This window comes from Pseudomaricurvus albidus, assembly GCF_018863235.1.
In the GTDB taxonomy this organism is placed as follows: Bacteria; Pseudomonadota; Gammaproteobacteria; order Pseudomonadales; family Cellvibrionaceae; genus Pseudomaricurvus; species Pseudomaricurvus albidus.
This window is the reverse complement of the sequence record NZ_JAHKRS010000008.1, coordinates 1-57,475: the sequence shown is the minus strand read 5'-3', so window position 1 is coordinate 57,475 and position 57,475 is coordinate 1. Positions and strand designations below refer to the sequence as shown.

The 57,475-nt window shown below is 52.8% G+C and carries 55 protein-coding genes (1 of these 55 cut by a window edge); 23 read left to right on the top strand and 32 right to left on the bottom strand.

Annotation, left to right across the window (positions count from 1 at the left end):
* Window positions 1–662, bottom strand: partial view of a DNA-3-methyladenine glycosylase I gene (locus tag KOI40_RS13365; protein ID WP_216098038.1) — the 5' portion only. The gene continues 19 nt to the left of window position 1, outside the view; 662 of the gene's 681 nt are visible here — the first part of the coding sequence; it begins with the start codon at window positions 660–662; its stop codon lies beyond the left edge, outside the window.
* Window positions 663–696: 34 nt separating this feature from the next.
* Window positions 697–1,122 carry a peptide-methionine (R)-S-oxide reductase MsrB gene (gene msrB / locus KOI40_RS13360; protein WP_216098037.1) on the bottom strand — a complete coding sequence of 142 codons (426 nt, stop codon included), beginning with the start codon at window positions 1,120–1,122 and terminating at the stop codon, window positions 697–699.
* A gap of 188 nt (window positions 1,123–1,310) precedes the next feature.
* Here msrB and KOI40_RS13355 point away from each other — a divergent pair, with 188 nt between their 5' ends.
* Together KOI40_RS13355 and KOI40_RS13350 are read left to right on the top strand one after the other, a co-directional pair.
* Window positions 1,311–2,525, top strand: a complete 1,215-nt coding sequence (locus tag KOI40_RS13355) for a pyridoxal phosphate-dependent aminotransferase (RefSeq protein ID WP_216098036.1) — start codon at window positions 1,311–1,313, stop codon at window positions 2,523–2,525.
* Window positions 2,526–2,572: 47 nt separating this feature from the next.
* Complete coding sequence (locus KOI40_RS13350; protein WP_216098035.1) at window positions 2,573–3,016, top strand: hypothetical protein; 444 nt, start codon at window positions 2,573–2,575, stop codon at window positions 3,014–3,016.
* 10 nt (window positions 3,017–3,026) lie between these two features.
* Here the strand turns inward: KOI40_RS13350 and KOI40_RS13345 are convergent, their stop codons facing one another.
* A complete protein-coding gene (locus KOI40_RS13345) occupies window positions 3,027–3,989 on the bottom strand; it encodes a class I SAM-dependent methyltransferase (protein WP_216098034.1) in 963 nt (320 codons plus the stop codon).
* Window positions 3,986–5,158 (bottom strand): ATP-NAD kinase family protein, encoded by a 1,173-nt coding sequence (locus tag KOI40_RS13340; protein ID WP_216098033.1) that lies wholly within the window; start codon window positions 5,156–5,158, stop codon window positions 3,986–3,988. Before KOI40_RS13340 ends, KOI40_RS13345 begins: the two co-directional genes overlap by 4 nt.
* A 509-nt stretch (window positions 5,159–5,667) precedes the next feature.
* Between KOI40_RS13340 and KOI40_RS18910 the strand changes: the two genes are divergently transcribed.
* Entirely contained in the window at window positions 5,668–5,850 is a 183-nt protein-coding gene (locus tag KOI40_RS18910) for a PA1571 family protein (RefSeq protein WP_369413187.1), read from the top strand.
* Window positions 5,851–5,879: 29 nt separating this feature from the next.
* Here KOI40_RS18910 and KOI40_RS13335 read toward each other — a convergent pair whose 3' ends face one another.
* From KOI40_RS13335 to KOI40_RS13320, 4 genes are read right to left on the bottom strand one after another with little or no spacing between them, the layout of a single operon-like run.
* Window positions 5,880–7,070, bottom strand: a complete 1,191-nt coding sequence (locus KOI40_RS13335) for a 4-phosphoerythronate dehydrogenase (RefSeq protein WP_216098032.1) — start codon at window positions 7,068–7,070, stop codon at window positions 5,880–5,882.
* The gene (locus KOI40_RS13330) at window positions 7,067–8,041 is read right to left on the bottom strand and encodes a 5'-3' exonuclease (protein ID WP_216098031.1); all 975 of its coding nucleotides are present in this window, start codon (window positions 8,039–8,041) and stop codon (window positions 7,067–7,069) included. The genes KOI40_RS13335 and KOI40_RS13330 overlap by 4 nt, the downstream gene beginning before the upstream one ends.
* Before the next feature lie 2 nt (window positions 8,042–8,043).
* Window positions 8,044–8,610, bottom strand: a complete 567-nt coding sequence (locus KOI40_RS13325; protein ID WP_216098030.1) for an elongation factor P hydroxylase — start codon at window positions 8,608–8,610, stop codon at window positions 8,044–8,046.
* Entirely contained in the window at window positions 8,607–9,176 is a 570-nt protein-coding gene (locus KOI40_RS13320; RefSeq protein ID WP_369413186.1) for a gamma-glutamylcyclotransferase family protein, read from the bottom strand. The genes KOI40_RS13325 and KOI40_RS13320 overlap by 4 nt, the downstream gene beginning before the upstream one ends.
* 151 nt (window positions 9,177–9,327) lie before the next feature.
* On the opposite strand from KOI40_RS13320, the gene KOI40_RS13315 reads away from it, so the two are divergent.
* Entirely contained in the window at window positions 9,328–10,026 is a 699-nt protein-coding gene (locus KOI40_RS13315) for a hypothetical protein (protein ID WP_216098028.1), read from the top strand.
* Window positions 10,027–10,230: 204 nt separating this feature from the next.
* Here the strand turns inward: KOI40_RS13315 and tusA are convergent, their stop codons facing one another.
* Window positions 10,231–10,473: a sulfurtransferase TusA gene (tusA, locus tag KOI40_RS13310; protein ID WP_216098027.1), complete on the bottom strand. Its 243-nt coding sequence runs from the start codon at window positions 10,471–10,473 to the stop codon at window positions 10,231–10,233.
* 146 nt (window positions 10,474–10,619) lie between these two features.
* On the opposite strand from tusA, the gene KOI40_RS13305 reads away from it, so the two are divergent.
* Window positions 10,620–11,048 carry a hypothetical protein gene (locus KOI40_RS13305; RefSeq protein WP_216098026.1) on the top strand — a complete coding sequence of 143 codons (429 nt, stop codon included), beginning with the start codon at window positions 10,620–10,622 and terminating at the stop codon, window positions 11,046–11,048.
* Window positions 11,049–11,076: 28 nt separating this feature from the next.
* Here the strand turns inward: KOI40_RS13305 and KOI40_RS13300 are convergent, their stop codons facing one another.
* Genes KOI40_RS13300 through KOI40_RS13290 form a run of 3 tightly spaced genes read right to left on the bottom strand, consistent with a single transcriptional unit; the run spans window position 11,077 to window position 12,899 of the window.
* Complete coding sequence (locus tag KOI40_RS13300) at window positions 11,077–11,715, bottom strand: alpha/beta family hydrolase (protein WP_216098025.1); 639 nt, start codon at window positions 11,713–11,715, stop codon at window positions 11,077–11,079.
* Window positions 11,708–12,028 (bottom strand): YheU family protein, encoded by a 321-nt coding sequence (locus tag KOI40_RS18760; protein ID WP_216098024.1) that lies wholly within the window; start codon window positions 12,026–12,028, stop codon window positions 11,708–11,710. The genes KOI40_RS13300 and KOI40_RS18760 overlap by 8 nt, the downstream gene beginning before the upstream one ends.
* A 40-nt stretch (window positions 12,029–12,068) precedes the next feature.
* Window positions 12,069–12,899: a class I SAM-dependent methyltransferase gene (locus tag KOI40_RS13290; protein ID WP_216098023.1), complete on the bottom strand. Its 831-nt coding sequence runs from the start codon at window positions 12,897–12,899 to the stop codon at window positions 12,069–12,071.
* A 155-nt stretch (window positions 12,900–13,054) separates the two neighbouring features.
* Between KOI40_RS13290 and KOI40_RS13285 the strand changes: the two genes are divergently transcribed.
* From KOI40_RS13285 to mnmC, 4 genes are all read left to right on the top strand, one after another.
* Window positions 13,055–13,600: a glycine cleavage system transcriptional repressor gene (locus KOI40_RS13285; protein WP_216098022.1), complete on the top strand. Its 546-nt coding sequence runs from the start codon at window positions 13,055–13,057 to the stop codon at window positions 13,598–13,600.
* Window positions 13,601–13,813: 213 nt separating this feature from the next.
* A complete protein-coding gene (gene trmL, locus KOI40_RS13280) occupies window positions 13,814–14,296 on the top strand; it encodes a tRNA (uridine(34)/cytosine(34)/5-carboxymethylaminomethyluridine(34)-2'-O)-methyltransferase TrmL (RefSeq protein ID WP_216098021.1) in 483 nt (160 codons plus the stop codon).
* A gap of 91 nt (window positions 14,297–14,387) precedes the next feature.
* Window positions 14,388–14,915 carry a flavodoxin FldB gene (gene fldB / locus KOI40_RS13275; RefSeq protein WP_216098020.1) on the top strand — a complete coding sequence of 176 codons (528 nt, stop codon included), beginning with the start codon at window positions 14,388–14,390 and terminating at the stop codon, window positions 14,913–14,915.
* A gap of 37 nt (window positions 14,916–14,952) precedes the next feature.
* The gene (mnmC, locus tag KOI40_RS13270; RefSeq protein ID WP_216098019.1) at window positions 14,953–17,055 is read left to right on the top strand and encodes a bifunctional tRNA (5-methylaminomethyl-2-thiouridine)(34)-methyltransferase MnmC2/FAD-dependent 5-carboxymethylaminomethyl-2-thiouridine(34) oxidoreductase MnmC1; all 2,103 of its coding nucleotides are present in this window, start codon (window positions 14,953–14,955) and stop codon (window positions 17,053–17,055) included.
* A gap of 12 nt (window positions 17,056–17,067) precedes the next feature.
* On the opposite strand, the gene KOI40_RS13265 is transcribed toward mnmC, so the two are convergent.
* Window positions 17,068–17,718 (bottom strand): DUF502 domain-containing protein, encoded by a 651-nt coding sequence (locus tag KOI40_RS13265; RefSeq protein ID WP_216098018.1) that lies wholly within the window; start codon window positions 17,716–17,718, stop codon window positions 17,068–17,070.
* On the opposite strand from KOI40_RS13265, the gene KOI40_RS13260 reads away from it, so the two are divergent.
* The gene (locus KOI40_RS13260) at window positions 17,717–18,601 is read left to right on the top strand and encodes a glutaminyl-peptide cyclotransferase (RefSeq protein WP_216098017.1); all 885 of its coding nucleotides are present in this window, start codon (window positions 17,717–17,719) and stop codon (window positions 18,599–18,601) included. The genes KOI40_RS13265 and KOI40_RS13260 overlap by 2 nt on opposite strands.
* Here KOI40_RS13260 and KOI40_RS18905 read toward each other — a convergent pair.
* The gene (locus KOI40_RS18905; RefSeq protein WP_216098016.1) at window positions 18,591–19,715 is read right to left on the bottom strand and encodes a DUF484 family protein; all 1,125 of its coding nucleotides are present in this window, start codon (window positions 19,713–19,715) and stop codon (window positions 18,591–18,593) included. The genes KOI40_RS13260 and KOI40_RS18905 overlap by 11 nt on opposite strands.
* A 156-nt stretch (window positions 19,716–19,871) precedes the next feature.
* On the opposite strand from KOI40_RS18905, the gene trhP reads away from it, so the two are divergent.
* The 3 genes from trhP to cobB all read left to right on the top strand — a co-directional run bounded on the left by trhP (window position 19,872) and on the right by cobB (window position 22,908).
* Window positions 19,872–21,218, top strand: a complete 1,347-nt coding sequence (trhP, locus tag KOI40_RS13250; protein ID WP_216098015.1) for a prephenate-dependent tRNA uridine(34) hydroxylase TrhP — start codon at window positions 19,872–19,874, stop codon at window positions 21,216–21,218.
* Between the two features lie 63 nt (window positions 21,219–21,281).
* Entirely contained in the window at window positions 21,282–22,148 is an 867-nt protein-coding gene (locus KOI40_RS13245; RefSeq protein WP_216098014.1) for a substrate-binding periplasmic protein, read from the top strand.
* Window positions 22,138–22,908 (top strand): Sir2 family NAD+-dependent deacetylase, encoded by a 771-nt coding sequence (gene cobB, locus KOI40_RS13240; protein ID WP_216098013.1) that lies wholly within the window; start codon window positions 22,138–22,140, stop codon window positions 22,906–22,908. Before KOI40_RS13245 ends, cobB begins: the two co-directional genes overlap by 11 nt.
* A 6-nt stretch (window positions 22,909–22,914) precedes the next feature.
* Here the strand turns inward: cobB and hppD are convergent, their stop codons facing one another.
* Complete coding sequence (gene hppD / locus KOI40_RS13235) at window positions 22,915–23,985, bottom strand: 4-hydroxyphenylpyruvate dioxygenase (RefSeq protein ID WP_216098012.1); 1,071 nt, start codon at window positions 23,983–23,985, stop codon at window positions 22,915–22,917.
* Between the two features lie 77 nt (window positions 23,986–24,062).
* Window positions 24,063–25,094 carry an AraC family transcriptional regulator gene (locus tag KOI40_RS13230; RefSeq protein ID WP_216098011.1) on the bottom strand — a complete coding sequence of 344 codons (1,032 nt, stop codon included), beginning with the start codon at window positions 25,092–25,094 and terminating at the stop codon, window positions 24,063–24,065.
* Between the two features lie 201 nt (window positions 25,095–25,295).
* Here KOI40_RS13230 and KOI40_RS13225 point away from each other — a divergent pair, with 201 nt between their 5' ends.
* Window positions 25,296–26,522 (top strand): NAD(P)/FAD-dependent oxidoreductase, encoded by a 1,227-nt coding sequence (locus tag KOI40_RS13225; protein ID WP_216098010.1) that lies wholly within the window; start codon window positions 25,296–25,298, stop codon window positions 26,520–26,522.
* 150 nt (window positions 26,523–26,672) lie between these two features.
* Here KOI40_RS13225 and KOI40_RS13220 read toward each other — a convergent pair whose 3' ends face one another.
* Entirely contained in the window at window positions 26,673–27,443 is a 771-nt protein-coding gene (locus tag KOI40_RS13220; RefSeq protein ID WP_216098009.1) for a 3-hydroxyacyl-CoA dehydrogenase, read from the bottom strand.
* Window positions 27,444–27,495: 52 nt separating this feature from the next.
* The gene (locus KOI40_RS13215; RefSeq protein ID WP_216098008.1) at window positions 27,496–28,656 is read right to left on the bottom strand and encodes an acyl-CoA dehydrogenase family protein; all 1,161 of its coding nucleotides are present in this window, start codon (window positions 28,654–28,656) and stop codon (window positions 27,496–27,498) included.
* 197 nt (window positions 28,657–28,853) lie between these two features.
* Between KOI40_RS13215 and KOI40_RS13210 the strand changes: the two genes are divergently transcribed.
* On the top strand, window positions 28,854–29,870 hold the full coding sequence (locus KOI40_RS13210) for an AraC family transcriptional regulator (protein WP_216098007.1): 1,017 nt from the start codon (window positions 28,854–28,856) through the stop codon (window positions 29,868–29,870).
* A 26-nt stretch (window positions 29,871–29,896) separates the two neighbouring features.
* On the opposite strand, the gene KOI40_RS13205 is transcribed toward KOI40_RS13210, so the two are convergent.
* The 6 genes from KOI40_RS13205 to KOI40_RS13180 all read right to left on the bottom strand — a co-directional run bounded on the left by KOI40_RS13205 (window position 29,897) and on the right by KOI40_RS13180 (window position 41,686).
* Complete coding sequence (locus KOI40_RS13205) at window positions 29,897–31,009, bottom strand: response regulator (RefSeq protein ID WP_216098006.1); 1,113 nt, start codon at window positions 31,007–31,009, stop codon at window positions 29,897–29,899.
* 28 nt (window positions 31,010–31,037) lie between these two features.
* A complete protein-coding gene (locus KOI40_RS13200; protein WP_216098005.1) occupies window positions 31,038–31,436 on the bottom strand; it encodes a response regulator in 399 nt (132 codons plus the stop codon).
* Between the two features lie 3 nt (window positions 31,437–31,439).
* Window positions 31,440–37,892, bottom strand: coding sequence for a response regulator (locus KOI40_RS13195; RefSeq protein WP_216098004.1), 6,453 nt, complete (start codon window positions 37,890–37,892; stop codon window positions 31,440–31,442).
* A complete protein-coding gene (locus KOI40_RS13190; RefSeq protein ID WP_216098003.1) occupies window positions 37,889–38,680 on the bottom strand; it encodes a substrate-binding periplasmic protein in 792 nt (263 codons plus the stop codon). The genes KOI40_RS13195 and KOI40_RS13190 overlap by 4 nt, the downstream gene beginning before the upstream one ends.
* Before the next feature lie 394 nt (window positions 38,681–39,074).
* The gene (locus tag KOI40_RS13185; protein WP_216098002.1) at window positions 39,075–40,952 is read right to left on the bottom strand and encodes an amidohydrolase; all 1,878 of its coding nucleotides are present in this window, start codon (window positions 40,950–40,952) and stop codon (window positions 39,075–39,077) included.
* Window positions 40,953–41,047: 95 nt separating this feature from the next.
* Window positions 41,048–41,686 carry an SOS response-associated peptidase gene (locus KOI40_RS13180; RefSeq protein ID WP_216098001.1) on the bottom strand — a complete coding sequence of 213 codons (639 nt, stop codon included), beginning with the start codon at window positions 41,684–41,686 and terminating at the stop codon, window positions 41,048–41,050.
* Between the two features lie 119 nt (window positions 41,687–41,805).
* On the opposite strand from KOI40_RS13180, the gene KOI40_RS13175 reads away from it, so the two are divergent.
* Together KOI40_RS13175 and KOI40_RS13170 are read left to right on the top strand one after the other, a co-directional pair.
* Window positions 41,806–42,198: a LexA family protein gene (locus KOI40_RS13175; RefSeq protein WP_216098000.1), complete on the top strand. Its 393-nt coding sequence runs from the start codon at window positions 41,806–41,808 to the stop codon at window positions 42,196–42,198.
* Window positions 42,192–43,442, top strand: coding sequence for a Y-family DNA polymerase (locus KOI40_RS13170; RefSeq protein ID WP_216097999.1), 1,251 nt, complete (start codon window positions 42,192–42,194; stop codon window positions 43,440–43,442). Before KOI40_RS13175 ends, KOI40_RS13170 begins: the two co-directional genes overlap by 7 nt.
* Before the next feature lie 111 nt (window positions 43,443–43,553).
* On the opposite strand, the gene KOI40_RS13165 is transcribed toward KOI40_RS13170, so the two are convergent.
* Window positions 43,554–43,886 carry a hypothetical protein gene (locus KOI40_RS13165; protein ID WP_216097998.1) on the bottom strand — a complete coding sequence of 111 codons (333 nt, stop codon included), beginning with the start codon at window positions 43,884–43,886 and terminating at the stop codon, window positions 43,554–43,556.
* 161 nt (window positions 43,887–44,047) lie between these two features.
* Between KOI40_RS13165 and KOI40_RS13160 the strand changes: the two genes are divergently transcribed.
* Window positions 44,048–44,662 (top strand): class I SAM-dependent methyltransferase, encoded by a 615-nt coding sequence (locus KOI40_RS13160; RefSeq protein WP_216097997.1) that lies wholly within the window; start codon window positions 44,048–44,050, stop codon window positions 44,660–44,662.
* A gap of 46 nt (window positions 44,663–44,708) precedes the next feature.
* Here the strand turns inward: KOI40_RS13160 and KOI40_RS13155 are convergent, their stop codons facing one another.
* The 3 genes from KOI40_RS13155 to KOI40_RS13145 form a co-directional block, all read right to left on the bottom strand.
* Entirely contained in the window at window positions 44,709–45,260 is a 552-nt protein-coding gene (locus tag KOI40_RS13155) for a DUF6624 domain-containing protein (protein ID WP_216097996.1), read from the bottom strand.
* Between the two features lie 6 nt (window positions 45,261–45,266).
* The gene (locus tag KOI40_RS13150; RefSeq protein WP_216097995.1) at window positions 45,267–45,542 is read right to left on the bottom strand and encodes a putative quinol monooxygenase; all 276 of its coding nucleotides are present in this window, start codon (window positions 45,540–45,542) and stop codon (window positions 45,267–45,269) included.
* A 62-nt stretch (window positions 45,543–45,604) separates the two neighbouring features.
* On the bottom strand, window positions 45,605–45,931 hold the full coding sequence (locus KOI40_RS13145; protein ID WP_216097994.1) for a hypothetical protein: 327 nt from the start codon (window positions 45,929–45,931) through the stop codon (window positions 45,605–45,607).
* A 341-nt stretch (window positions 45,932–46,272) separates the two neighbouring features.
* Here KOI40_RS13145 and KOI40_RS13140 point away from each other — a divergent pair, with 341 nt between their 5' ends.
* The 4 genes from KOI40_RS13140 to KOI40_RS13125 all read left to right on the top strand — a co-directional run bounded on the left by KOI40_RS13140 (window position 46,273) and on the right by KOI40_RS13125 (window position 51,069).
* The gene (locus KOI40_RS13140; RefSeq protein WP_216097993.1) at window positions 46,273–47,835 is read left to right on the top strand and encodes an EAL domain-containing protein; all 1,563 of its coding nucleotides are present in this window, start codon (window positions 46,273–46,275) and stop codon (window positions 47,833–47,835) included.
* Window positions 47,836–48,154: 319 nt separating this feature from the next.
* Window positions 48,155–48,637: a hypothetical protein gene (locus tag KOI40_RS13135; protein WP_216097992.1), complete on the top strand. Its 483-nt coding sequence runs from the start codon at window positions 48,155–48,157 to the stop codon at window positions 48,635–48,637.
* Between the two features lie 285 nt (window positions 48,638–48,922).
* A complete protein-coding gene (locus KOI40_RS13130; RefSeq protein WP_216097991.1) occupies window positions 48,923–49,819 on the top strand; it encodes an SDR family NAD(P)-dependent oxidoreductase in 897 nt (298 codons plus the stop codon).
* 74 nt (window positions 49,820–49,893) lie between these two features.
* Complete coding sequence (locus KOI40_RS13125) at window positions 49,894–51,069, top strand: saccharopine dehydrogenase family protein (protein WP_216097990.1); 1,176 nt, start codon at window positions 49,894–49,896, stop codon at window positions 51,067–51,069.
* 175 nt (window positions 51,070–51,244) lie between these two features.
* Here the strand turns inward: KOI40_RS13125 and KOI40_RS13120 are convergent, their stop codons facing one another.
* Together KOI40_RS13120 and KOI40_RS13115 are read right to left on the bottom strand one after the other, a co-directional pair.
* The gene (locus KOI40_RS13120; protein WP_216097989.1) at window positions 51,245–52,273 is read right to left on the bottom strand and encodes an alpha/beta hydrolase; all 1,029 of its coding nucleotides are present in this window, start codon (window positions 52,271–52,273) and stop codon (window positions 51,245–51,247) included.
* A 196-nt stretch (window positions 52,274–52,469) separates the two neighbouring features.
* Entirely contained in the window at window positions 52,470–53,435 is a 966-nt protein-coding gene (locus KOI40_RS13115) for a GlxA family transcriptional regulator (RefSeq protein ID WP_233710272.1), read from the bottom strand.
* A 229-nt stretch (window positions 53,436–53,664) separates the two neighbouring features.
* Between KOI40_RS13115 and KOI40_RS13110 the strand changes: the two genes are divergently transcribed.
* Window positions 53,665–54,231, top strand: coding sequence for an OsmC family protein (locus KOI40_RS13110; protein WP_216097987.1), 567 nt, complete (start codon window positions 53,665–53,667; stop codon window positions 54,229–54,231).
* A 1,166-nt stretch (window positions 54,232–55,397) separates the two neighbouring features.
* On the opposite strand, the gene KOI40_RS13105 is transcribed toward KOI40_RS13110, so the two are convergent.
* Together KOI40_RS13105 and KOI40_RS13100 are read right to left on the bottom strand one after the other, a co-directional pair.
* The gene (locus KOI40_RS13105; protein WP_216097986.1) at window positions 55,398–55,964 is read right to left on the bottom strand and encodes a hypothetical protein; all 567 of its coding nucleotides are present in this window, start codon (window positions 55,962–55,964) and stop codon (window positions 55,398–55,400) included.
* Window positions 55,965–55,966: 2 nt separating this feature from the next.
* A partial coding sequence (locus KOI40_RS13100) for a coiled-coil domain-containing protein (protein WP_216097985.1) occupies window positions 55,967–57,475 on the bottom strand: 1,509 nt, incomplete at its 5' end.

The window sequence follows — 57,475 nt, the reverse complement described above, 5'->3', positions numbered from 1 at the left end:
GTCGTAAACGAGATGATACGGCTGATTTCCGCCATCGGCCGGCCGCTTTCGGCATGCCACTGGTTGAATGCCTCCTGCACCTTCTGCAAATCCCGCTTGCTGGTTGGCAGTTTGTCGACAATACCCTCCGCTTTCAGCACATTCACCACATCATCGGTGAGCAGAAACCCGTCTTTTCCCACCATCCGCAAGAAACGGGATGCCGACTGACCTCCCAGCTGGGTGCCCTGCTTTTTCATCAGCACCCACAGATCGACAATATGCTCCACCGGCCAGTCAGCAACCATAGAACCAAAAGATGAATACTCCCTGGCAACATCCAGCACCCACACAGCATTTGCCCGCACGGCCTTAATTTTGCCAAAGTGGCGAATGATCCGGGGCTCGTGGGTCAAGGCCTCCAGCTCTTCATCAGACATCATGGCTACCCGGTAGGGATCAAAGCCGAAAAAGACTTCTTCAAAGGCGGGCCATTTACCATCCACCATGGAGTGCTTTAAGCCGGCACGAAAGATCCGACGGCTGATGTCCGACAAATAACGGTCATCGGTTAACTGCTTTAGCTGGTCCGGACTGCGCAATTTGGGCAGATTGGCTTCCACAGCCGCCTCGCCCCCCTTGTGCAGGACGGCCGTTTCATAAATCGAGTGAAATGTTCTCATGCTTTCAGCCTGGGGCTCTCCTTGACGGTCCTTCTCAGGACGCTCTTTCATCCGCAGGATCCAACTTCACGGAGGCCGAGTTAATACAATATCGCAACCCCGTTGGCGCCGGGCCATCGGGAAACACATGCCCCAGATGACAACCGCACTTGCTGCAGGTCACTTCGGTGCGAATCATCCCATGACTGGTATCTCGCTCTTCCGTGATCGCCTCTTCTGCCAACGGCTGGTAAAAACTGGGCCAGCCACAACCGGCGTCAAACTTGGTTTCAGACTCAAACAGCGGTTCACCACAACAGCGGCACAAATACTGCCCCGGCGTGGTGGTTTGCCAGTATTCACCGGTAAAAGCCCGCTCTGTGCCCTTCTCACGGCAGACGTGGTACTGCTCTGGAGTCAGTTTGTCCCGCCAGATTTCGTTTTGGCGGAGGTCATCGTTTTTTTCTGGGTGATCTGACATAATTCGGTCCGTTTATTCTTAATGACTTAAGGCGGCTTTCTCAGTAGCATCTCGCTCAGTTACATCTCGGCCCCGCAGATTCCGGGTTCAACCCTCTCTGACAGGATCTACCGCAATATACTGACAGCCAAAATTCGCAGGTAGCAGGCCTTAACCAATTTTTCGTTGACCGTACGATGGTAATGCAAATGCACAGCATTGAAAAATCTCACAAACTGGATGATGTCTGTTACGACATTCGTGGACCCGTTCTGGAACACGCCAATCGCCTGGAAGAAGAGGGCCACAAAGTTCTCAAACTGAACATTGGCAACCCGGCACCGTTCGGTTTTGAAGCCCCTGACGAAATCATTCTGGACGTCATCTACAACCTGCGCAACGCACAGGGCTACTGCGAATCCCACGGCCTGTTTTCAGCTCGCAAGGCGATCATGCAGGAATGCCAGCAAATGCGCGTACCTGGCGTCGAGATCAACGATATTTTTCTCGGTAACGGCGTCAGCGAACTGATTGTCATGTCCATGCAAGCGCTGCTGAACAACGGCGACGAGATGCTGATTCCGTCACCGGACTACCCATTGTGGACCGCAGCGGTGAATCTGGCCGGGGGCAACCCCGTGCACTACCAGTGTGACGAGCAGGCAGACTGGTTTCCGGACATCGACGACATCCGCTCCAAGATAACCGACAAGACCCGCGGCATTGTGGTCATCAACCCCAACAACCCCACCGGGGCGGTCTACAGTGAAGCGCTGCTGGAACAAATTGTTGAATTGGCCCGCGAGAAAAATCTGGTGATTTTTGCCGACGAGATCTACAGCAAGATTCTGTACGACGACACGGAATTTGTCCCCATGGGTCGACTGGCAAAAGACGTGCTGTGCATCAGCTTCAATGGCCTGTCTAAAACCTACCGCCTGGCAGGGTTCCGTTCCGGCTGGATGGTCATCAGTGGCGCCAAACAGCGAGCCAAAGGCTTTATTGAAGGTCTGGAAATGCTGTCATCCATGCGCCTGTGCGCCAACGTACCCGCCATGTATGCCATTCAGACAGCGTTGGGAGGATACCAGAGCATCAATGAGCTGATCCGTCCCGGTGGTCGCCTGAGGGAGCAGCGGGATATGGCCTGGAACAAGATCAACGACATTCCCGGTGTCAGCTGCGTCAAACCCAAAGGCGCCATGTACCTGTTCCCTAAAATTGATCTGAACATGCACAAGATTCATGATGATCAACTGCTGGTACAGGATTTCCTGATCCAGGAAAAAATTCTACTGGTCGAAGGTACGGCTTTCAACTGGAAAGACCCGGATCATTTCCGCATTGTATTCCTGCCCCGCGCAGATGAAATCGAAATGGCGATTAATCGCTTCGCGGAATTTATCGACCGCTACGCCCAATAATGCACTGAAAGCAAATGATGGCGCACAACCGCTGAAAGGAGCAGAACGTGGGCGATATTCATATCGATGATTTCTACAAGGACGCCGGAAAGATACTGGTGCAGCTGTACCGCTCCTTTCCGCGCAAGAACCTGCTATTGGTGGAAGACATCAGCGGACCGGACACCCCGGATGAATACGGCCTGCACAGCGAGCGCCATCAATCCTGTTTCGGTGCGGCTATCTGGCTGGCCGAATCCGGTTATCTGAGTTACGGCGAAACCATTCGCCAGGAGGGCATGGATCAGGTCATTCTGACCCACAAGGCGTTTACCCTGCTCTCTTCTACGGCAACAACACTGATTACCGATATTGATCCGCAGCTTCCCGCATCGGTGCTGGAAACCCAGCAGACCAATATCCATCAACTGCGCGAAGCCCTGCGTTCCGGCGATTCCCAACAGATCCGTCGCACGATGCACAACCTGTTTCTGCAATCTCAGGATCACTGAGAACAAGCGGTTACTCGACGTCTGCAGATGGCGGACAATAGCGAAAGTGCATCAGCTTCAACTGCTGATCCGGATCCGCATCGGGGAAATCCGCTGACGGTGTCAAACGAGAGACGAACTCACAGTCGGGACACTCATCCATCACCAGCTGCCGCAGAAAATCCTCTCCCAGCTCTGGCGCATTGAGACACAGCAGTACATCCCCGTCGCGAGCCATAAATTCCGGCAAGCGACGCACCAGCTTGCGATAGTCCTGACTGGCAACAAAGCTGCCTCGCTGAAAACTGGGCGGATCAATGATCGCAATATCGTAGGGCCCCGGGCGACGAATGCGCCCCCAGGACTTGAGTATGTTTTCCTGTAAAAAGCGAATCGGGTCGGTCGGCAAATTGTTCAAGCGATGATTTTCCCGTCCCTGATTCAGCGCGCCACGACTCATATCAACATTGACGACCATACTGGCACCGGCCTGCTGCGCCACGACTGAAAAGGCACAGGTATAAGCAAACAGATTGAGCACTCGCTTACCCGCTGCCCGCTGCTCCAACCATTCTCGGCCGGGCTCCATATCCAAAAAGAATCCGGTGTTCTGACGCCCGCCCAACTGAATGGTGAATCTGGCTGAACCTCGCTGAGCGCAAATGTTCTCCGGCAACACACCCCACACACATTCCGACGGTGAATCCTGCAGGTAACGACGCTGCACCAAGACCGCCTCAAGCCCATAAACCTGAGCCAGAGCAGTCACCTCAGCAGTCACCTGTTCTTCAAATTCAACGTCTTCGTTTGGCTTGAAAAAAGTCACCCACAGAACCGGGGCATAGAGATCTACTGTTACCTGCTCATAACCGGGATAAACACAGCCCCGGCCATGAAACAAACGCTGGGAATCCAAACCTGTGGATGACCCCGACTCCTGTTTTTCCGTTGCCGCAGCTAAAGCCTGTTGCACTTTTTCTTTCAGTATACTCACTGGGTCAACTCCCCTGCGGAGTCCGAATCCTCAAAATGCGTTCCCAGCGGGTAGAGTATTTGATCGTGATAACCGGTGATTACCGGAATATAACCTCGCCAGGCCTTATCCAACTCAAGATCATTGCTGTCCATCAGCAGCGGTCGACCCGACAAGGCCTTGATTTTACTTTTGGTGGCTAACACCCAAACGTTTTCCCTTCCGGCCCGCATCAACACATTCGGGGTTAATTGCTGATTGCCGCGGCCAATCAATGAACCCTGGCCACCGGTAATGGACAAGATAATCACCACCTGCCCCTCAAAGTCCTGCAGCAATGCTTCCAGTTGCTGACCGGACAGATCTGCAGCAACCAATGCCTCATTGCAAATCACATCGATCCCTAACAGGGTGTTGGGCAGCTGCAGCTCGTCCATCAAGGCTCTTGGCGTTGTGCCTGCACCCACCAAATAATAAACATCGGGTTCCAGTCTTTCGCGCAAATCTGCGGCGATATCATCCAGCACCAGCTCTTCTACCTCGCGTCCACCGTCTTTGGTGCTCTGCACAAAATGACCACACTCCGGCACCTGCATCTCACCATAGAAACGACTTTTCACCACACCCTGGCGAAAGGCAGACTCATCAATGTCACGCACTTCCTGCAATCGCAGATCCACCAGATCACCGGACATCATGGACAATACCACTTCAGCCGCCCCCTCCGGCGAGATCGCAAAGACACCGGAATGCATCTTCACACCCGAAGGAATACCCAGGACGGGCAGGTTTTCACCAACGGCGGCACAAATATCCCGGGCCGTACCATCCCCCCCCACAAACAACAGCAGATCAACTCCGGCTTCCATCAGCAGGCGAGCCGCGTGCTGTGTATCGGTTGCCAGACTGTCAGTCTCGCTGCAGGAAAACACCACCTGCGGATCAAACCCTGCCGCGCGAACTTCATCCTCTCCCATAGAGCCGCCGCAAGTGAGCACCGTCAGCATGTCACCCCCGGTAAGGTGCAACTGCTTGAGGCAACGTTGGGCACGTCCGGAAGCCCGACGCTCTGCTCCGCCGGCCAAAGCCTGCTCGACCAATGCGCGATCGTCACTGCCTTTCAGACCTGCCGGTCCGCCAATGCCCGACCAGGGGTTTACTATCAAACCGAGTGTTAAAGGGTTAGTCATCACTGCAGCCTTCACTAGCCAGCCTTACCACCGGCCAGAAATATGGAAATTGAATAAGATATCGCCCGCTGAATCCCGTCATAAGGCCGGCGCGCATTCTAACAAATCTCACTTGTTCTGTCGGCGCTCAGTACCGACACGGCGCTTTTTGGACGTGTTTCGCCTGACTCTACCAACCCCAAAAACGCACAACAATAGAACAAAAAATGGATCCCAAAGCAGTAATTAAGAATCAATCTTAACCAGCCAGCCCCCTAACTGTGCCTGTAATGCACCGTTCTGTCCCACAGAAAAGATTCTGTTATAGCTCACAAATTCTTATGCGTATTATTTCTAGGGAGTCGACTTGAGTCACAGCCCTGCTCGAGTTTTGATGGCTATACTGAATAACAGATGAACGGGATGCGCCTGACAATACTTAGCCAGCCGGCTAATGCTATTTGGCTATATGTAATAAAACTGTCACGGCGCAACTTTATAGTGGCCCCCAATGAAAACGCAGGTATCTCATGTTGAACCGTACCCCACACTCAGACACGCAAGACATCTCTGATGCTAAAGAAGTTAACTTCTACGGTGCGGCTATCGTTGACGATGACGGGGCTGAAATACCAATCACGGAGGAAATGATAGAACAGGCTCTATCACATCCTCAGGGCTCAGTAGGGACGGCTGCAGATAGCAGTCTCTGATGTTGCAAGGTTTTCGTTAAACTCTCCTCTCATATTGTTAGGTCAAAACCTAAAGTCGCCAGCAACTTGTTGAGCGACTTTTTTTTGTCTGCCGGAAAATTTTCGGAAGATAAATCGACTTGAAAACAGGGAAACTCCCGGCGCTTGGGATAATGCTTTCGCAGCTCATCAAACCCCTGAGCAAATGCTTGGGAAGATTGCTGGCATTCGTCGCCAAGCAGTTTGCTTCGCATGCGACGATCATCTTCTCCCACGTCGTAAGCTTGCAAAATGATTTGATTGACGGTGCTTTGCAAGATATCGCCAGAGTTGGGCATTTCATTGGGCAGTATCTTTTTAAAATCTGCGTTATCGTCCTGCAACAACTGTGACGATAAAACAGTTTCTTCACAGTTCAGCTGACGGCACAACGCACGATAGATCATGGCTGTGCCCTCGACCTTGCCGTCATAGCTGTAACCGGCAATATGTGGACTGGCCAAAGCGACCTGCTGCATTAATTCGATATCCAGATTTGGTTCTGGCTCCCAGACATCCAGCACCACCGTCAGATCATCACGCTGCTGCAGAACACGCTTGAGTGCCTGGTTATCGACAACCGGGCCACGGCCGGCATTAATCAACAGACAGCCCGGCTTTAGTTGTTGGATGCGGGCTTCGTCCAACAGATGATGACTGGGAAATTCACCACCGTGGGTCAACGGTGTGTGCATGCAAATCACTTCTGCATTGAGCACTTCATCCAGCCCGCAAAGATCGGGGTTGTCTTCTGTGGTTAAGAACGGGTCATAACAAACGACAGGAAGATTCAACGCCTTCAGGCGTCTGTACAAATGCCCCCCTACATTCCCACAGCCAATTATGCCAAAACTCGCCTGCAACCAGTCGGTTTTCACCTTGGCAAGAACACTGAATATATATTCCACCACCGAATTGGCATTACAACCGGGAGCACTGTGATAGGCAATGCCCTTTTGCTCTAAATACTCTACATCCAGATGATCAATGCCGATGGTACAGGTACCTACAAATTGCACTCTGCTTCCGGCCAGCAATGTTTCATTCACCGGAGTCACAGAACGCACCAGCAGCACATCGGCATTTTTTACCTGCTCGGCCGTCAGAGTGCGCCCCGGGTAGGTGCTCACATCCCCAAGGGTGGCAAAGAACTCTGAAACCAAAGGAATATTCTCATCGGCAACAATCTGTAAACGGGTCATAGGATATCCACTGCATTCAATTCAACCGGCTCATCAACAGCGGTCAACTGGTTAAACTTTTTCATCAAACCGGCTCCGAACCCCATTCGCAAACAAAAGTCTTCAAAGGCTGCTACATCAAGTTTGCCAAAATTCATCGCCAGGCTGGAGTAACCACCACCTTCAGTGACCCAGTCGACATCGGTGACTATGTCCGCCAAACAGCGAGACAGCACAATCTGCTCGGAATGATTCACGAGTTTTTCGGGCAACCCTTTAGCTCCACGAATCGGCAACTGTGGGAGCAGTTCGATATGTTCAAACAGAGCCTCAATGGAAGGTTGCCACTGTAAAAGTGTCTGCGCAGTTTTCTGTCCGATGCCTGGCACACCTGGAATATCATCCGACGTATCGCCGACCAATGCCAGGTAATCGGACAGCTGTTCTGGCCAGACACCAAACTTTTGAAAGATGTCGTCGCGATACAATTTCTGGTGCTGTCGTTCGTTCACGTAATCCCAGAGGTAATCCTGCGGCCGGAGCAACAACTGTCCCAGATCCTTGTCTCTGGTCAGAATGCCAACGCCCCGCTGTTCACCACTGCGCTTGATATCTTCCAGCAGGGTTCCCAAAAGGTCATCAGCTTCATAGGTATCACTGGCAAAGCTCGCGATACCCAACAGTTCGGTCACTTCACGGCAGGCGTACAACTGGAAAGCCAGCGCGTCGTCAGGCAGAGCCCGGCTGCATTTGTAATCGGGATAGAGTTCGTTGCGAAAACAACTGCCGAGACTTTCATCAAAACAGGCCGCCATCTGCGACGGTCGCTGCCGGGTCAGAAAGTTAAGAAGGAAGGCCGTATAACCATACACCGCGGCGGTAGGGTAATCCTCCTCAGAGAACCAGTTATCCGGCAGGGAAAAGTAGTAACGAAAAATATAGATGGACGCATCCAGCAAACAGATTTCGGAAGTTTGTGGCAACCTGTCCAACGTTAAAGCACCTCTCGCGGGTAGTATTCCGCCGTCAATGGCGCGCACAAGCCAGAGCGTTCAGCCAGCGCCTGAGTGAATCGATGGGCTCGATCCGGCAATCCCTCTGCACAATAGCGCTGCACTTGCTGAAAAATGGCATCTTTGAAGCCCTCACTCGCGCCCAGCTCCGCTTCCAGATTATCGGCACTGACCCGAAACCCGCGTCCGGCAGCAACAGAGAAAATCCACTCCAGAGCCTGAGGTTTGACTTCCACCTTTTCGAACAAAGCCTGTTGTTCCTCACTGCGTCCATCCGGCGCATACCAGTAACCGTAATCTTCCTGAAGACGCCTTTGCCGCCCTGCCACACACCAGTGAGCAATTTCATGCAGGGCACTGGCGGCATAATCGCGGGTGTAGATGATCCGATGAAACGACTCGGCACTTGATGCAGGAGAATAAAGCGGTTCAGCCGCACCTCCCACCAGTCGGGTGCGATGTGAGGACTCAAATACCTGATGAAAAACGGCCTCCAGTTCAAGGTGGTTTAACCCCACCCGATTCAGGGGCTTTTCAAACGCACTCATACTTCGCTCAGACTCCCGACAGCTTCCTGAGAGCCTTTAATAAGTTGATCAATATTTTCGACCTCGTCACAGCACAGTGTTTGCAGGAGTTCGTTGTAATACCCCTCTGTTAAGTAGGGCTTTCCGGCGAGCAGATGCTCAAGGTACCAGCGCTCAGGCATCAGGTTATCGCTGATCATCGCCCGGTTGGCCACGTAAACCCAGGCCGCAATCGGTCCCTCTGCGGTAGACACCGAGTAAATTTCACGACTGTAGAGCCTTGGAGAGCCCTCAAACGGATCCATCTTTATGATCTCACGCGGGCAGTCCAATTGATAAAGCACTCCCTCGACACGGCTCTGTGGCGCATACACCACATTGGCGTAGGACCTGTGAGGAGCGTCGGCAGCGCGCTTGTTGAAGGCCAACCCCAGCCCCTCAATGGTGCCTGACAGAGCCCGCTTGAAGCGCAGGCCGCGATCATTCATCCGTTCGGCGTTCATATTGGATCCGTACGCGAAATAATACTCAGACAAGCTGACACCCCTGTTATCGATAAAGATTATAAAAACGCAAAATAAATTCACCTCCAAGTATTGTGCTTTTGAAAAACAGCATATACCTTATGTAGTGAAGGTGTAGTAAAGATACATCCGCCTCAACGATCTCCCTTAAGCAGGCGCCTTGGCCAGTGTTTAAGGGGCAATTCTACCAGAGGCTTATCATGGAGGTGGTATTATGAAGACCTCAGTATCTGGCCACAACATGGATAACGTGGTCGATTTTTTCACCGGGCAGCCCTTTTCGGAACTGCAAAATTCACGCATTATCCGCCTTTCTCCGGAGCTCGACGGTTTGGAGATGCTTTACTCCAACGAAGCAAGCCCCGATAAACTCTTCAGTCTGAAGATCCTCTGCTGGGCCCTGCGCGCCAATGGCGAAGTCGTAGGTCTGGTTCCCTGGTTGGACGATATAGTCGCCGCACCGGAGATTCAAGACCCGCTAAACGGTAAGTGGGAAGGCTATTACGACCCGGGTATTGATGAGATCTTCTACGAAGGCCCAATCCACAAGGTTGTCGAACTCGAAACCGCTGCCGAGTACTACGACTTCCAGTGTGAAAACCCCAACGATGTACTGCAGGAAGTCCCCGATACCATCGGCACTCACGCGGTTCTGTCCGATAACGGTTTTCACAGCATCACACTCACAGAAGTTGTCAGCTGGCGCCTTCACCACGACGGTACCGTCTGCGGTATGCTTGCGGATCCTCAGAAAATCGAGAATACGCCCGTATTACCCGGTGACAGCTGCCTTTACCCTGCACAAAGCCGTGAGGAATTCCGTTATTTCTTTCAGCACCAGATCGCCAACAAGCTGAAAGCAGAAGACCCGGAAGCCCTGGCCGCCATTTCAACCCTTGTGGATGAAGTGTAACCCGTGAGCTGAAAAGCTCCGGCCGCTGCAGGCAACAAAACCCAGGCCGCCAGGGAGCCCCCTCTCTGGCGTGCCCTGCCGACGCCGTAATGAATTCAGAACTCTATCAATACGGGATTACGCTGCCGGGCTTTCGGTCGCCTGAAACTTTGGTCAACTGAAACCTGTGTCACGGGCAAAAAAACCCCGCTTAATCTCAGGTCGCTATTTTTTGCGAATCCAATAGCAGTAGTTCATCGCCTCGCCATCAACCACTTCTGCTTCGAGCAACTCGTGTCCTAAGAACTGGCAAAACTTCGGAATGTCTCGTTCTGTCGAAGGATCTGTAGCAACCACTTTAACCACCTCCCCGCTTTTTGCATCTCGTATTGCTTTGTGTAAAAGCATTACAGGCTCAGGGCAGGTCAGCCCGGTGGTATCGAGGTTATGGTCAAAGGTCTGTGTCATAGTGGTAAAGTCTGTATAAATTTAACCAGCATATAAAAACCCAATTGCTACACTTAAGGCAACTCGGAAAGCCATTTCTTCCGAAATTTTCGGTGCAAACCACTCACAAACACACAACCCTTGAATGTTGGCGGTAGGGGATATGCATGATGATGGTTGTCAATAATAACGGTAAAGCCAGACCGGATCTGTTCAGTCGCGGATCACTGGAACTGACTTTTCGCCTGTTGAGAGATCAAAACGCACAACTGGCTCTTGAAGTGCAAAACTTACTCCAGGGACAAAAAGCAGAGCCGCAAGCGATCCGGCAAACCTATTCTACCGATGATCCATTTTACAAAGCCCGTCGCTTTCCATCAGACCCGGCAGCCGATCACTTTTACGTGACACTCAGCCCCCAGAGCGTAGGCAAAGTCGTAGATACCCTTACCCGGCTGGGACAGGAGCTTCTGGAGAGTTCTTGCCGGGGCAATGGCAAATTGCTGGTCATCAAAACGTTGATGAGAGACTGGATCAATCTGGCGGAGTGGATCATATTGCAGGTGGATACACCACCCAGCCAGAGCTGCCATTAACTCTGACCGCAAGAATTTCTAATCCGATCTAGAAGGATCGAGTACGGATAAATTCCGCAATGGCATCCGCCGCCTGTTTCAGGTGTTGGTCATGAGTAAAGCCGGAACGGACTCTCGGCTTCAGGTCGTGATCACCATCTTCCAGCCAGCACAAACGGATAGAGTCCGACAGTTCATAACCTGCCACCTCTTCCTGTTTACCCAGTGCATCGCGCGTGCCCTGTACAATCAGCACCGGTGCCTCCAGAGACTGCAAATGCTCGGTGCGGGTTTTTTCCGGTTTTGAGGGCGGATGAAACGGGTACCCAAGGCAAACACAGCCCTGAACCGGAAGCTCATCCACCAGCATCGACGCCATACGCCCACCCATGGATTTGCCACCAATAAACAAGGACTCTCTATTGCCCAGCTGCTCAATCACCCGCCGCCAGTGATCCAACAATACCGGCTGTCGGTCCGGCGGACGTTTCTTGCCGCCATTGCGACGCTGCTGCATATAAGGAAATTCAAAGCGGATGACTCCAACACCCCGCTCTGCCAGCAGTGTTGCCATGGTCTCCATAAAGTCACTGTCCATTGGCGCACCGGCACCATGAGCCAGCACCAGACAGGGTGATTCAGGTCCAGTGTGAAGCCATTCGGACAGATCTGCGATCCTCTCAGTCATCGTGGTACACATCCTGATTAAAGCCGAAGTCATCGGGTTCAGCGGCCTGCCCGGTGGTAAAGTCACCATCGAGCATCTGCTGATATTCCCGCTCGGCCTTGTCGGCATCACGTCGGGTTTTGATACTCACACTTTCCAGTACCGCATCAAACACAACCACCACTTCGCCGTTGGCCAGTTGAGTTTTTACCTGCTCAACCTTGTCCGACAGGGAAAACTCTACTTCCCCATAATCCGTACCTTCACGGGTAATAAACTCTTCAATCAAGCCGTGCACCGCATCGGTGGATAGCTTTTCTACAGGAATAATCAACAGAACCGCCTTAACACAGAATCAATACCCAGTGCCCGGGTTACTCGGGCTTGCGGAATTTTAAAGTCATTCGATCGCTTTCACCAATGGCTGTGTATTTATCCCGATCCTGATCACCGAGACGCAGCGTTGGCGGTAAGGTCCAGACACCTTTTGGGTGATCGGCAGAGTCTTTTTCATTGGCATTCACTTCTGAGCGTCCCGCGAACACAAAACCCGCCTGCTCGGCCAGCTCGATCACTTTCTCCTCGGTTACGTAACCCGATCGAACCATATCATTGAGTGACGTGCCCGGTTTGGCCCGGTGTTCCACCACCCCCAGGATTCCACCGGGCTTCAGCACCTGATAGAACTCGGCAAAGGCTTTTTCTGCTGTGTCAGCTTTGAGCCAATTGTGCACATTGCGAAACGTCAGCACATGATCCACTTTTGCCACAGGTCCGGGCAGAACATCCTGCGCAGGTTCAAACTCGGTTACCACCACGCCTTTATAGAGCTCCGGCTTGTCTTTCACCATCTCTTCAAACGCCTGTCGGCTTTTCTGAAAGTAAGCCACAGGGGTTTCTTTGGCAAAATGGGCGGCATAGAAGGTGCCGTTCTCCGCCAGCAGCGGTGCCAGGATTTCGGTATACCACCCCCGGCCAGGCCAGATCTCTACCACCGTGCTGTCACCAGTCACTTCAAAAAACGTCAGAGTCTCAGCTGGATGGCGATAGCTATCGCGGCTGACATTGGCTTCGGTGCGCAGCGGATTGGCCACCGCCTGCTCAATGGTCATGTTGTCGGCCCAAACACCATTGGCTGCCAGAACACTCATGCCAGCCACCCCCCACAAACACCCGGTTACTCGTCGATACAATTGATTCAACATACATTTCTTCCTTTAAAGGACATTATTTACGACACTGTCAGTAAAGCCTAACAGTCACTATACTGCATTCAATTCAATAACAAAGATCGCGATTTCGTTTCTGAGTGCTTGTCCACCGGATACGAAGACGCACAAAACAGGAAGGCGACTGACTTATGAACCGCTCCCTCGTACTCAGCATCCTCAGTGACGACAAACCCGGCGTGGTAGAAGCCCTGGCCAGCACTATTGCCGCCCATCAGGGCAATTGGCTGGAAAGCCGCATGAGCCATCTGGCGGGCAAATTCGCAGGAATTCTCCAAATCAGCGTACCGGCCGATCAGCTGCCGGCTTTACGGCAAGCATTAAGCGAATTGCAGGCCCGGCGCGGTATTGAAGTTGTCGCCTCCGAAACTCTGGAAGCGGAAACCGGCGAACCCCTGCAAAATCTGCATTTTAACCTGATGGGCAATGACCGGCCCGGCATTATCCGCGAGCTTTCCCAGGCCTTTGCCAGCCATCAAATCAATCTGGACGACCTGCAAACCCACTGCACCAGCATGCCCTGGTCCGGCGACCCCATGTTTACCGCAGAGGGCATCATCAGCCTGCCTGTCAATGTGAATATGGAGCAGCTGATGGATCAGCTTAACGACATTTCGGACGAACTGGGTGTCGATATTGAACTGGGAGAACCCGAGGATTCTGTCACCCAGCAATAAGAGGGTCCAAATGAGAGAAGAGAAAGGGGCAGAACGCCCCTGAGTAAGGTGTGGAGAGTCCGCATCCGTGCAGTCTTGTTTTCATCTGCGTGCAGGGTAAGCGCCCCAGATGACAGGGTGATGACGCTTATATGAATCCTGGGCGACTCTGCTTTATACTCCCGCCCGCCCTATTTCACAGACATTTACCGACAAGAGCCCGATCACACCCCCATGACTGACACCTCTCCCCGACTGAACCTTGTCCTTTTCCAACCCGAAATCCCCCCCAATACCGGCAACATCATCCGGTTGGCGGCCAATACCGGCGCCCAGCTCCACCTGATCAAACCGATCGCATTTGAGCTGGATGACAAGCGTTTGCGACGCGCAGGACTGGATTACGGGGAGTGGAAGGATATGCAGGTTCACGAAGACTGGGAAAGCTTTCTGGCCACCTGTCAGCCCGAAAACCTCTACGCCATTAGCACCAAAGGAACCCGCTCCTACACAGACGCGCCCTTTGCCCACGGCGACTATGTGGTTTTTGGCCCTGAAACCCGTGGATTACCCGCCGAAATTCTGCAGCAACAACCTCCTGAAAATGTACTGCGTATTCCAATGCAGCCACACAGCCGCAGCATGAACCTGTCTAATGCCGTCTCAGTCATTGTTTATGAGGCCTGGCGTCAAATGGGTTTTCCCGGTTCGGTATAAAGCCCGCAAAACCCCCATTGAATCGTCCGCAATTCGTGCATTTTTCTAGCCTTACCCCTAGAATGACGCCCTCGAAATTAGGATAGATCCCATGAGTAAAGCCCCCGTAGGCCTCTTTTACGGCAGCTCCACGTGCTATACCGAAATTGTGGCCGACAAAATCTGTGACATTCTGACTGATGAAGTGGTTGATGTTTACAACATCACTGATGAGTCCATGCTCACCGCGGAGAACTACGATTTTTTAATCATGGGCATACCTACCTGGGATTACGGTGAACTGCAGGAAGACTGGGAAGAGATCTGGGATGAGCTGGATCTGGTGAACTTTAAAGGTCGCAAAGTCGCTCTGTACGGACTCGGTGACCAGGTGGGTTACCCGGAGTGGTTTCTGGATGCCATGGGCTACTTGCACTTCAAACTGGTCAAACTGGGCGCACAGCCAGTGGGCTATTGGCCCAACGAAGGCTATGACTTTGAAGCCTCCAAGGCCCTGACACCAGACCAAAAATACTTTGTCGGCCTCGCCCTGGACGACGAGAATCAATTTGACCAGACCGAAGAACGACTGGCGAAATGGTGCGATCAGATCATGCGCGAGTTCGCCCTGATCCACTGAATCGGATTCACTACAGATCCCTACCGGTTACACAACCATGTCAGATACACCTGCCAATCCGGATGTTCCGACGCACGCCAGTTTGCGCTGGGATGCTGAAGGACTCCCCCTCTCCGACGAGTTTGACGATTATTACTTCTCCAAACTCGATGGCCTGGCAGAGACCCGCTACCTGTACCTGCAACACAATTTTCTCGAATCCCGCTGGCAAAATCTGGCGTCAGGTACTCACTTTGTCATTGGCGAAACCGGGTTTGGTACGGGCCTGAGCTTTCTCAGCAGCTGGCAACTGTGGCAGCAGAATGCCCCAGAGGATGCCTGTCTTCACTACCTCTCTGTAGAAAAAGCCCCACTGCATCCTGCCGATCTGGCTCGCTCACTGGCACTGTGGCCAGAACTGAAACAACTGGCTGATGAACTCATCCAGCAGTACCCACCGGTTTTGCATCCGGGCTTTCACCACCTGATCTTTGCCGAAGGCCGGGTGCGCCTGACCCTGATCGTTGGTGAAGCCTGTGAAGGACTGGAGCAATTGCTGCAATCCTCACACCCGGCTCATCGACGTCCACAGCGCGGTGTCGATGCCTGGTTTCTGGACGGGTTTTCTCCGGCCAAGAACCCGGACATGTGGCGACCCGAGCTGTTTGCACTGGTACAGGAATTGAGCGCCCCTGAGGCAACAGTTGCCACCTTTGCTGCGGCGACCATCGTCAAGCGCGGACTGAAACAGCACGGCTTTCAGATCAAAACCGGCAAGGGTTTTGGTCGCAAACGGGAAATGGTCTATGGCCAGCTGATCGAACCAGCCGCCATCGAGTCGCCTGAGGACCTCCCCTGTAACAGCTTTAATACCGAGCACCCTGCTCCCTGGCAGATCGCAAGACACCCTCGTACACTGACGCGAGAAAACCGTCACGCCATCATCATCGGCGGCGGCATTGCCGGATGCCACACGGCCAGAGCCCTGGCCTACCGGGGCTGGCGTATCACACTGTTGGAAAGGCACGACCAACTCGCCCGGGAAGGCTCCGGCAACCCGCAGGGCGTGCTGTATGCCAAGCTTTCCCATCGGGCGGAAACCCTGTCAGATTTTAATTTGCAGGCACTGCAATTCGCCCAGCGCAGCTACCAGAACTACTGGAATGATGCGCGGCGAAATGGCAATCAAGCGGCCGGTGAACAGTGTGGCGTGCTGCAACTGGCCACTCAGGAAAAAGCCGCCCGGCTGCATCAGCTGCTGACACAACGTCACGGCGAACAAGGTCTGTTTACCCCCGTGAACGCAGAGCAAGCCCGCGAGCGCAGTGGCATTGATATTTCCTGTGGCGGCCTGTTTTTCCCTCAAGCCGGCTGGATCAATCCGGGCACACTCTGCCAGTGGCTGACCAACCACCCAAATATTGAAGTCGCTCTGAACAGCACGGCAGAAAATCTGAGTTACAAAACAGACACACAACATTGGCAGGTGCGCACTGGCAACGACACTTACAGTGCTCCGACATTGATCATCACCACCGCCAGTCACGCACTCAATCTCGCATTCGAAAAGAGCGACACACTGCAGGAATTACCGCTGAAGCCGATCCGCGGACAAGTCAGCTACGTTAAAGCTACGCAAGAAAGCCTGGGATTAAAAACGGTACTTTGTGGCGACGGCTATCTTCCTCCGGCAACGGAAGGGCAACACTGCCTGGGAGCCACCTTCAACCCCCGCAACACAGACCTCAGCACCAACGACGAAGACCACCGTCGCAATCTGGATACCATGACGGCTCAAACTCCGTCACTGTCAGAAACCTTTGTTGAAGAGGGAATTACCGGAGGTCGGGCGGCATTGCGCTGCACCACCCCCGATTATCTGCCGATGGTAGGCCCTGTGCCCAAATACGAGGAGCTGCTGGAAGACTACGCTCTGCTAAGAAAAAATGCGCGGGCCAACATTCCTCACGCTGGCCGCTACCGGGATGGCTTGTTTATCAATTTGGGACACGGTTCACGCGGTCTGGCTTACACTCCGCTGTGCGCGGAAATACTGGCCGCACAATTAGAGGGAGAGCCTTCACCGGTAGGCCAGCAGATGCAGACTGCACTGCATCCCGGACGCTTCTGGATTCGCGACCTGATGCGAAAAAAACGCTAGAGTCCGTAATTGCTAAAGCGATTCCACCGGTTTCGACTCTCCACGATTGATACGCTCCTGCTCCTGCAGAAACGGCTGTGATCCGGCACCACAGGCAATCACTGTTCGCAATGCCTGCTCCACACTGACATCCGGCAGCAAGGTCACAAATTTCACCGGCACGTGGTAAACCATACCCGACGTCGGCACCGGTGCGGTGGGTACAAACACCGTATAACCGCCATCGTATTTTGAAGTGACAATCCCCGTCACCTGCAAGTCACAGGTATCGCCATACAGTCTGACTAACGCCACCTGCCCGTTCAGCAAGGAGTGCTCTTCATTCCCCCCCACAAACTGTACAACGATATCCCGAATGGTACTGTAACCCGGTGCGAACTTGGCCAGACCGGTGTCCATCCAGTGATGCACCCAACGTCCTACGCTGGTTTTGACCAACAAGCCGACGGTAAAACACAGGGCCAGTACGATTAAAATCACCACCACGTCTGCCATCATATCCGCAATATCGGCACGGCTGGTTAGCATATCACTCAGGGGTTGAATAAAATCGGTGATAAGATCGAACAACCACTGAAACAACAGCATCAGAATTGCGATGGGAAGAACGACCGTAATGCCCCCCAAAAGCGTCAATCCGATAAAAGACTTTAAACGTTGCATGCAATTCTTCCCAAGATTCTATGCTCACAGAGCTTTTGGCCACCGACTGTGGCCGCTAGTAACAGTCACCTTACTGCTGCTGTCGCTGAATAGCTGTACGCGATTATCCGCTGAGCCATCGCTGGCCAACAGTTCACTCCATCGCACTCCCGTGCCGACACTCTATGACTGTGAGATTGCCAAGACGTTACCCCACTCACGTCGCAGTTTTACTCAGGGACTGGTTGTCGATGGAGACGATCTGATCGAAAGCAGTGGTCTCTACGGCAAGTCATTCATCCACCGCTACCCCATCTCCGGTGACGAAGCCGGGTATTATAAACCACTCCCTGAAAGCTTGTTTGCAGAAAGCCTCACACTGATGAACGGTCAATTATTTTTGCTGACCTGGAAAAGCGGACGGGCACTGGTGCTGGACCCAGACACTCTGAGCGTAAGGAAAACACTGACCTATCAGGGCGAGGGTTGGGGGCTGACACGCCTGAACCATCAACTGGTCATGAGCAACGGCAGCCACCAGCTCACCTTCAGAAATCCCGATGATTTTTCCATCAACCGCACTCTGGATGTCTACGACAATCAGGAGCCGGTCAGCAACCTGAATGACCTCAGTGCTGCCTACGGACTGATCTGGGCCAACGTCTGGCACGAGTCCTATATCGCCGCCATTGATCCGGACAGCGGTCAGGTTGTGGCGAAAATCGATTGCCAAAACCTGACCCGGCGTCACCGCAGTTATGACAGAGACAACGTGCTCAATGGCATCGCATGGGATGAACAACGGCAAGGGTTCTGGGTAACCGGCAAGCGCTGGAACAAGCGTTATCTGATTCAACTGGACACCCCACCGTCCAGGCATCCGACACCAACAGTCAAGAAATAATTCGGCAAAACACTCTGGAGACTACCTGGTTGCGCCCCTTGCGCTTGGCATCGTACATGGCTTCATCCGCGCACTTCAGCAACATTTCCCCCAGTCCGGCAAGATCCTGAGCCCGCTCTTCAACCGGGTGCCAGCAGGACAGACCGATCGACACCGTTGGTTTGATGACGCCCTTTCCAGCCACTTTCAATCCTGCCGTTGCCGTGCGGATACGCTCGGCAATTCTGAGACCTTCGGCTTGATCACAATCCGTCAGCACCACGACAAACTCTTCACCGCCATAGCGCGCCAACAAATCGGTTTTACGCAGTTCTTGCCTGATGGTCGCCGCCACTTCTTTCAGGCAGGCATCACCAAATTGATGTCCATGCTGGTCGTTGACCTCCTTGAAATGATCCAGGTCCAGAAACAGGCAGGTGAGAGGCTGGCGGTTGCGCTCGGCACGCTCCAGCTCCTTGGCGTATTCCTGCTCAAAATGCATGCGATTGCTGACCTGGGTCAGGCGATCCTGAAAACTCTGATGCTGGAACAGTTCATGTCCGAGACTGTTGTCCAGGCATACCGCGCTGATACAGGCCAAATGATGCAGAAAGTCTGCCGCCTTATCGACGGAGAAACGCTCTCGCGAGCGACTGGCAAAGTGCAGGCTGCCAATCAGCTGATTGTGTCGCACCAGCGGCAACAGTGCGGCCGACCCCAATTGATCCAGATTGGGAAACAGACGGCTGGCGGTCAGGGCGTCCTGCTCGCCCAACATGACTCGATAATCGCCCCGATAGAGGGTCAGGGCAAAGTCGTCACTGTTGCGCAGCTGTAAACGGTTCTTGTAGCGATCAATACCCAGTGTTTCCATCAGTTCAACGAGGGTATAGTCGCGATCAACAAGTACCAGACCGATGTCATCGAGGTTGAAGTGATGCATGGCATCGACCAGAAGAATCTCCAGTATGTCTTTCAGGCGATAACAGCCCAGCAGCTGGAACTCGAATCCCTGAAAATGCCGATCAATGCGCTGGTTCTCTTCGATTCGGGTCAACAAAGTCTGAACCGACCGTTTCAGCCTGGAATTCTCCTGCTTTAAGTCACTTGCTTGTTCTAAATCAATCTTAGGCACGTATTTTTCGACCTTTCAATCTGTTGATACCCTGCAATATCGGCCGACATCCGGTAAAATTGCGCGCTGATTAAGAACTTTTACTAATTGGCCGTCATTTTTTGTGACTCGCCAGTCACTCCCTCTTTGTACAACCACTCTGTCGAGATTTACCCCATGAGCACTGAACTCCTCTCCCCCGCAGGCACCCTCAAAAGCATGCGCTACGCCTTTGCCTACGGTGCCGACGCAGTCTATGCCGGCCAGCCACGCTACAGCTTGCGGGTTCGCAATAACGAGTTCAATCGCATGGAAGTGCTCGCCGAAGCGGTCAAAGAGGCGCACGGCCAAGGCAAACAGTTCTACCTGGCCAGCAATCTCTCCCCTCACAACGACAAGATCCGCACCTATTTGCGCGATCTGGAACCGGTCATCGAGATGCAGCCCGACGCCCTGATCATGTCCGATCCCGGCCTGATCATGCTGGTTCGCGACAAATGGCCAGACATGCCAATCCACCTCTCGGTACAGGCCAACGCGGTCAATTACGCCACCGTGAAGTTTTGGCACCGTCAGGGCATTGAGCGAGTGATCCTGTCCCGCGAGCTGTCACTCGACGAGATTGAGGAGATTCGCCAGCGCTGTCCGGAAATGGAGCTGGAAGTCTTCGTCCACGGTGCGTTGTGTATTGCCTACTCCGGCCGCTGCCTGCTGTCCGGTTACATGACCCACCGCGACTCCAATCAGGGTGCCTGTACCAACTCCTGCCGCTGGGAGTACAACACCCACGAAGCGAAAGAGGACGAAACCGGCAACCTGATTGCCGTGGACTCAGGTCCCAAAGCCAGTGTCTATGATCCCAAAGCCGCCGGCGCCAACTCCGACAGCAGTGAAATTGCCATGCTGCTGCAGGAACGCAGCCGCCCCGGTGAATACATGCCCGCCTACGAAGACGAGCACGGTACCTACATCATGAACTCCAAGGACCTGCGCGCTGTTCAGCACGTGGACCGTCTGGTGAAAATGGGCATTCACTCGCTCAAGATTGAAGGCCGCACCAAGTCCCATTACTACGTGGGACGCACCGCTCAGGTTTATCGTCAGGCCATCGACAACGCGATGGCCAACAAGCCCTTCGACATGAACCTGATGACAGAGCTGGAGCATCTCGCCAACCGCGGTTACACCGAGGGTTTCTACCGTCGTCATGTACCCAGCGAGTACCAGAATTACGACTCCGGCAACCCCAACAACCACCAGCAGTTTGTCGGCGAGGCCACCGCCTACGACGCCGCCAACGGCTGGCTGTCCATCGACGTGAAAAATCGCTTCGAAACCGGCAGCCAGTTGGAACTGATCACTCCACAGGGCAATCTGCGCTTTACGCTGGATGCCATAGAGAACCAAAAAGGGCAGTCTGTCGACGCCGCGCCAGGCTCCGGCCATCAGGTCAAAATCCCTATGCCGGCGGATATTGCACTACCGGAAGACGGCGGTTACGCTATGCTGATGCGTTATCTGTGACCACTATACTAATGGCCACCGCTTAACGGCACACTGCAAGAGTCAATAATAAGGACAATAACCTTGCGCGGATCAGGCGTTTTTCCAAAGTACCTTTTTCAGGCAATGCTATTGCTGGGTTTGTTGTTGTGGGGAAATGCCGCGTCATTGGCAAGCACAGACCAACCAGACAGGCCCCTGACTCTTACACACGGTGCCATAGGACTCGACAAGCTCAGCAATCTCCGAAACGGCGAAGTCATCGGTGGCTTCAAGTACGATCTCATAGAAGAGATGGGCCGACGCCTGAACTTGCCCACCAACCACGTGGTCTGCCCGTTCCAACGCTGCCTGCGCGATATGAAAAGCGGCATAGTGAACATCATGGTGTTCATCGCTGTGACACCTTCCCGCAGCCACTATCTGGACTTTCTTCATCCCTGGCCAGTGCCTTACACCATCCCCTTTCACGTACGCCTTGGCGAGGAAGATCGGCTGCAACGCTACGAAGACTTCTACAAGCTCAATGTGGGTGTCGTCAACGGCTACTCCTATTTTGACCGGTTCGACAATGATGAACGAATCCAAAAAACCGTCGTACTCAAAGAAGCACAACTTCCCAAAATGCTGAGTGCAAACCGAATTGACGCCTACGTGGGATTTAATATCGGCAAGGAAAACCTCGAACAGGAATACCCCGAAATCACGACCGCGCCCTACACTCACAAATTCAGTGAGACCGCATTGCTGGCCATCAGTAAGGACTCTCCCTTGAGAAACCACCTTCCCGAACTGAACAGAGTGGTGCAAGACATGATCGACGACGGCACCATGGATGAATTTTGGCACAACAATTTTCAGGGGTATTCGCCGCCCTATTACAACGGTCCGGACTCCGGTGATGAACAGCAAGCCACCTCAGAACAGGAACCTGCCAACGATGCCCCCTAAGACCGACGCGCCGCTTCAAACCTCAAACCCTTTTAAAGAGATCAACCGCTTTAAAAATGTCGTAGTACTGACGGGTGCCGGCATCTCGGCCGAATCCGGCATTCGCACGTTTCGGGCTGCGGATGGATTGTGGGAGGAGCACCGGGTCGAGGATGTGGCCACGCCGGAAGCCTTTGCCCGCGACCCGGAACTGGTGCAGCGATTTTACAACGCCCGCCGCGCACAGTTACTTGACGGCATTCAACCCAATGCAGGCCATCAGGCGCTGGCGGACTTTGAAAAAGCCCACCGCCAGCAGACCCCAAACGGTCAGTTCACATTGATCACGCAAAACATCGATAACCTGCACGAACAGGCTGGTTCTGAAAATCTGCTGCACATGCATGGCGAGCTGCTGAAGGTCCGCTGCTCAACCACAGAACAACTTTTCCCCTGCCACGAAGCCATCGACGTGGACCGCGCCTGCCCCTGTTGTCAGATGCCCGGACAGCTGCGTCCTCACGTGGTGTGGTTTGGGGAAATGCCACTGTACATGAACGAGATCGATCAGGCTTTGAGCCAGTGCGATCTGTTTATCTCTATCGGCACCTCGGGCAATGTGTATCCGGCAGCGGGCTTTTTTCAAATGGCCAAGCAGGCCGGCGCCCATACGGTGGAACTGAATCTGGAGCCCTCCAATCACGGCTCCCTCTTCGACGAAACCCACTATGGCCCCGCCAGCAAGATAGTGCCCGAGTATCTGGGATCTTTGGTCAGTTAGCCCCTGTCACTTTTGAATCACGCCGCGCTCAACCTGATCCCGCTCGATGGATTCAAACAGGGCTTTGAAATTACCTTCGCCAAAGCCCTCATCCTGTTTGCGCTGGATAAATTCAAAAAACATCGGGCCAACCAGTGTGTCGGAAAAAATCTGCAACAGCAGTTTGGGTTGGCCGCCCTCGGTACTGCCATCAAGCAACAAGCCCCGCTGTTTTAATTCCTCCACGGGTTCCCCGTGGTTCGGCAAGCGTTCTTCCAGCATTTCGTAATAGGTCTCCGGCGGCGGTTTCATAAACACCACCCCCCGGGCCTTGAGTTTATCCCACGCTTCGTAGAGGTTGTCGCAGGAAAACGCAATATGCTGAATGCCCTCACCGTTGTAGGCCATCAAAAACTCTTCGATCTGCCCCCCCTGTGAGGCCTCTTCGTTGAGCGGTATACGTATGCGACCGTCGGGTGCAGTCATGGCTTTTGACAGCAGGCCGGTGTATTCACCCTTGATATCAAAGTAGCGAATCTCGCGAAAATTAAAGATGCGCTCGTAAAACTTTGCCCAGAATTCCATCCGCCCGCGATAGACATTGTGAGTCAGATGGTCGATGACCTTAAAGCCACAGCCCGGCGGATGACGATCGACCCCTTCGATGAATTCAAAATCGATATCGTAGATGGACAAGTCTTCCTGATAGCGATCAATCAGATACAGTGGAGCGCCACCAATGCCTTTAATGGCGGGCAGGCGCAACTCCATCGGCCCGGTGGGAATATTGATCGGCTGAGCGCCAAGATCCAGAGCCCGCTGATAGGCCTTGTGGGCATTCTTCACCCGAAACGCCATGCCACAGGCCGAAGGGCCGTGCTCTTCGGCAAAATACTGGGCTTCGCTTTTGGGTTCGTAATTGATGATAAAATTGATGTCGCCTTGCCGATACAGCACTGCATCTTTGGAACGATGGGTCGCCAGCCGGGTAAAACCCAGTGTTTCAAACACAGGCTCCAGTACCCCTTTTTTGGGGGCAGCAAACTCGACAAATTCAAAACCATCCAACCCCATGGGGTTGTCAAATAAATCACCCATGTCGGTACCTGCTTAACTGACTTCGTTAATCCAAGCTTAGTCCTTCAACTGGCATAGGGCGAACGGGATCCGCAAGATCAAGAGTGCCGCAAGCGATACTGCTCCGGCGGCAAATGGTAAAAACTTTTAAACGCACGATAGAAATTATTGGGCTGTGAATATCCCAATTGATAGGCAATTTCTTGCGCGGTAAGCTGAGTATTGAGGAGATAATCCTTCGCCAGATCCATCCGGACCTCAAGACTGACAGCGCGAAAGCTGGTGCCAGCCTCAGCCAGATAACGCCTCAGAGTCCGTGGTGACAGAGACAAGTATGGCGCGGTGGTCTCCAGCCGGTAATCACACTCTACCGGCTTCTCCAATAGCAGTCGCTTCACCCGGCTGACAATGTCGCCGCTGTGTTCCTGCTCTTTTAGCAGACGCTTTACCTGAGTGTCGTACAATTGTTGCGTCTGGCCACTGCGGCCTTTCACCGCGATATACAGCCATTGTTTGGGGATCGCCAACACCGCCCGCGGCTGATCAAAATCCACCCGACAGCCCAGGATTTGCTGGTACTGCCAGTGGTAAGTGGGCGCGTGGTAATTCAGGGTCGCGTAGCTGGCGCAGGCCGCCAGTCCCTCTGGCAACAGCGCCTGAATATACACCCAGAGAGAGAAAATCCACTCTTCCAGCAACAACTGAAAATACTCCGAACCGCCCGCCATCACCTCGCAGGAGACCAGGGCATGTTCGTTGTCGGTCGTGAGGGACACTTTTAAAAACGGGAAATTGCTCTCCACCAGATGGGCAGACAACTGCAGCCCCTGTTGCAGGGTAGGACTCGCCAAGAGTGCATAACCCAGTACCCCCATATCCTCCAGACTGCGACGCTGCGCCATCCGCACGGCAATATTGGGCACCTCATTGTCATGCAGCTGACGGAGCAAGCGCATAAAGTCATCCAGAGTGAGCTTGTGGCCCGGTTCCCACCAGCGCACACTCAATCCGCACCAGTGCCCCAGGGCTTCACGATCCACATAGGCGCACTCTTCCCGCAACACCTGATCCAGTACCTGAAGCTGCTTGTCGACAAACTGCTGTTTTTCTTGTTGTTGAGGCTTACGCATCAAACCAACCCGGAAATGATTTATAGAATAGAATCTGCCTGGACGGAAATGATATCCAACAAAGGACGATAATGCTACTCATATGGCCTTAAATGATATCCACAACCACAAACACCGAGAGTAACCTTAGTCTCAATAGTACAAGGAATCTCCAGACACTCTGGATAAATACGAATAACGACCCAATCACGAGATGTAATCATGTCTAAAACCTGCATTATCATTGGTGCCAGCCACGCCGCCGCTCAATTGGCCCCCTCTCTGAGACAAGAAGGCTGGGAAGGTAAAATCCTGGTTATCGGCGACGAGCCGTACATGCCCTACCACCGCCCGCCGCTGTCAAAAGCGGTATTGTCCGGGGAAAAGAAAATTGACGATCTGCTGATTCGCGCCCAGGCCCTTTACGACAAGAACGACATCGAGTTCAAACTCAACACCCGTGTGGCCAACATCAACCGTGCCCACAAGTCCCTGACCCTGACCAACGGTGAAGTGCTCAACTACGACAAACTGGCACTGTGTACCGGTTCTCGTGTTCGCACTGTGTCTCTGCCAGGCGTCGATCTGGATGGCATTCATTACCTGCGGGACATGAAAGATACCGAGTCCATTCAACAGGAAATTGCCGCCGGTAAAAACGCCGTCATCGTGGGCGGTGGTTACATCGGCCTCGAAACTGCCGCGTCTCTGAAAAAGATGGGCATGAACGTCACCGTACTGGAAATGGCACCGCGCGTTCTCGCTCGTGTCACGGCACCGGCGCTGTCCGAATTTTACACTCGCGTACACAGTGACGAGGGCGTGATCATCAAAACCGGCATTGCCGTCTCCGGCTTCGAAGGCAGCAATGGCCGGGTTGAAAAAGTAACCTGTGGTGACGGCACCAGCCTCCCGGCAGATCTCGTCGTCATCGGCGTAGGCATTGTGCCCAACGTAGAACTGGCAGAAGCGGCCGGTCTTACCGTCGAAAATGGCATTGTGGTGGATGAGTTTGCCCGCACCAATGACCCCGACATTGTCGCGGCCGGCGACTGTGCCAACCACCCCAACGCGCTCTATGGCGAGCGTCTGCGTCTGGAATCTGTGCCAAACGCCACCGAACAGGCCAAGTCCGCTGCCGCCAGCATTTGCGGCAAGGAAACCGCCTACCACGCTCTGCCATGGTTCTGGTCCGATCAGTATGACCTGAAATTGCAGATTGCGGGCCTGAGTCAGGGCTACGATCAAGTGGTCATCCGCGGCGACAAGGACAACACGCGCAGCTTTGTGGCCTTCTACCTGAAAGAAGGCAAACTGATCTCCGCCGACTGTGTAAACCGTCCGCAGGAATTTATGATCAGCAAGCGGTTGATCTCTACCGGTGCCGAAGTGGATCCGGAGCGTCTGGCTGACGAAAGCATCAAACCGAAGGATCTGGTGCCTGCTTAATGCGGTAAAAAGTCTCTGCCAAAAAATCCCCGGCCAGGTAACTGACCGGGGATTTTTTGTTTGCGTCATTGCAAAAACGTAGTCGCTCTTGAATAACTGCACACCGTCTAACAAAACTCCTCGCAATGACGATAGTGGTGTTCTACAAACTTAACGCGGCTGCATCCGGATCGCACCGTCACATCGAATGACTTCACCGTTCAGGTAATCGTTTTCTACAATGTTTTGCGCCAGACGTGCAATCTCGTCAGGATTCCCCAGACGCGCCGGGAAAGGGACATTGGCAGCCAGCGCCTGTACCGTTTCTTCCGGCAGGGAATCACACATTGGGGTGTGAATCAGGCCCGGAGCAATGGTGTTGACACGAATACCGAAGCTCGCCAGATCACGGGCAATTGGCAAAGTCATCCCCACAATACCGCCCTTCGACGCACTGTAAGCCGCCTGCCCCATTTGCCCTTCGTAAGCGGCCACAGATGCCGTGTTGATGATCACACCACGACACCCATCGGCTGTGACCGGATCCTGCTTGCTCATCACTTCCGCCACAAGACGCAGCACATTAAAGGTCCCTACCAGGTTAATGGAAATCACCTTGTTGAAGATATCCAGCGGGAAAGCGCCCTTCTTGCCAATGGTTTTCGCTGCATCAGCCACACCGGCGTAGTTGGAACACAGGTGAATCGCACCGAACGCTGCCAGTGTTGCCTCGATACCCGCTTGCACGGATTCTTCGCTGGTCACGTTCACATTCTGATAGATCACTGCATCACCCAGCTCACTGGCTATGGCCTCGCCGCGCTCCTGATTCATATCGAAGATGGCAACTTTTGCAGCGTTTGCTACATAGCGGCGGACAGTCGCTTCACCCAGTCCGGATGCACCGCCGGTAATAACGGCCACTTTATCTTTTAATTCCATAATTCTTCTCTCAATCGGTTAAGTCTAAATGGATTTCAGGGTTTGCCGCGGCTTATCGGCTGACTTCGTTCAGCAGTTCCCGTGCAATGATCACGCGCTGAATCTCACTGGTACCTTCATAAATTGAAGTAATACGCACATCCCGCGCGTGACGCTCCAGTGGACACTCCCGGGTATAACCGATGCCGCCCATCAATTGCAGAGCCGTGTAGCAGGCCTGATTGGCTTTCTCGGACGCATAGAGTTTTGCCATGGCCGCCTGCTTGGAAAACGGCAGTCCTTTTTGCTTCTGATCCGCCGCACTCATCAACAGCAGTCGCGCCGCTTCCAGTTCTGTGTAAGCGTCAGCCATCATCCATTGGGGGCCCTGTAAACTGGAAATACTGGCACCAAACTGCTCGCGCTCCGTTGTGTACTGACGCGCATAATCCATCGCCGCCAAACCCACACCCAAAGCCAGAGAACCAATACCAATACGACCGCCGGCCAACTCGGCCACAGCGATACGGAAACCATCGTTCAGCTTGCCCATCAAGGCGCCTGCCGGAATCCGGCAATCTTCAAAAATCACGCAGTTGGTGCTGGAGGCATGCTGTCCCATTTTCTCTTCGGCTTTGCCAATGGTCATACCCGGGGTACCGGCCTCGACCAGGAAACAGGAAATACCACGACCTTTTTTCGCATCCGGATCCGTCACCGCCCACACCACAAACACACCGGCGTACTCGGCACTGGAGATCCACATTTTGGTGCCATTAAGCACCCACTGGTCACCGTCTTTCACCGCCCGGGTCTTCATGCCGGCCGGATCGGAACCCGCGCCGGCCTCCGACAGACAGAACCCACCGGCCGGGTATTCACCGGAACACAGCCTGGGCAGATACTTCTGCTTCTGCTCGTCGTTTGCCAGGGTCTGAATGACCTCTGCCACCATATTGGTCACCGACATGGTCACCGCCGTCGAGGCACAGCCGCGAGCCACCTCGGTAATCGCCAGACTGAATGCCACCACGCCCGCTTCACTACCGCCGTACTCAGCGGAGATATTCAGTCCCATAAACCCCAGCTCAGCCAGTTGTTTCAGGTGCTTCAGCAAAATCTCGCGGTTGCCGGTCTTGTCCAGTTCCGCAGCCACAGGCGCCAGTTCGGTCTGGGCGAATTTACGAGCCATATCCTGAATCAGGCTCTGCTCTTCAGTTAACGATAAGTCCATGGAAATTCCTCACACATGCGACAGGCGCTGTCATTGGGGTCTGTGCATAAAGCACCCTTGCCACAATGATAGAAGCTAACGCTCAGGGACGACAGGACGGCCACCTCCAAATAAACTCACAATAAGTGCCATATTTTGTTATTTTTGGCTTTATTTGACCCAAATAAATCACTAAAAATACCGAAAGATTCTTCCCTATGGCCACCATCGCCAACCATCACGCACAGGCAGCTCTCCGTGGGCTACTGCAACAGGGGTACGACAGTACGCCCCTGCTGGCCCAGGCAGGCATCCATCCTCAACTGCTGAAACAGGCACATCTGCGCACCGATGAACAGCAGATGACAACCCTTGTGCAGGCCGTCTGGGACACCATGGGGGACGAATTCATGGGCTTTACAGCCACACCCTGCAAGCGCGGCGCCTTTGCTTTTATGGCTCAGGCAGCACAGCGATGTAGCACCCTGCGCGAAGCCCTGCAAACCGGGATGACGTTTTACCAGCTGCTGACTTCCGATATTCACTCCAGGCTTCTGGAACAGGACAAAAGCGCCCGCATTCAGATCCGTTTTGCCCGTCCCGAACTGGATCCGGATCACTTCCTGCTCGAGTTCTGGCTGATCATCTGGCACCGTTTTGCCAGCTGGCTGATCGACACCAAAATTCCTTTGCAGGAGACCCAACTGATCCACCGATCCCCCCCGCACGCCCGCGAGCTGCACATCATGTTTCCCGGCCAGCTGCTGTTTGGCTGCAACATCAATCAACTCACCTTTCATGCCGATTATTTGCAGCGCCCCATCGTCCGCGACCAGACCGAGCTGGATCAGTTTTTACAGCAGGCTCCTGCTGACCTGCTCACCATTCCCGGTGACGACAACAGCCTGCAAAGAATCATCAGTCGGCAAGTCACCGGTTCTCTCAACCATCTTGCCCGACTGGAATTTCCGGCACTGAAAACTCTGGCCCGACAACTGCACCTGTCTCCGCAAACTCTACATCGACGACTGAAACAGGAAGGCACCAGCTATCAGCAGATCAAAGACAACGTGCGCCGGGAAATCGCGTTGCAAAAAATGGTGAAAGAAAACCGCACCATCAACGAAGTCGCCGAACTGGTGGGTTTTTCAGAAGCGCGATCCTTTACGCGAGCGTTTCGACAGTGGACAGGAATGTCACCGAGGGAATATTGTAAGTTAGTGCGTTCACGCTGATGCACCCTTGACCGGCCAAGGGCATCTCAGCCCGTTTCCTCTTTAAGGCCTTCTTCAGCATCTATGTAGGTTTCTGCCACCGCTTTCCATTCATCCGCAATTTCCAAAAACGCATCCAGCATATCCGGATCGAAGTGCGTCCCGCGGCCCTCGCTCATAATTTGAATGGCTTTTTCATGAGGAAATGACGGCTTGTAGACCCGACGACTGATCAGCGCGTCATACACATCCGCAATGGCCATCAGTCGTGCGGAGATGGGAATCCCGTCACCTGACAGACTTTCCGGATAGCCAGAGCCGTCCCACTTCTCCTGATGGGAATAGGCAATTTCTTTGGCGATGGTCAAAAACTCACTGGGTTCAGAGAGCTTGGTTTCGGCAGCTGCGATTGCGTCGCGTCCGTAGACGGTATGACGTTTCATAATTTCAAACTCAGCGTCAGTCAGCTTGCCGGGTTTTAATAAAATGGCATCCGGCACACCGACTTTACCGATATCGTGCAGCGGTGCGGCTTTAAATAACAGAGTGATACGCTCGGGAGTGAGATAGTCTTTAAACCTGGCCTGTTCACTTAACTTCTCAGCCAGAAGCTGTACATACAATTGCGTACGACGGATATGGTTACCGGTTTCGGGGTCACGGGTCTCCGCCAGCGCTCCCATCGCCTCCATGGCTACATCCTGCAGTTCTCCGAGCTGCTTGGTGCGCTCGCGGACCTTGTCTTCCAGAATCTGGTTCTGATGCTGTAGCAAATCCCTGGCTTCTTTTAACGTCAGATGATTTTTTACGCGCTCGAGAACAATAGGAGGACTGATCGGCTTGGTGATATAGTCCACTGCGCCCATGGCCAGACCTCGAGTTTCGTCTTCTTCACTCACTTTTGCGGTGAGAAAAACCACCGGGATATCTGCAGTATCCGGATTGGCCTTGAGCTTTTCGCAGACTTCATAGCCGTCCATTTCAGGCATCATGATATCCAGCAGGATCAGGTCCGGTGCAGTGTCGGAACTGGCAAGTTTCAAAGCCTTTTCACCATTGGTGGCAATCTTGGTCTTGTACTGGTCTTTGAGAATATTATTCAACAGCGATACATTCGCTGGAGTGTCATCAACGATCAAAACAGTCCTTTTGTTATTCATGTCAAACTCCTTTGCTGATTGTTGATCATTAATCCTCTATGGAATCCAGGCTTTTCAAGTGCTGAGTCACCCAGGTACAGACCATGGAAACATCTATCGGCTTATCCAAAAAATCAATGGCGCCCAGGGCCAGGCCACGGGAGCGATCATCAATATTGTTTTTTCCGCTCAGAAAAATAATCGGAATATCTCGGGTTTCCGGCTCTGCCTTTAAGCGCTCACAGACTTCGAAACCATCCATGCCGGGCATCATGATATCGAGCAAGATCAAATCCGGATGAGGCACACGCGCGGCGATTTCCAATGCCTTTGCACCGCTGGTCGCCACCAGTGTCCGGTATTTTTCTTTCAAGGCACTGTTTAATACTTTGATGCTGGCAGGAGTATCATCCACCAACAGCACCGTTTTCTGATCATCATCACTCATCGCTTACTCCTCAGATTCCACATTTGCCAAACATGAATCACTGACCACTTTCGCCGCCAGTTCAAAGTCATAGTTTTCGATAGCATCTTCGAGCGATTCAAAGATCGACTTGTCCAGCACACGCACCAGATCAGCTTTGAGTTCATCGAAGACATCGGCAGCTTCGCCATCGTCATTTTCCAAAAGAGCCAGCAAAGCTGCCAGGTCCGGCATTGTCACTGATGGTGCCGGCTCAATTTCAATCAGTGCCAGTACTTCCAGTGCGGCCTCGTAATCAAAATTTTCAATATGATCAGCCAGCTCGGCTGACAACTCCCTCGGCACAGCCCTCTGAATCAGCGAACGATTATCGAGAAAGCAATCTTCAGCCGCGCCATCATCGCTGGCGAGCAGGGATTTGAGTTCCGCCAGGACATCATTCGCCTGAGCGACCGCCGCACTTTGCAAAGCAGATGGATTACTGGGTTCAGAGGCCAACACCTCTGCTTCAAATAGTTGCAGCGCCGATACCATGCTCTCCATCACGTTTCTAAAGGACGGCAACAGAATTTCAATCTGCTCCGTCTGCTGCTGTGCGATGGCATTTTCCAAAGCCTGGGCGACGTCCTGTATGGCCGTGGCACCGATATTACCCGCCACGCCCTTGGCGGTATGCGCGGTGCGCTCTGCCAATTCAAGGTCGCCAGCATTCAACGCTTCTGCTATCTCTGCCGCGGCGTTCGCCTGATCTTTGGCAAAACGGTGAATCAAATCCCGATAGAGTTTACGGTTGCCACCCAAGCGCCCCAGTCCTGCGACCGTATCCAGTCCTTCAACCTCTGGTAATTGCAACGGTTGTTCGTCGTGACCGGTATCCCTTACACGCAGTTTAGCCTCTCCCAGCCCTTCCCGTGGCTGTATCCAGCGTACCAATGCCTTGTAAAGCTCGACGGGGTTAACCGGTTTCGCGACATGATCCTGCATCCCCGCTTCGATGCAACGGTCTTTATCACCTGCCATGGCATTTGCCGTCATGGCGACAATGGGCAGAGAAGTAAAACGATCGTCCTGCCGGATTTCCCGCGACGCTTCAAAGCCATCCATGACCGGCATTTGCAAATCCATCAATACAATGTCGTAAGGACGCTCGCGGACTTTATCGACAGCAATCTGGCCGTTGTCAGCAATATCTACCTGCAAACCGGCTCGCTCAAGCAACTCCGTGGCGACTTGCTGATTAATTTCGTTGTCTTCCACCAGCAACACCTGAGCACCGGATACTTGAGCCGCAATGGACTCGTCACTGACTTTATCCTGACCAGCAGTTTCTATACGGGTTTCTCTCCCCAGAGCCAGCATGGCCGCATCCAGCATGGACGAGGCAGAAACCGGTTTGCTCAACACACCCTCAACGGACTTTCCAACCTTGCGCAGCATGTCATTGGTGTCGTAGGAAGTGACCATGATCACTTTCGGCTGCGATCTGAGAGTCAGGCTATTGCGCAGGATATTATTGAACTCGATGCCATCCATACGTGGCATTTTCCAATCCAGAAAGACGATTCTGAACGGGTAGCCACGTTCATCATGTTTACGCAGCAGTTCCAGAGCTTCAGGACCGGAAGCCGCAGTCACAGGCTCAAATGTCAGGGACTCTGCCGCTTGCTGCAGAATTTCTCTGGCTGCCGGGCTGTCATCCACAATAAGAACCGGCAATCCCCGCAAATCCGGATCCGGCAACGGCTTGACGATATCCGCCTCGGGATTGACCCCCATTTGCACGGTGAAAGAAAAAGTACTGCCCTCACCTTCAGCACTTTCTACCCAGATGTCGCCGTTCATCATCTGGGTCAGCTGTTTACAAATACTCAGCCCCAGCCCGGTGCCACCGTATTTCCGTGTCGTGGAGGCATCGGCCTGACTGAACGACTGGAACAGGCTGGCGACCTGATCGGGCGTCATACCAATCCCGGTATCGGACACTTCAAACAACAGGGTCACCTTGTTGTCCTCTAAAGACTGAACGCCAATCCTGACAACAATTTCACCGGACTCGGTGAACTTGACCGCGTTATTGACCAGGTTAATCAGAATCTGTCCCAGCCTGAGCGGATCACCATCCAGGCCCAGCGGTACTTTGGGATCCATGGCGATCAACAGTTCCAGCCCTCTTTCCTGTACCTTGACGTGCATTAAACTGGCGAGGTTACTGATGGTCTCATCGAGGTTGAATGGAATAGTCTCCAGCTCCAGCTTGCCCGCTTCAATCTTTGAGAAGTCGAGAATGTCGTTGATGATACCCAGCAACGAATTGGCCGCCGAATTGATCTTGTTGACGTAATCTTCCTGCCGTGGCGTCAGCTCCGTTTGTAACGCGAGGTAGCTCATGCCGATGATGGCGTTCATGGGGGTTCGAATTTCATGAGACATGTTGGCCAAAAATTCGCTCTTGGCACGATTGGCATCGTTGGCTTCTTCCCGGGCTTTAACCAGCTCGGTAATATCGGTTGAGATGCCCCCCAACGCCATCAGTTCACCGTCGGCATCAAAGACCGGAAACTTGAACGAGATATACGTACTGATGCTGTCATCAGGATTGCGCAACGTCTCTTCCAGCTGCAGTGTATCGCCCTGTTCCATAGCCTGAAGGTCACTCTTCCTGACACTGTCAGCCGTCTCTTTTGGCAGTAGTTCATAATCGGTTTTTCCCAGTGCTGCGTCATGCTCGCACTGGTTGACCCGCTCCCAGACATTGTTGACCAGCATGTAACGCCCGTCGGGATCCTTCATGTTGATCAGTGCCGGGGAGTTATCCAATACCGCCTGCAACAGTTTTCTCGACTCGGCCAACGCCCGTTCCGCCTTGCGACGCTCAGAGGTATCCCGCAAGGAGGTTGCGATCAATGTACCCGCTTCAGATTCTATCGGGCTCAGACTGATCTCTACCGGAACGTGCTCTCCGGATTTCGTCAGGGTGACTAACTCGTGCTCTATATTTGTGGATTGAATCTCCGGGGACTCAATGTAGGCCTCACAGTAGCGTCGATAGCTGTCCCGATATCCGGGCGATACCAGCATTTCCACGGACTGCCCCAGTAACTCGCTCGCCTCATGGCCAAACAATTCCTGAGCCCGTTTGTTCACCATCATGATGCCGCCGCCGGCGTCTGCCACAATCATCGGATCAGGTGAAGACTCCAGCAGGTTCTGGAACTGATCCTTGCTCTTGCTGAGTTCTAATGTGCGCTCTTCAACCTTGTCTTCCAGTTCGTCCCGGGCTTTCACCAGAGAGCGCGTCGCACGATCACCAATCCAGTTATTAATACCCATCAAACTGAGAGACAAAAACAATGTCGCTCCCAGTAACGCATAGAGAGTGTTTCTGGAAATAATGTAAGCTTCGAGTGCTTCGGCCTCGTCGATTTCCGACACCAATCCCAGACCAAGCTCCGGCGACCAATACCAGGCGCCCAACACTTTTTGATCTCGGTAATCCAAAAAGCCCCGGGTATTCAGCCCCGTTTCACCACGGGTCATTGCCAGTGCCGCAGGCGTTAACGTCGATTCATCATAAACACGGTTATCATCTGGCGATACAATGTGTGCGGGGTTGGACACTCGCAAAGTCAGTGCGGTGCGGCCACCGACAGGAATAACGCCCTGATCAATCAGGCTCTCGGTAAACCGGCTTTCACTCAGCATGACACCGCGGGCATCTACCGCGTAAACTTCTCCAGACTTTCCTGTGTTTCCACGGGACAAGATTTCAGAAAAGACTTCAGCCGGATCGGCACTGGCCACCACAGCCCCAATGGCCTTGCCGTTGTAATCGACAACTGGAGCCGCAAAGTAAATCTCTACTTTTTTCGTAATCGGGTTGAACGTCGGCGGAATAAAGATCACCTCTCCGGCAAAGACTTTTTCCCGCAAGCGATCCATTAAATGACTGACTGACGGTGCAGACTTGAAGACCGGTGTGCCATCGGTCAACACCATGGACAACTGCCAGTCGCTGGCTCCCAGATCGTGCTGATCCAAAAGAGCAGCCATACTGCGCTGCGACGGTCGATGCCCCGTGGATGAGTCCGCATGCTGCGAAGATAACAGGGTTTCCAGTCCTTGCTCCCTGGCAATCAGGGTCACCAGTCGTTGTCTTCCCTTAATCCAATATTGCAACATCTCGTGAGTGGCATGAAGCACCGTCACCAGTGATTGCCCCGCCCTTTGACGTGCAACGTTTTCTTCTTTTTCCAGCGAATACCAGGTCAGACCCAGAATAACAATCAATATTGAAGACAGCGCCAAAATGCCAAACAATCGCAAACGTCTGGATTGATACAGCGAAAAAGCCCCTTCCGCTTTGCGCGCGAGAATCCAGACAACTCCGATAAACAGAATCGCCAAGCCTACCGTAATCACAACAAACTGAATGATTGGGAGCTGTTCCGTTTGAGACACAGCATCCGCCTGTACCACATCACCCAATTCAATACTGATCCAGCGATTGCGGATATCATCACGTTGAGCAGGAGTGATGGTGGCGATGATTTTATTAAGGATCGTCACCAGTTCAGGCCAGTCGTTTCTGACACCAACACTTAACTCATACTGGTAATCGGTACGAAACACGATCTGCAAATCGGTAAGACCGTAATCACTGACGAGATTCAACGCCGAATACTGATTGGCCAGCATTGCATCCAGCTTGCCTTCGGATACCTGTATCAGACCCTGTTTCAAAGATTCCACCGGCACAAAAGAAATGCCGGGGTAATTGGCTTTCGCCCACTCGGTACTCGAATAGCCTTCCACTACACCCAGGGTGACACCGGGCAAGGTCTCGATGGTTGCCATGTTCACCAGCGAGGCCATGGAGTTCTCACGGGAAATCACCACCGTGGGTATGCGCAAATACGTATCGGTAAATAACAGAAACTCCCGCCGGCTGTCGGTGGCTGACAATCCCGGCAGAATGTCGATCTCTTTGTTTCTCGCTTTGTCGATGACTTCAGCCCAGGTTTCTACGTCTGCTGGCTCGAGCTGAAGACCCAGTTGTTCGCTGATCAAACCGGCATAATCGGCAACAATCCCGGAGTACTGCCCTTCGGAGTCAATAAATTCAAACGGTGCCCAATCCGGATCCGCCCCCGTCCGAATCACTGGGTGTTCCAGCAACCAGCTTTTCTCTTCCGAGGTCAGTTCGGTTTCCCGGTTGCTGGTCATATCCTGACTGAACGTCAACCAATTTGACAATATAGCCAGTCGTTCATCTGGCGTGATGGACGCAATCGCTTTGGTGAGAATAGAGTGAAGTATCGGCTTCTGTCCCGTCACCAACATTCTGAGCGGGTTTTGCCCCAGATTACTGGGAAACGAATAAAAGCCTGAGAGTGCGTTTTCCTGCAGATAATATTCAACCACACTCTGCGAATCCATGGTCGCTTCCGCCTCACCAGCCAGCACCATTTCGATGGCATCCAGAATGGATTCGGACTCAACAATGTCAATTTCGGGCATGCGCGATTTAACGAGGTCGATGGTTGCATAGCCTGTGGGAATCGCCAGTCGTTTTCCGTACAGGTCTTCCATTCGAGTGATGTTGCTGCCCTCTCGGGAAAATACAAATTCTTTCAATGTCAGATAGCTGGGGGTATGAAGTGCATAACGACTGCGTTCGGATGAAAAATAAGCCGCAGCGACCAGATCGATTTTATGGTCACGCAGCATCGTGTGAAGATCTGCGTAGCTGGCGGCTTCCGAGAAGGTGAACTGCAGCCCGGTCTTCTCGGAAATCAGATTCAGTACATCAACCGAGATCCCTACATAAGATCCATCCCGATTGACGAAATTAAACGGTGGCCACTCTGCCTCCTTGCCCACCAGCACCAGAGGGTTGGCCTCAATCCAGGCTTTCTCCTGATCGGTCAAACGAACCGATCTTTCCGCTGAGATGACGGGGGTCAGCACACTCACCAGCTGGGTTTTTTCCAGGGTCGCCACGGCTTCCCCCAAACGACCAATGGCATCAATCAGCGACTGTTTATTTTGTGTATAGTCCGGAGACTCCATCACCTGTCGGGCTTTTTCAACTTCGCCCTGCGCCATATACTCACCGGCACGCAGCTCCAGCTCAACCAGGGATTCATTAAATGCGCTGATCAGGTCGATGTGTTCTTCCGCGTCTTGGGGCGCCTGCGCACGAATCTCACTCAGCGTATCCTCAAACCGGGTGACGGCGAGATTGTAACGCTCCAGCCACTCACGGTTTTCCGAATAGACATAGGTGGTCATTGCACTGGTCAGAAGTTCGTCCTGATAGCGTAGCGACTCAGTCAGCTGTGCAAGACGGGCCTGATTGTACTGCTCATGGGGAACCGGGTCTTCAGACGCCATCGTCATGGGTGTATTGATTACACACCAAACCCCCAGGGTGACCAGCAATACCACCGCCAGGTTTTTCCATCGCACGTTCATCATGGTCTCACCCCTGTCAGCGGTGAAACCTTGAAACCATACTGTTTCTGGATGCGGGTATAGTCTTCCGTCTGGATAAAATCACTCACCGCCTGTTCGAGTCGATCGCGAAGCTCGGAGGAACGTTCAAACTTGCGTGAGACAGCGATGTTGACGGGCAACGAGTACACCGCAGGCTCGAGCACCTTGAAGGCATTGTCAATGCCGAGGGACTCGGCACGGCTCATGAAGAATTGCCGATTATTCACGGCCAGGTCAAAACGCCCGGCAAGCAATCCTTTTAACTGGGCCGTCGAATCCAGTACCGGTTCTTTATGAAGAAAATGGGCTGCGTCAAATTCCGGCCCGTAGGTCCAGCCAAACACCACCCCAATGCGGTATCTGGCCAGATCCAGCAGGCGATGACTGAGCGTTATGCGACTGTCGGCCCGCACGATCATGTCCTGGGTTTCATGCAGATGAGGGGTCGAGGTAAACAAGGCAATTTTGCTCCGCTCCGGTGTTTTCGTCAGGTTCACCACCAGATCCTGACGACCGGACGCCAAAGCTTCCAATACGGAACGCATATCCGAATATTGCGTCACTCGCACGTCATACCCCAGACGCTCCAGCACCGCTTCGGCAATTTCGATAGAGGCACCGGTCGCCACCCCCTCTGCATCCATGCCATAGAAGGGATAGAAGTTTTCAGCCATTGCCACCCGAATGGTGGGTTTTTCTTCTGCGATTAACGGAAAAGACCAGAGCCCCAGAACAATCGGTAAAATCAATTTAAAAAATGTGCTTCCCATGCATGAGCCTGTCATCGAGACGTAGTTATTCGAGGCGTAGTTATTCAAGACCTAGTTATTCGAGGCGTAGTGTTCGAGACGTCGTTATTCCTATGAGCTTGTCTGACCGCCCCCTATACAACCGACCCCATGAAGTAAGTAACCGCAGACTTCACCCCCCTACACGGTTCCCAATCCACCTCAATACCATAAGGAATTATCCTGCCGCTGCCGTCACTCAATTCAACAAACTTGTAACACAAGTTATAGCCAATAAACACCGGTCTGTCATAAATTGATTAACAGATGGGAGGTCTATCGCAAAAACCGCATCAGAACCGGCAGCAGAATGAACCGCAGACACAATCAACAGGAAGAGCCTTAAGAGAAATTTTAAGGCTCTGGGCAAAGACCATTACCGAGCCGAACCAGCCCCTTCCAAAGCCTTCACCAGCACCTCCAGACCAGGGTTAAAACATCCGTCCCCATGAACATGAGGAACACCGGCAATACCTTGCTCCCAATCATCCGCAGAGGCAGGCGATACCCCGAACAGCGCCGGCGACGAGATGGAGGCGGATTGCTCCTCCCGCCGGAAGACAGAACGTCCTTCTTTGACAGTCTCCAGCACTTTGAGTGCTGACAACTTCTCCGGAGCTACAGTAAGAGGGTTGTCAGAAAGGATGACAAAATCAGCGAGTTTGCCAACTTCAATCGATCCCTTGGATTGCTCTTCAAAATGCTGCCAGGCGGGCCACAGTGTCATGGCCTTAAGTGCTGTCGCCACCGGCACACGGTGATCGGCGCCCAACACCCGCCCCGTACGCGTGGTGCGCGTAACCGTCGCAGACAGGATGCGCATGGAATTAGGCAGCGCCACCGGTGCATCGTGGTGGGTACTGAACTTCATGTCTCGTGCCAACACCCAGCCCGTGGGAGAAATATTTTCAGCCCTCTCAGGCCCCAGTACCGACTCCCTGTGCCAATCGCCCCAGTAAAACGTGTGCATGGGAAACAGCGAAGGAAAAATATCGAGTTCTTTCAACTGATCCACCTGCTCTTCACGCAGCACCTGACCATGAATCAGCACTGGACGATTATTCACATCGGGATATTTTTCTCTGGCGCGACGTACGGCTTCAATCAACACGTCACTGGCCGCATCACCATTGGCATGGGTCAGGATTTGCCAACCATTGGAAAAGGCTTTTTCGACGGCAGCATAAGCAGTTTGTTCATCAATGGCGCCATAACCACGGTAGTCTTTTGACTGTCCATCCGGAGGCACAAAATAAGGCTGAGTCAGCCAGGCCGTCTTACCCTGAGGCGAGCCATCGATAGTGAGCTTGGCACCACCGACACGATAGCGGTTACGGTAGGTTAACGAGGGCTGGATATCCTCCACAGCCAATATGTCCGGATAGGCCACCAGATCGACCAGCAACTTGTCTGCAGCAGCCACTCGCTTCATGGCTGCCAGCCCATCTCCACTGGCACGCCCTTCCTGCACCGTGGTATAGCCAAAAGAAGCTGCTAACCGGGTGCCCTCTTCCACAAGTACTTCATTGATGTTGTTGTCGAAGTTGGCCACCAGCTTACTCACCAGATAGAAAAAGGCGTACTCTTCCATCACGCCATTCGGCTCTTGCGATTGCGGTTTGCGACGAAACACCCCGCCCTTGGGGTTTGGTGTCTCCGCGGTGACCCCGGCCAGTTCCAGCGCCTTGCTGTTGGCCACCCCCAAATGTCCCGACTGATGAATGATCAGCACCGGCAACTCTGTGGACACCTTGTCGAGATCCTCCCGCGTCGGGTGCCGACTTTCGGCCAGCTGTGAATCATCATAACCAAAACCTACGATCCAGCCGACACGCTTCACCCGATCCTCATGGTTAGCCACCCAGTCTTTCAACAGACCCTGTAGAGACGCGATATCCTTACCGGAACCATCAGGCGGCGGCAGCAGATTGGCACTGGTCGCCTGTATGCCAATCAGATAAGCGTGTCCGTGGGCATCCACAAAACCGGGCAATAGCGTCTTACCGCCCAAATTGACTTTAGCGGTGTTCGCACCAACCGTCTTCATGACTTCATCGTCATCACCCACGGCAACAATCTTGCCGTCCTTTACCGCAACGGCCTCCGCTTCGGGCTGATCATCATTGATCGTGATCACCGTGCCATTGTGATAAATGATGTCGGCCTGCGTTTCAGCCTCTGCAACAGAACAGAGACAATAAAGTTGAAGCAAGCCCACACACAAAGTCAGGCCGAGGTTCCTAAAGTTTCGCATGGGCAATTCCCTTTAGTTGTACTGTTAAGTATTGTTGCTGGCAAAAGCATAGAAGAGACATGTGAAAGTCTCCACAACAGCTCACCCAACCCACCTCAAATGGCCGCGGGCAACACCTTGTGTCGACTGTTGTTGATCACCGGATCAACCGGCCGGTGTGCGATGGGATAGGGCAATCTGGGTTCGAACAGGTCTTTCAGATCGTCGGAAGGCTGGCTCATATCCAGCCAGCGATTACGGGCATCATGGTCCAGCATCACCGGCATGCGATTGTGAATCGCCTCAATCTCCGGTGCCGCTTCGGTGGTGATGATCGTGCAGGAGATAATTTCATCGTTCCAGCAATCCCACAGTCCGGCAAAGGCAATGGCGCCGTCTTCGCGGAACAGCTCAATGGGTTGTTTCCCAGAAGGCCCTTTCTGCCACTCGATGAACGAGCTGCAGGGAATCACGCAGCGCTTGTGATGAAACAGCCCCTTGTAGGCCCGACTGGTTTCCAGATTTTCAGACCGCGCGTTGAACATAGCGAATTGGGTGTCCGGGCCAGACGACCAGCTGGGGGTCAACCACCAGCGGGCCAGGTGGCACTCGCGCTGCCCGTCCTGCTCGTAGAAGATGGGCACCGGCTCGGTGGGAGCGATGTTGTACTGCTCTGCCAGTGTGACCGAAACACCCAGATCGTCCACCAAATCCACCATGCCTTTGGTCATCGAGATATTAAAGCGACCACACATACACTGCTCCTGCAAAACCCGTTGGGTAACTGAAGATCCTCTTATAACCAAGAAGCACTTGGCAAAAAACCGACGGTGAAATTATACTGTCTATCCATACAGTATTTTTCGAGAAAACCATGAAGCTCATACTATACAGCCATGCGGTACAGGCTGGCTTCCCGTCGCCTGCCGACGACTACAAGGAAGGAGCACTGAGTCTGGATGACCACCTGATCGAACACCCCGCTGCCACCTACCTCGCCCGTGCGGCGGGGGATTCCATGGAAGGCGTTGGTATTTTTGACCGTGATCTGCTGGTTATAGACCGGGCGCTGGAGCCCGTCCAGGGAGATGTCATCGTGGTGGCACTGGATGGCGAGCTGACCTGCAAAATACTGGACAAGAAACACCAGCGCCTGCTGGCCGCCAACCCGGACTTCCGGCCGATCCCCATTCTGAATGAGCAGAGTCTGGTGATTGAGGGCGTGGTCAAGGCCTCCATCCGCTACCACCGGAAACAGCCATGCTAGCACTGGTGGACTGCAACTCGTGCTACGCCTCCTGCGAGCAGATTTTTCGACCCGACCTGCGCGGCAAGCCGGTGGTGGTGCTGTCCAACAACGACGGCTTTGTGGTGGCACGGTCTAAAGAGGCCAAAGCACTGGGCATTGGCGACCTGCAGGCCTTCTTCAAGGTCGAGCCGGTGCTGCGGCGTCACGGAGTGGCCATCTTCAGCAGCAACTACCCGCTCTACGGCGACATCTCCCACCGCGTGATGAACACCCTCAGTACGTTTGCGCCCTCGGTCGAGGTCTACTCCATTGATGAGATGTTCCTCGACTTTGACGGCATGCGTGAAGACTGGAAAGTCTACGGCCAGACCATTCGGGAAACCGTCTGGCGTCATGTGCGCATGCCGGTCGGGGTGGGCATCGCCCCCAGCAAGACCCTGACCAAGCTCGCCAACCGCGCAGCCAAGAACATCCCCCAGTGCCAGGGCGTATGCGTGCTGGATACCCCGCACAAATGGGAGTGGCTGCAACGACGCACCCCCATCACCCAGCTCTGGGGCATTGCCGGACGACTGGCACGGCGGCTGGCAGAGTTCAACATCACCACCGCCTACGATCTGGCCACCGCCGATCCCAAGGTGTTGCGGCGCAAGCTCAGCGTCAACATCGAGCGCACCATTGAAGAACTCAACGGCGTGCCCTGCATTCCGTTTGAGGAGCTGCCACCGGCCAGGCAACAGATTTACTGCACCCGCTCGTTTGGCGAAAAGCTCACCGAGCTGGAACCGATTCAGCAGGCCATCACCCTCTACGCCAGCCGGGCTGCGGAAAAACTGCGCCAGCAACAATCCCTGGCGTCCTCGATGCACGTGTTCCTGCACACCTCGCCCTTCGAAGAGGGCTACTACAGCAACAGCACCACGGTGCAACTGCCCTATCCCACCAACGACAGCCGGGTCATTACCTCACTGGCCAAGGACACCATCGGTCAGTTGTTCCGCCCCCACTACCGTTTTCTCAAAGCCGGTGTGGGCTTACTGGGTCTGTCTGCCAAGGAGCATCAGCAATACGACCTGTTCCACCCAGGTCAGGCACCGAAGTCCGATCGTTTGATGCAGGTTGTGGATCAGGCGAATGCCACCTTTGGTCGCGGCAGCCTGTTTCTGGGAGCAGAGGGGATTCAGAAGAAATGGAAAATGCGGCAGTCCTTCACCTCGCCCGCCTATACCACGCGCTGGTCAGATTTGCCGGTGGTGAAATGAGGCTGTTATCGATCTAAAAACACACCTCGACAGGAACAGCATAAACTTATGGAAGGATGCCTGGGATGCATCCTTCCATGTCATTTACTGGATGAATAATCCAGCGCCCGATCAATCGCGATCCCGGTCACGATCTTTGTGGTGATCCCTGTCCCTGTCACGATCTCTGTCCCGATCCCAATCACGGTCTTTGTAGTCATCACGATCTTTGTCTTTATCGTGTTTCTTATCCTTGTCGTGTTTTTTATCCTTGTCGTGATCCCGGTCATCATCTCTGTCACGAAACCAATCGCGATCCCGATCGTGATCCCTGTCGTGCCTCTTATCATGATGCTCATCCCAATTGTCCTTGGCGCGCTCGTTGGCGTTTTTGTTGGGCTCTGCCAGCACCGCCATAGAAGAAAACAGGCCTACTCCAATCAGGATCGTGATGAATTTTTTCATTATTTTTCCTCTCTAACGAATAATCTATTAGAGAATAGCTCACAACTCAGCCTCAGCCAGTGTAGACATCCAAAACTCTCGCAAATAACCTATTCTTATCGAACAGGGGGCATTGCTATCAGCCGTTCTGCCTGTACACCTCCCTCTAGCTGGAACCACATATGAGCTTCTACGATGACCGAATCCTCCCCCATTTGATCAACTTCGCCTGCGGCACGAAACCGGTCTTGAAACAACGGGAAAAAATCGTTCCCCAAGCCGAGGGACGAATTCTGGAGATAGGCATGGGCTCAGGGCTCAACATCCCCTTTTACCAGCCCGAAAAGGTCGACAAAGTCTGGGGGCTAGAGCCCTCCGAAGGAATGCGGGAAAAGGCTCGTCCCCGGGTAGAAGCCGCACCTTTTGAGCTGGAATGGCTCGACCTGCCGGGCGAGGAAATCCCCCTGGATGACAACAGCGCCGACACCGTCGTACTGACTTACACCCTCTGTACCATTCCCGACTGGCTCAAGGCCGTTCAACAGATGCGACGGGTACTCAAACCCGGCGGCAAATTGCTGTTCAGTGAGCACGGAAAAGCCCCGGACGAAGCCGTAAGACGCTGGCAGAATCGTATCAATCCCTACTGGAACAAGATCGCCGGCGGCTGCCATCTCAACCGCGACATCCCTCTTATGCTGCAAGAAGGCGGCTTTCAATTGAAAGAACTGGAAACCCTGTATGTGCCCAAGACACCCAAGACCATGGGGTTTACCTATTGGGGATTTGCGATTTAGAACCGAAAAATCAAATCATCCGCTAATTCTAACCTACCCGGGAAAATCAGTCGGGTGGCGTCGATTCAATATTGGCCCTTCGCAAACGCTCCCGCTCGATCATTTCCGCCAGACGCTCTTCGAGGGTATTCAAGCCTAGCGCCACCCGTCGCTGATTCACCCCAGTCGCATCCTGAATCGGGAAGGATACCGGCCAGCCCTCGTCATCCACATCAAACTGAGTGCCGTACAGCTGAGGCTTGCCTTCGAATGTCAGCACCCGGTCCTGAAGAAATGCCAACTGCCAGCCTTCCGCATCACCCGCAGCCACCGCCGCCTCTAACAGAGAGACACACGCGGCCATAAAATCCGTGTCGGACACCGAGTGCTGGGCAATCAGCCAAGCCGCCCTGGCGCCCTCTTTGCCGACCAGAGAGATGCCGGGCCAGCCATGGTCCTGAATGATCGCTTTCAGACGTGCAGCGTGTTTTTCGTGAAGGGCCTTCATTTCGGGGTGATAAGCATCGGTCGGCAACTCGCCGGAATCGAAGAGCTTGTGTAATGCTGTCTGGTCTGCGGCCATCATGCCGACCAGTTCACTGGTGAGTTTTGGGTTCACTCTTCTCTACTCGCTAATGGAATAATGCCTTTCCACGTCCTCGGTCACCGTCCCCCACGCGGATGCACGAACCCGCTGCCGGTGAAGCTCAAACGCTGTGCGATCGACAAACTCTTCGTACACATTAAACACACAGGGATCATCTGGGCTTTGTGTCACCTCAAAAAGCAAGCAGCCCTCTTCAGCGCGAGTGCGCGCGATATGCGCTGGCAACTCGGCCATAACCGCGCTGAGGTCTTTCGCGGGGACGGTGATATGCCCCTGAAGAGTTAGCTTGTTCATCGAAAGTCATCCAAAAGGTAGCAGATACAGGGCCGGCTTATCACCCCGATGCAGACATGCCATTACCCCAGCCCCCACAACATATAAACCACAAACGCCAGTCCAGGATAGACAAACTGCCCATACAGGCGGGCGCCGGTGTAACCGAAGATCATCCAGATCATCGGCACAGTCACTACCGCCAGCACCATAGCCACAAACAGAAATCGGGGAAGATGCCACTTAAGAGATGAGACAGCAGCCTGGTTGCTGCTAAATGCCCACTTGCGCAGCAAGGTGGTTATAGCAAAAACCACAAGCAGGAAGCCAAAAGCCACACTCCAATCCAGGAGCGTTAAATCGGCAAGACTGCAATTGGGGTTGCAGATGAAGAGATTGTCCATAGTCATAACCATCCTGAGAGCCGCCGTCTGACTTCAGCGTTCATCCTGAGCTTGTCGAAGGATACTTGCCAGGGAACACCATGAAAAGGTGGCAGGTTTTGTCCTTAAAAGTTAATTAAGTGTCACTATATTGATTTACCGCAAATCATCCTCAAGAGACCCTTGGCATGATCGCGCCCCTTTAATTACCCAGGCACTCCAGAAAACATTGAAATGCAGTCAAAGGCACTATGATGTTAATCTGACTCCATCTATGATGCACCCCACTTTGTGGGGCAGGACGCATGCAGGGTCTTCTGCGATTAATCAACACACTGACGACTTAATTGAGCGAAAACGGACATAACATGAGGTCACGCACCCCACAAAAGTGGTATTCCTTTGGTGTCGCCATAATCGGCGTGATCATAGCCATCAATCTATTGGCGTTTTCTCATCTGTTTTATCTGAAGAAAAATCTTATAGAATTTGGTGAGCACCTGCTCTACGAACTGGATGTCGTGGGCAATGAGGTGGAAGACGTTTTTAGCAAAATTGAAAATCGGGGCATAAATCAATGCACTGACAAGGACCTGTTAATGATGCGGCAGCTGGAATTCCTCTCCAGCTCAGTAAGAAACATAGGTCTTATTAAAGACGGTCAATTGGCCTGCACAACCGGACTGGGGCGGTTAAAAGAACCTACCACCTGGGCTACACCCACGTATACGGATCGAAACGGACTGGAATATTTTGTCGATTTACCCATCCGGTTATTTGAAGGGCATTACAAGGCGCTGGCAGTATCCAACGGCAAGCATGCTCTGGTGTTGAGCATAGAGCGCATAGAAAACGTCTCGAGACCACCTTATGTCTGGGAACACGTTTTTGAATTTGAAGGCAGCGTCCAATACGCAACTGGAACAAAAGGCATCTATGAGCAGGTCAATATAAACAGCTCTAAATTACTTGGTTATCTACCTGACCCCCGTTTTTATGGTTGCAGCAAAAAATATATTTATCACTGTGTGGCAGTGGCCTACGACAGAGAAGCGTTTGCGCTTATCAATTTACCCCTTTATGGGGTTGCCATTACGTTTTGTCTGGCAGTAGCCATAGCCTGCTTCACCATGCATCAAAACCGGATTCGCCGACTTCACTCCAATGGGTTCCGTATTAAACATGCCTTAAAACATGAAGGGTATTATTGGTTGGCACAGCCGATTGTTCGCACAGGAGGCAATCAGGTCGTTGGCTGTGAGATTTTAGGAAGATTCGAAGATCAGTACGGTCCACTGCCACCCTTTAAGTTTATTCCACTGCTCAAAGAACAAGGGCTTAATTGGCAGTACACAGAGAAAATGATCTGCAGCGTGATTGAAGATATGGAGGCGATACCTGATCTTCCAGAGGGTTTTAGGGTGAGCTTTAATATTTTCCCCAGAGACTTTAAAGATGACGAATCTATTAATCGCCTGCTGGCTTGCTCTTGTGTTCAAAACACCCGGTTTACGATCGTTCTGGAAATTGTGGAAGATGAATCCCTGGAACTCGCAGAGGTTCAGAACAACCTGCGACGCTTGCGCAATGCCGGATTTATCATCGCGATCGATGACTTTGGTACAGGTTTCTCCAACCTGAGAATGCTAAAAGAAGTCCAGTGCGATATTTTGAAAATCGATCGGTCATTTGTCATGGAAATGGAAGAAAAAAGCATTCGCTCGACGTTAATCCCCCATATCATGGAAATCGCCACACAGCTGGACATGAATACGGTAGCCGAGGGTGTGGAAAAACACGAGCAGGCCGAGCAGCTGGCTGAACTTGGCGTTTCACACCTGCAAGGGTATTTGTTTGGCAAGCCTATGAAACTAACAGACCTTGCCCGGCAGGTTCAGGAAAACGAGCCAGCCGTAGAGTATGTCATTTGAAAACTGCGTTGTCTGGAAGCCTGGCTATTTGAAACCACAGCCCTGCCACAGGCTCAGGGCCAACGAACATCAAGAGCTGATCCCACACCGCTCATACTGTCAAAATACTTTACAACCTTCGATCCCGGACGTCAGTCTGCCCTGCCCCAACCCACTGATATTGTTCATTTTTCGCTAACTGGTACAAAAGCTGCTTAAAGCTGCATTTAGCCCCTTCATTTTTCACCAAACGCGTCTGGCTGTAGTGATCAGCCCGCTTGGACTTCGCTGACCACGGCTACACCTTCAAGCACCTTAAAGACTTATTGGAAGCTGACAAATGAAAAAATACCTGCTTACCCTGTTAATGCTTTTGCCGCTGCAATCCCATGCTCTGCTGATCACGACCAGCATTGGCGATTACGAAGTCAGTACCATTACCGGTAGCTTTAACACCTACATAACCGAACTCGAGAATACCGCCTGGATGAACAATGAAACTCTGGCCCTGGAGTTTTCCACTGCAGTCACCCCCTTACTGGGTGATCCGGGTCCATTCTTTCTGTTTAAATCGCTCACCCAAAAAGTCCTTAGCCCAACGGGGCAGATACAAGAACACCAATTTCTCAATTGGATACAAGATGGTGTCTCCGATTTTTATAGCTGCATTGCCGGCGACTGCTTTTCACGCCAATACACCTATGCCGTAGCGTCGGAAGTGATATCAGATGTCGACGGTACGGTGCCCCTGCCCAGCAGTCTGATGCTGTTGCTTGGCGGCTTGCTCGGCTTGAGACTGACCCGCCAACACCAGGGGAAATAGAATCAGACTACATGGACGTTTTTCTGGCTCAAAAGATCTATTAGCAATATGAAAACGTCCGGCACACTGAGGCTTTAGCAGCTTAAGTACTGCAAAATCTACTGCATCATTCTTTGGGTTTATTAGGCGTTATTCAGCGTCCGAATGGCCGTGTTTCATAACGGACAAAAGCCCTTTCAAAAGTGACAAGCACGCTCTCGACTGGCAGGTCATGCTGGTCAAAACTTTCTCTCTTCCGCTAGAGTGGCCCGTCAACGTTTACCGTCATGGATCAAGGGTTAGGGTATGAGTGAGTTTCTGGGTAAGACAGCGGTTATCAGCGGTGGTGCTGAAGGCATTGGTCTGAGCATTGCGCGCGCGGTGGGCAAGCAGGGTATGAAGGTCGTACTCGGTGATATTGACGAGGCGCAGCTGCAACTGGCCGAGCAATCGCTCCGTGATGAAGGCATTGAGGTGCTGGCGCTGCCGCTGGATGTGACCAAACCCGAGCAGTGGCAGCAAATAGCAAAGGCGGCACAGGAGTGCTTCGGCAAGGTTCACATGCTGGTGAATAACGCCGGTGTCAGTGGAGCACCGGGGCCAATCGAACACACCAACATCAAAGACTGGAACTGGGTGATGGACGTCAACCTCATGGGGGTTATCTACGGCACCCAGACGATGATCCCCCTGATAAAACAACACGGCGAAGGTGGCTGGCTGATCAATGTTGCCTCCATGGCCGGGATGATCGGCGTACCCATGGGGCAAGCCTATACCGCCTCCAAGGTGGCCGTGGTCGGCATGTCCGAGAGCTGGCGCGCCGAACTGACGCCCCAAAACATTCAGGTATCGGTGTTGTGCCCGGCGTTTGTTCAAACGCGTATTAACCACTCCTCGCGCAACAAACCCAGCGAGTACCAGACGGCCGCAGACAACGAGAAAGAGATGAGTCCGGGTCGCGCAGCCATGGCAGAGCACATGCAGAAGGTGATTGATCGCGGCCTGGCCGTGGAAGTCGTCGGCGAGCGTGTCATAGAAGCGATTCGCGCCAACGAGCTGTACATTTTCACGCACCCCAATTATCGCGCCGTGTTGCAAAAGCGTTTTCAGGCCGTTGATCAGGCGTTCGAACGTGCCGCTGCCAGCCCGCTGGTCTCCCATCTGCTGGACGAAGAAATCGACGGTTTTATGAAGGGTTGAGGCACACGGCGCCCTACATCGAACTATCCTCAGATCGAACTATCCTTAGAGCACGCTCATAAGAGAAAATGATTATGTCTAAAAACAGAGAGTACGGAATTGTCGTCTACGGGGCGACGGGCTACACCGGTCGTCTGGTGTGCGAATACCTGAACAATCAATACGGCGTCAACGGTGACGTCAAATGGGCCATGGCGGGTCGCAGTCAGGACAAACTCGAAGCGGTGCGTGACGAGATGGGCATTCCCGCTGATGTGCCGCTCGTTGTCGCTGACTCCGGTTCCAGTGACTCCATCAGGAAACTGGTCGAAAGCACTCAGGTGTTGCTGACCACCGTGGGCCCTTATCAACTGTACGGCTCGGATGTGGTCAAAGCCTGCGCCGAAGCCGGAACCGACTACGTAGACCTGTGCGGTGAACCCGCCTGGATGCACGAGATGATTGCCGCCCACGGTGCCACAGCCAAAGCCAGTGGAGCACGCATTGTGTTTTCCTGCGGGTTTGATTCTGTGCCTTTTGATTTGGGCGTTTACTTTTTGCAACAGGCCGCCAAAGAAAAACTTGGCTCACCCGTTTCCAGAGTCAAAGGTCGCGTGCGCGCCATGAAAGGCACCTTCTCTGGCGGTACCCTGGCCAGCTTCAAAGCCACCGTAGCCGCAGCAGCCAAAGACCCAAAACTGGGACAGGTGTTAATGAATCCCTTTGCCCTGACCGAAGGGTTTACCGGCCCCGAGCAACCTCCGGGTTTGCAGCCAATATACGATGAAGACCTGGGCAGCTGGTCGGCACCGTTTGTGATGGCGACCATTAACACCAAGAACATCCATCGCTCCAACTTTTTGCTGGGTCACGACTACGGGAATGACTTTGTCTACGACGAGATGATGTTGACCGGCCCCGGCGAACAGGGCGAAACCATCGCCAACGCCGTGGCGAAGGACACTTCCATGGCAGACAACGACCTCAAACCCGGCGAAGGCCCCTCCAAGGAAGAGCGTGAAACCGGCTTCTACGATGTACTGTTTGCCGGAACCACCGCACAGGGCGACAGCATTCGCGCCAGCGTCAAGGGGGATAAAGACCCGGGCTATGGCTCGACCAGTAAAATGATTGCCGAGAGCGCGGTCTGCCTGCTGAAAAATCCCGAAGCGGCCAGCGGCGGCATCTGGACACCGGCTTCGGCCATGGGATCACTGCTGATCGACCGTCTGCAGAACAACGCCGGCCTCACCTTTCAGGTGGAATCGTAAAGCGCTTGTTGCCCTTGTTGAGACGATCTCGCAAGGGCGCATTGCGTTTTTTCTGAACCTTACTCCGCTCATCCTGAGCCTGTCGATGGACACCCGTCCACTGGCACGTCCCCAAATTCCGTCATTGCAATCGAAACGTAGTGCAGAGGAACCATCCATGTTTGGCATTGATTATCTACGGTGTGCCAATAACCCATTGCAGAAACTCCACGATACGCCCATCCACCGACTGCTTGCGACCATCGGCTGACAAGCTCGGCACCGCCGCCGGGTAGAAATGGCCAAAGCCCGGCACCCAGGCCAGCTCGTGCGGAACACCCCTCTTATCGTAAATGTATAACAGCGCCGGCAGAAACTGTTGTATACCCGGCAAGTCGTTTTCACCGACAAACAACAACACCGGTGCGCTGTCCGGCGTCAGGCGATCCGCAATCTGAAAGCCGGCATAACCACCGGACAGGGAGAACACCCCCGCTACCGGCTCTTTCAAAACGTGAGCCACGTTCATACTGGTAATGGCACCAGCGGAGAAGCCACCCAAAACCAGACGCTCTGGATCAATACCATAGCGATCCGCGTGTGCACGCACATGCCGAATGGCCTGTTGTAAATCCTCCGCAGCGGCGAGCACCGCGTCCAACATCGCATCGACATCACGCTCGTTATTCAGATCAAACGGTGCAAGCTCCATCTGCCACCGAACCTTATTGACGTGAGGCAACATAAAGCCAATCGCGGTCAGATCCAGGTCTTCATCCTCATAACTCTGTCGCGCAGGCACAGGATTTTCCGGCGCCAAACGGTAATCAATGGCAAAGCAGACATAGCCCTGCTCCGCCAAACGACGACAGTAATCTCCCATGGAATCATCACGCACACCGTCCAACTGGAATCGATAACGCGGACCACCGCGATGAAAAGACCCACCAAAAGTCATAATCACCGCCGGGCGATCTTTCGCTGCTGAAGCCGCCGGCTGGTAGACATCCATCCACAGGGCGCGCTGCTTAATACCGTCCTCTGTTTTTACATCACCCTGGCCGTAGACAACATCGGGCGTAAGAATATAAGCAGGCTGCTGAAGATCAGAAGCCGACAGTGATTTGGGAGAAACTAAAAAACCAGTCACCAGCAGTACCATCAGAAACCCTAACGTCCGGTTGGCTGATGCTGGAGGGGTGGATATGCAGGGACGGGTAAACACGGTGTGACCCTCTCGTAGATGTCTGGATGTTATTGTTGTATGGGTAGTGTAATCGCGTTTTGCAGTGAAGGATAAATTCTGCGCCCCACCCCGCTCACCCTGAGCCTGTCGTTTGATTGAGAATTAACACCTCCGCCGCGCTTTACCTTCAGGGCCTGAGGTTAACCGCCATTGTAAAATCATTCGTGGAAACAGGTTAGAGCCCGGCCGGCCCCGACAACTCTTCGATCAATGGCCGAAACAGGCGCCGGTACTCGCCAGGCGTCAGCCCCGTCAACCGTTTGAACAGGCGACGGAAGAAGGACAGGTCCTCGTAACCGACCTCCAAACTCACTTCTTCTATGGACAGCTTGCCTTCTTCCAATTGACGCTTGGCCGCTTCGATTCGAAGGTTTTGTAAATACTCGATCATGGAAGAGCCGGTGGCCGCTTTGAAGCGTCGCTTGAGTGTTCTCTCTGGCAGAGATGAGGCCTCCACCAACAGAGAGATGGCCGCGGAATCACGGTAGTGCAACTTGAGCCACTCCTCGCACTTGCGCACCGCCGAGTCAGCATGATGGGTTTGCCGCACCAGATGAGTAAATGGCAACTGGCCTTCCTGATGCCATTTCAGCAGGTACACTTTGGCAATGCGAAGCGCCTCACCGACGCCGACATGACGGGCGATGATATGCAGTGCCAGGTCATGCCATGAGGTCGTGCCACCCGCTGTCACCAGCCGACCATCAGGATGGGCATAGACCAGATTGCTTTCGGGCCGGAAGTGCACCTTCGGGTAGTGCATCCGAAACAGCTCCTGATAACCCCAATGAGAAGTTGCTTCGCAGTTATCCAGCAAACCGCTCTCTGCCAGCAAGATTGACCCGGAGCAGGCTGAATAGATCGTGGTGCCCGAGCGGAACCTGAGCTTGATCCAGTCCATCAGCCCATCATAGCGTTCACTGATGGCTTCCTGGGGACCGAGCCAGATCTCCGGAAGGATCAGGATGTCAGAGGTGGGCGCATCAGCGATGGCATATGCGGGCTCCACCGGAATCCCATGGCCGCACCGAAATGGCTTCGAATCCACCGACACAATCTGCACATCGAAGGGTTGCGACGGACTCGCCTGTCCCACCAGCGTTTGCCAAATATTACCCGTGGCACTGAGCACATCCACCATCCCGTAGAGCGCCGAACCGGCCGTTTCTGGCAATGCCAGGATCAGGACTTTCTTCTGCGGGAGCCCCATCTTCCATCCCCTTGAAATTGATGGCACGAATGCCCCCTTTTTGTCAAATATCCATCTGATCATATCCGTTGAATTGCCTTACTTTACACCCAGACGCTACAGAAAAGCATCTCCCGGTTCCCGGGTTCCCTTGGACAAATGAAGAAGTGAGGTAACAACGATGAACGCACATGTGGATATACAAAATCGCAACGGTCTTGACCTGAACCAGATGAGCCAGACGGTCGCAGCCCTCAAAAACGACCCGAGTCTTGCGCAATTTGAATTCCGGGCAAGCAACCAGTGGATCAACGGCGGTGAAAACCAATCAACCATCCGAGGCTTCTACGGCGCCGGCGCCGAAGATGAATCCCGCCACGCGGACTTTGTCTTCACCAATGGTGAACCGCCGGTTCTGCTGGGCAAAAACGAAGGTGCAAACCCGGTGGAATTCCTGCTGCACGCGCTGGCCGGCTGTGTCACCACCACCACGGTATTGCATGCGGCAGCACGGGGCATCACTGTCCGGAAGTTATCGACCAGGCTGTCCGGCAATATCAACCTGGAGGGGTTGCTGGCGCTGAATGACGAAGCGACCGTCGGCTACGAAAGCATCCGCATCCTGATGGATATCGAGGCCGACTGCAGCGACGCAGAGCTGAACGAGCTGTTGTCGTTCGCCAAGGACCATTCACCCGTGTGCAACACGGTGTGCCGCCCCGTCCAAGTCACACTTGAGCGGGTGTGACAGCAAGTCCGGGGCGGGGGGACTCGTCTCGGACTGGCCGGGTTGGCGCGGGGTGCACAGCGAAACATTAAAACAGGCGGCCATAAGCCAGAGCCTGTGGAGGATGCCCAACCAATAGCATCTAACCCCTGCCCTTCGACAGGCTCAGGGCGAACGTACTGCTATTCCGTGCCTTACCCCACTTATTTTAAGAGCCCCGCCGCATTCAGCCTGAGCCCAACCTCGCTGATCCTAAGCCACACCTCGTCGTTCAGCCTAAGCCCAACCTCGCTGATCCTAAGCCGCACCTCGTTCAGCATGAGCCTGCCGAGTCTTTTAAATCTAATATCTAGTCTTTTAAATGGAACATCGGGTGTATTTAATGGGAAGACAGATTCTGGATACTCGCTATTGGGTCTTTTATATAGGAAATTGATTGGGCCTTTGATAAGCAATATTGGGGCTCGGGGATAGGCTTGGGGAATACAAAAGACCCGATCTTCCATTGCGCATATGGGAAATTGATACTCAAGGTACTCAGCATCAATAGGTGGCAGTCAAAGATCGATTACGAAAAGGGCTCTGACCCCTTTAATCGTGAAATTCATGTCTCGGAACCAATCGAAGTATGTGAGAAAGTAAGGTGCTAGAATGTGCCATGAGCCTTAACCCTTTGTTTGTTAGTGTTTGGTCGCACATTCATTATACAAACAATAGTGGTTTAGGCTCCCTTCGGAGTGAATAACTGGGACAACAGTGGGGTGGGGGTGCTTTAGAGTACGTGTAATCAGGCAAGACCCATTTACCTTCGTTCTTGTAAGCAGCAAGGATCGCGCCAGTTTGGAGTAACTTTTCCTTGGCAACAAAGCGGTAATACGCAATCTTGTCATCATGTGACTGCTCGTCAGCCTTTACTAGCCTGGCAGTCTTCCAATTAGAGTTCGACTTTGGATTTCTGTTCGACCGGCCATGTAGCACAACACCCATGTAAACTTCACCATCATTTGTATGGCGATTATTTACAATGATTATTCTGAGCCTATTTTTACTGTTCGCAGGTAAGGTATTAGATAAGGCAGATTTCGTCATAGTTTTGTGTGGTTTTAGTGCTTCGTTATCGAGTCGTTTCATAGCTTATCAGGGTCGTGCAAACTAGCCTTGAAAGCCTGTACGGTTTCAACCGCAATCTAAGGTGACTTTAAGAAGTTACAATATTGTTCTGTGCTTTGAATTAGCTCAGGATCATCTGTTTCAAAGGTAAGCTCACCAGCTTCATTTACTGAGGCTACATTAACTGACCTTACTCCACCTCCTGCTAACAACTCAAGATAGCAGTATTGCTGCTCAGGGGAATCCAGGTTGCTTCCAGCATATTCCTGACCAGTAACAAATGTTTCTCCATTCTCCGTTACTGTGCGATGAAATACCGTGTATATCGAATGTGTGTACATCGCATTATCATCGGTAATAGATGAGGTACTGGAAAGCTCTTTGAGATTTGAAGACTGCACTTCACTTTTAAGATTGCCAGTTGAGATAAACCCATTGCTGTTATAGCCAAACAACCAATATAGAAGGCCTGCAGTCAACATCAACACTGCGATTGCACCACATACATAGAGAAATGTTTGAGCTCGATTTAAATTGGATTTTGACTTGTATAGAGCTAGCAATTCACGATGACGAGTAGACTCCGTATCAATTGCTAGATTCAACGCCGTGAAATCATTTGTTGTGTAATGCTCGCGATCCATAATCAGGCTTCCGCCATAGGCCTTTTTGAAGGTTTGCTGGATAAGTCCACATCAGCTTGTGTTTTCAGAAGCCTTTCGTCGTTTGTATAAAATGGTACATGCACCAGCTCTTTTTTGATAATTTCAACAGGCACTTCTCTTTGTACGACTTTATCAACTGGGACTTCACGTACAACTTCGACGGGCACCTCATTAATAATTGGCTTTCTCACAACCTTTCTCTTGTGAACGTAATACCTTCTAGCGCTATCTATCGCTTTAGTGAATGCATGGCGAGCACTACTCTTTGTACGTTGGTCTTTTATACTACGATCCCGGATAACATATGAGCCTAAGGCCAAGAGAATGCCAGTAAACGCAATAAGAACTGCTAAGCTACCAAACCATATCGCTGCAATGATCATCACATCAGATCTATCCAGGTCTGCTGCTGATTCTTTGCCAAACCACCATTGGGCCATTCTATAGACCTGATTGTCGCCCACTTTGATATTGATTTTATTTCTTAGATCGACACGGCGTTCCTTTAGTGTCAAGATTTCTTGCTCGACACCTTCTACTAGCTCTTCATTCCTATTGAGCCGTTCTAGTTGCTGGTCCCGAATTCCGTCATTTTCAGAGCGTTGCTCAGAAAATTTTGCGTTAACGGCTTTCATTTCATCAAGGTGCTGATTAATTTGTGTCTCAATGTCTTTTTCACGAACACCGACACTTTTACTGACAGATAAAGACAGCTTACGAATCTCTCCATTCAGGCCATTTATCTTTGATTGGTATTGACTCTTTACCGCAGCAATATTTTCTGAATATCTTTGAGAAATATGATTTGATTGTTCAACTGCGTTAATGCTATTGAGTGCATTACGGGTTGCCTCCACTTCACGCTCAGCTTCTTTTACTTCAAGGTTATGAGTTTCAGTAACATTAGCCCGAGTAAATATGTTTGCCTCTTCAATTGCCTTTGATCGCTCACCTCTGGCTCTTTGAAGGTTAGCTTCTGCTTTCTGGAGCTGGCCTTGTAGAGATCGTCTACGAATAGAAATCTCTTCACTGCTTCCCTTTCGAGCATCCTGTAATTCCTGGTAGAGTCTATCTATCTCTGTATCACGCTGTGACTTCAACGATTCAATTTGTGACTTGATGTCTGAGATTTGCTGTTTAAGGCTCAGGGTGTATTCAGATTGTATTGAGGCCCTAAGATTATTGATTCGATCTTGAATAACTGATGTTTGCTCGTTGTTTTCCAATGAGATCTGGGCTTGTCGGTCAGAATAATCCTGTTCGATTTTCTGCGAGGTCAATTCCAGAAGCTGCCTTTTGTAATCTTCTTTAGGAACAATTTCCTCTTCGACTGCAATAAGTTCTTTTTTGTACTTATCGATAGAACGCGGTTTCGGATAATGAGTGCAATTTCCTAGTGAGGACGGCCAGCTGATATAGTTCGGTGCCATTTTCTCGCCAAAGGAAATAACACAATGAGCTATAAGCAGCTGACCGAAGGTGAACGATAC

Excerpts from the sequence above, each read along its gene's own strand:
- KOI40_RS13340 (WP_216098033.1), bottom strand. The coding sequence starts at position 5,158 with ATGACTAACCCTTTAACACTCGGTTTGATAGTAAACCCCTGGTCGGGC.
- KOI40_RS13170 (WP_216097999.1), top strand. The coding sequence starts at position 42,192 with ATGCTAGCACTGGTGGACTGCAACTCGTGCTACGCCTCCTGCGAGCAG.
- KOI40_RS13215 (WP_216098008.1), bottom strand. The coding sequence starts at position 28,656 with ATGGACTTATCGTTAACTGAAGAGCAGAGCCTGATTCAGGATATGGCT.
- KOI40_RS13205 (WP_216098006.1), bottom strand. The coding sequence starts at position 31,009 with ATGAATAACAAAAGGACTGTTTTGATCGTTGATGACACTCCAGCGAAT.
- KOI40_RS13290 (WP_216098023.1), bottom strand. The coding sequence starts at position 12,899 with ATGTTGAATCAATTGTATCGACGAGTAACCGGGTGTTTGTGGGGGGTG.
- KOI40_RS13260 (WP_216098017.1), top strand. The coding sequence starts at position 17,717 with ATGCAATTCTTCCCAAGATTCTATGCTCACAGAGCTTTTGGCCACCGA.
- KOI40_RS13140 (WP_216097993.1), top strand. The coding sequence starts at position 46,273 with ATGAGGTCACGCACCCCACAAAAGTGGTATTCCTTTGGTGTCGCCATA.
- KOI40_RS13105 (WP_216097986.1), bottom strand. The coding sequence starts at position 55,964 with ATGGATCGCGAGCATTACACAACAAATGATTTCACGGCGTTGAATCTA.
- KOI40_RS13110 (WP_216097987.1), top strand. The coding sequence starts at position 53,665 with ATGAACGCACATGTGGATATACAAAATCGCAACGGTCTTGACCTGAAC.
- KOI40_RS13180 (WP_216098001.1), bottom strand. The coding sequence starts at position 41,686 with ATGTGTGGTCGCTTTAATATCTCGATGACCAAAGGCATGGTGGATTTG.
- KOI40_RS13305 (WP_216098026.1), top strand. The coding sequence starts at position 10,620 with ATGATGATGGTTGTCAATAATAACGGTAAAGCCAGACCGGATCTGTTC.
- KOI40_RS13185 (WP_216098002.1), bottom strand. The coding sequence starts at position 40,952 with ATGCGAAACTTTAGGAACCTCGGCCTGACTTTGTGTGTGGGCTTGCTT.
- KOI40_RS13315 (WP_216098028.1), top strand. The coding sequence starts at position 9,328 with ATGAAGACCTCAGTATCTGGCCACAACATGGATAACGTGGTCGATTTT.
- hppD (WP_216098012.1), bottom strand. The coding sequence starts at position 23,985 with ATGGGTGATTTATTTGACAACCCCATGGGGTTGGATGGTTTTGAATTT.
- cobB (WP_216098013.1), top strand. The coding sequence starts at position 22,138 with ATGCCCCCTAAGACCGACGCGCCGCTTCAAACCTCAAACCCTTTTAAA.
- KOI40_RS13115 (WP_233710272.1), bottom strand. The coding sequence starts at position 53,435 with ATGGTGGATGTGCTCAGTGCCACGGGTAATATTTGGCAAACGCTGGTG.
- KOI40_RS13125 (WP_216097990.1), top strand. The coding sequence starts at position 49,894 with ATGTCTAAAAACAGAGAGTACGGAATTGTCGTCTACGGGGCGACGGGC.
- KOI40_RS13160 (WP_216097997.1), top strand. The coding sequence starts at position 44,048 with ATGAGCTTCTACGATGACCGAATCCTCCCCCATTTGATCAACTTCGCC.
- KOI40_RS13335 (WP_216098032.1), bottom strand. The coding sequence starts at position 7,070 with ATGACCCGTTTACAGATTGTTGCCGATGAGAATATTCCTTTGGTTTCA.
- trhP (WP_216098015.1), top strand. The coding sequence starts at position 19,872 with ATGAGCACTGAACTCCTCTCCCCCGCAGGCACCCTCAAAAGCATGCGC.
- mnmC (WP_216098019.1), top strand. The coding sequence starts at position 14,953 with ATGTCAGATACACCTGCCAATCCGGATGTTCCGACGCACGCCAGTTTG.
- KOI40_RS13200 (WP_216098005.1), bottom strand. The coding sequence starts at position 31,436 with ATGAGTGATGATGATCAGAAAACGGTGCTGTTGGTGGATGATACTCCT.
- KOI40_RS13355 (WP_216098036.1), top strand. The coding sequence starts at position 1,311 with ATGCACAGCATTGAAAAATCTCACAAACTGGATGATGTCTGTTACGAC.
- KOI40_RS13175 (WP_216098000.1), top strand. The coding sequence starts at position 41,806 with ATGAAGCTCATACTATACAGCCATGCGGTACAGGCTGGCTTCCCGTCG.
- KOI40_RS13325 (WP_216098030.1), bottom strand. The coding sequence starts at position 8,610 with ATGAGTGCGTTTGAAAAGCCCCTGAATCGGGTGGGGTTAAACCACCTT.
- KOI40_RS13165 (WP_216097998.1), bottom strand. The coding sequence starts at position 43,886 with ATGAAAAAATTCATCACGATCCTGATTGGAGTAGGCCTGTTTTCTTCT.
- KOI40_RS13145 (WP_216097994.1), bottom strand. The coding sequence starts at position 45,931 with ATGACTATGGACAATCTCTTCATCTGCAACCCCAATTGCAGTCTTGCC.
- KOI40_RS13230 (WP_216098011.1), bottom strand. The coding sequence starts at position 25,094 with ATGCGTAAGCCTCAACAACAAGAAAAACAGCAGTTTGTCGACAAGCAG.
- KOI40_RS13210 (WP_216098007.1), top strand. The coding sequence starts at position 28,854 with ATGGCCACCATCGCCAACCATCACGCACAGGCAGCTCTCCGTGGGCTA.
- KOI40_RS18910 (WP_369413187.1), top strand. The coding sequence starts at position 5,668 with ATGTTGAACCGTACCCCACACTCAGACACGCAAGACATCTCTGATGCT.
- KOI40_RS13150 (WP_216097995.1), bottom strand. The coding sequence starts at position 45,542 with ATGAACAAGCTAACTCTTCAGGGGCATATCACCGTCCCCGCGAAAGAC.
- KOI40_RS13135 (WP_216097992.1), top strand. The coding sequence starts at position 48,155 with ATGAAAAAATACCTGCTTACCCTGTTAATGCTTTTGCCGCTGCAATCC.
- KOI40_RS13300 (WP_216098025.1), bottom strand. The coding sequence starts at position 11,715 with ATGACTGAGAGGATCGCAGATCTGTCCGAATGGCTTCACACTGGACCT.
- trmL (WP_216098021.1), top strand. The coding sequence starts at position 13,814 with ATGACTGACACCTCTCCCCGACTGAACCTTGTCCTTTTCCAACCCGAA.
- msrB (WP_216098037.1), bottom strand. The coding sequence starts at position 1,122 with ATGTCAGATCACCCAGAAAAAAACGATGACCTCCGCCAAAACGAAATC.
- fldB (WP_216098020.1), top strand. The coding sequence starts at position 14,388 with ATGAGTAAAGCCCCCGTAGGCCTCTTTTACGGCAGCTCCACGTGCTAT.
- KOI40_RS13225 (WP_216098010.1), top strand. The coding sequence starts at position 25,296 with ATGTCTAAAACCTGCATTATCATTGGTGCCAGCCACGCCGCCGCTCAA.
- KOI40_RS13285 (WP_216098022.1), top strand. The coding sequence starts at position 13,055 with ATGAACCGCTCCCTCGTACTCAGCATCCTCAGTGACGACAAACCCGGC.
- KOI40_RS13265 (WP_216098018.1), bottom strand. The coding sequence starts at position 17,718 with ATGCAACGTTTAAAGTCTTTTATCGGATTGACGCTTTTGGGGGGCATT.
- KOI40_RS13220 (WP_216098009.1), bottom strand. The coding sequence starts at position 27,443 with ATGGAATTAAAAGATAAAGTGGCCGTTATTACCGGCGGTGCATCCGGA.
- KOI40_RS13190 (WP_216098003.1), bottom strand. The coding sequence starts at position 38,680 with ATGGGAAGCACATTTTTTAAATTGATTTTACCGATTGTTCTGGGGCTC.
- KOI40_RS13130 (WP_216097991.1), top strand. The coding sequence starts at position 48,923 with ATGAGTGAGTTTCTGGGTAAGACAGCGGTTATCAGCGGTGGTGCTGAA.
- KOI40_RS13195 (WP_216098004.1), bottom strand. The coding sequence starts at position 37,892 with ATGATGAACGTGCGATGGAAAAACCTGGCGGTGGTATTGCTGGTCACC.
- tusA (WP_216098027.1), bottom strand. The coding sequence starts at position 10,473 with ATGACACAGACCTTTGACCATAACCTCGATACCACCGGGCTGACCTGC.